Annotated in this window: 51 protein-coding genes and 2 tRNA genes (2 of these 53 cut by a window edge); 21 read left to right on the top strand and 32 right to left on the bottom strand. The window is 63.2% G+C overall.

The window, feature by feature from the left end; genetic code table 11:
* Positions 1–24: the 3' end of an isocitrate lyase/phosphoenolpyruvate mutase family protein gene (locus tag CK230_RS00815; protein ID WP_095815321.1), read on the top strand. It extends 807 nt beyond the left edge of the window; 24 of the gene's 831 nt are visible here — the last part of the coding sequence; its start codon lies beyond the left edge, outside the window; its stop codon occupies positions 22–24.
* Positions 25–110: 86 nt separating this feature from the next.
* On the opposite strand, the gene CK230_RS00820 is transcribed toward CK230_RS00815, so the two are convergent.
* Positions 111–941 carry an AraC family transcriptional regulator gene (locus CK230_RS00820; RefSeq protein ID WP_176479972.1) on the bottom strand — a complete coding sequence of 277 codons (831 nt, stop codon included), beginning with the start codon at positions 939–941 and terminating at the stop codon, positions 111–113.
* A gap of 97 nt (positions 942–1038) precedes the next feature.
* On the opposite strand from CK230_RS00820, the gene CK230_RS00825 reads away from it, so the two are divergent.
* Positions 1039–1929 (top strand): NAD-dependent epimerase/dehydratase family protein, encoded by an 891-nt coding sequence (locus tag CK230_RS00825; RefSeq protein WP_095815322.1) that lies wholly within the window; start codon positions 1039–1041, stop codon positions 1927–1929.
* 107 nt (positions 1930–2036) lie between these two features.
* On the opposite strand, the gene CK230_RS00830 is transcribed toward CK230_RS00825, so the two are convergent.
* From CK230_RS00830 to CK230_RS00890, 13 genes are all read right to left on the bottom strand, one after another.
* Complete coding sequence (locus CK230_RS00830) at positions 2037–3563, bottom strand: LysM peptidoglycan-binding domain-containing M23 family metallopeptidase (RefSeq protein WP_095815323.1); 1527 nt, start codon at positions 3561–3563, stop codon at positions 2037–2039.
* A 138-nt stretch (positions 3564–3701) separates the two neighbouring features.
* On the bottom strand, positions 3702–4355 hold the full coding sequence (locus tag CK230_RS00835) for a protein-L-isoaspartate(D-aspartate) O-methyltransferase (RefSeq protein WP_095815324.1): 654 nt from the start codon (positions 4353–4355) through the stop codon (positions 3702–3704).
* A gap of 13 nt (positions 4356–4368) precedes the next feature.
* Entirely contained in the window at positions 4369–5127 is a 759-nt protein-coding gene (gene surE, locus CK230_RS00840) for a 5'/3'-nucleotidase SurE (protein ID WP_095815801.1), read from the bottom strand.
* 4 nt (positions 5128–5131) lie between these two features.
* Entirely contained in the window at positions 5132–6436 is a 1305-nt protein-coding gene (gene serS / locus CK230_RS00845; RefSeq protein ID WP_095815325.1) for a serine--tRNA ligase, read from the bottom strand.
* A 102-nt stretch (positions 6437–6538) separates the two neighbouring features.
* Positions 6539–7396, bottom strand: a complete 858-nt coding sequence (tatC, locus tag CK230_RS00850; protein ID WP_095815326.1) for a twin-arginine translocase subunit TatC — start codon at positions 7394–7396, stop codon at positions 6539–6541.
* Positions 7393–8091 (bottom strand): Sec-independent protein translocase protein TatB, encoded by a 699-nt coding sequence (gene tatB, locus CK230_RS00855; RefSeq protein WP_095815327.1) that lies wholly within the window; start codon positions 8089–8091, stop codon positions 7393–7395. The genes tatC and tatB overlap by 4 nt, the downstream gene beginning before the upstream one ends.
* 82 nt (positions 8092–8173) lie before the next feature.
* Positions 8174–8392 carry a twin-arginine translocase TatA/TatE family subunit gene (locus CK230_RS00860; protein WP_095815328.1) on the bottom strand — a complete coding sequence of 73 codons (219 nt, stop codon included), beginning with the start codon at positions 8390–8392 and terminating at the stop codon, positions 8174–8176.
* 179 nt (positions 8393–8571) lie between these two features.
* Positions 8572–9327, bottom strand: a complete 756-nt coding sequence (scpB, locus tag CK230_RS00865; protein WP_095815329.1) for an SMC-Scp complex subunit ScpB — start codon at positions 9325–9327, stop codon at positions 8572–8574.
* Positions 9324–10124 carry a ScpA family protein gene (locus CK230_RS00870; protein WP_095815802.1) on the bottom strand — a complete coding sequence of 267 codons (801 nt, stop codon included), beginning with the start codon at positions 10122–10124 and terminating at the stop codon, positions 9324–9326. Before CK230_RS00870 ends, scpB begins: the two co-directional genes overlap by 4 nt.
* Before the next feature lie 62 nt (positions 10125–10186).
* On the bottom strand, positions 10187–11206 hold the full coding sequence (gene nagZ / locus CK230_RS00875) for a beta-N-acetylhexosaminidase (protein WP_095815330.1): 1020 nt from the start codon (positions 11204–11206) through the stop codon (positions 10187–10189).
* Between the two features lie 133 nt (positions 11207–11339).
* Positions 11340–14873, bottom strand: a complete 3534-nt coding sequence (locus tag CK230_RS00880) for an SPOR domain-containing protein (RefSeq protein WP_095815331.1) — start codon at positions 14871–14873, stop codon at positions 11340–11342.
* 103 nt (positions 14874–14976) lie between these two features.
* Positions 14977–16734: an arginine--tRNA ligase gene (argS, locus tag CK230_RS00885; protein ID WP_095815332.1), complete on the bottom strand. Its 1758-nt coding sequence runs from the start codon at positions 16732–16734 to the stop codon at positions 14977–14979.
* 62 nt (positions 16735–16796) lie between these two features.
* Positions 16797–18026 carry a deoxyguanosinetriphosphate triphosphohydrolase gene (locus CK230_RS00890; protein WP_095815333.1) on the bottom strand — a complete coding sequence of 410 codons (1230 nt, stop codon included), beginning with the start codon at positions 18024–18026 and terminating at the stop codon, positions 16797–16799.
* A gap of 70 nt (positions 18027–18096) precedes the next feature.
* On the opposite strand from CK230_RS00890, the gene erpA reads away from it, so the two are divergent.
* From erpA to CK230_RS00905, 3 genes are all read left to right on the top strand, one after another.
* Positions 18097–18444, top strand: coding sequence for an iron-sulfur cluster insertion protein ErpA (gene erpA / locus CK230_RS00895; RefSeq protein ID WP_095815334.1), 348 nt, complete (start codon positions 18097–18099; stop codon positions 18442–18444).
* Positions 18445–18606: 162 nt separating this feature from the next.
* Positions 18607–19401 (top strand): exodeoxyribonuclease III, encoded by a 795-nt coding sequence (xth, locus tag CK230_RS00900; RefSeq protein WP_095815335.1) that lies wholly within the window; start codon positions 18607–18609, stop codon positions 19399–19401.
* Between the two features lie 65 nt (positions 19402–19466).
* The gene (locus CK230_RS00905; RefSeq protein ID WP_095815336.1) at positions 19467–19760 is read left to right on the top strand and encodes a hypothetical protein; all 294 of its coding nucleotides are present in this window, start codon (positions 19467–19469) and stop codon (positions 19758–19760) included.
* 185 nt (positions 19761–19945) lie between these two features.
* On the opposite strand, the gene CK230_RS00910 is transcribed toward CK230_RS00905, so the two are convergent.
* The 9 genes from CK230_RS00910 to CK230_RS00950 form a co-directional block, all read right to left on the bottom strand.
* The gene (locus tag CK230_RS00910) at positions 19946–20785 is read right to left on the bottom strand and encodes a tetratricopeptide repeat protein (RefSeq protein ID WP_095815337.1); all 840 of its coding nucleotides are present in this window, start codon (positions 20783–20785) and stop codon (positions 19946–19948) included.
* Entirely contained in the window at positions 20772–22496 is a 1725-nt protein-coding gene (ilvD, locus tag CK230_RS00915) for a dihydroxy-acid dehydratase (protein WP_095815338.1), read from the bottom strand. The genes CK230_RS00910 and ilvD overlap by 14 nt, the downstream gene beginning before the upstream one ends.
* A 290-nt stretch (positions 22497–22786) precedes the next feature.
* The gene (locus CK230_RS00920; protein ID WP_095815339.1) at positions 22787–24064 is read right to left on the bottom strand and encodes an OmpP1/FadL family transporter; all 1278 of its coding nucleotides are present in this window, start codon (positions 24062–24064) and stop codon (positions 22787–22789) included.
* A 361-nt stretch (positions 24065–24425) separates the two neighbouring features.
* Positions 24426–27209 carry a valine--tRNA ligase gene (locus CK230_RS00925; RefSeq protein WP_095815340.1) on the bottom strand — a complete coding sequence of 928 codons (2784 nt, stop codon included), beginning with the start codon at positions 27207–27209 and terminating at the stop codon, positions 24426–24428.
* A 212-nt stretch (positions 27210–27421) separates the two neighbouring features.
* Positions 27422–28258 carry a PopZ family protein gene (locus CK230_RS00930; protein ID WP_095815341.1) on the bottom strand — a complete coding sequence of 279 codons (837 nt, stop codon included), beginning with the start codon at positions 28256–28258 and terminating at the stop codon, positions 27422–27424.
* A 246-nt stretch (positions 28259–28504) separates the two neighbouring features.
* A complete protein-coding gene (locus tag CK230_RS00935) occupies positions 28505–29887 on the bottom strand; it encodes a TolC family outer membrane protein (protein ID WP_095815342.1) in 1383 nt (460 codons plus the stop codon).
* 185 nt (positions 29888–30072) lie between these two features.
* Entirely contained in the window at positions 30073–30744 is a 672-nt protein-coding gene (locus tag CK230_RS00940; RefSeq protein ID WP_095815343.1) for a protein-L-isoaspartate O-methyltransferase, read from the bottom strand.
* Positions 30745–30835: 91 nt separating this feature from the next.
* Positions 30836–30909 (bottom strand) — tRNA-Cys (locus tag CK230_RS00945).
* 175 nt (positions 30910–31084) lie between these two features.
* Complete coding sequence (locus CK230_RS00950) at positions 31085–31345, bottom strand: PGPGW domain-containing protein (RefSeq protein WP_095815344.1); 261 nt, start codon at positions 31343–31345, stop codon at positions 31085–31087.
* Between the two features lie 211 nt (positions 31346–31556).
* On the opposite strand from CK230_RS00950, the gene CK230_RS00955 reads away from it, so the two are divergent.
* The 3 genes from CK230_RS00955 (at position 31557) to CK230_RS00960 (ending at position 32505) form a co-directional block, all read left to right on the top strand.
* Positions 31557–31631, top strand: a tRNA-Asn gene (locus tag CK230_RS00955).
* Between the two features lie 199 nt (positions 31632–31830).
* Positions 31831–31983 carry a hypothetical protein gene (locus CK230_RS32975; RefSeq protein ID WP_176479973.1) on the top strand — a complete coding sequence of 51 codons (153 nt, stop codon included), beginning with the start codon at positions 31831–31833 and terminating at the stop codon, positions 31981–31983.
* A gap of 78 nt (positions 31984–32061) precedes the next feature.
* Positions 32062–32505, top strand: a complete 444-nt coding sequence (locus CK230_RS00960; RefSeq protein WP_095815345.1) for a hypothetical protein — start codon at positions 32062–32064, stop codon at positions 32503–32505.
* A gap of 438 nt (positions 32506–32943) precedes the next feature.
* Here the strand turns inward: CK230_RS00960 and CK230_RS00965 are convergent, their stop codons facing one another.
* The 6 genes from CK230_RS00965 to CK230_RS00990 all read right to left on the bottom strand — a co-directional run bounded on the left by CK230_RS00965 (position 32944) and on the right by CK230_RS00990 (position 39991).
* Entirely contained in the window at positions 32944–34002 is a 1059-nt protein-coding gene (locus CK230_RS00965; RefSeq protein ID WP_095815346.1) for an SGNH/GDSL hydrolase family protein, read from the bottom strand.
* A gap of 34 nt (positions 34003–34036) precedes the next feature.
* On the bottom strand, positions 34037–35875 hold the full coding sequence (locus CK230_RS00970; protein ID WP_095815347.1) for a carbamoyltransferase: 1839 nt from the start codon (positions 35873–35875) through the stop codon (positions 34037–34039).
* A gap of 10 nt (positions 35876–35885) precedes the next feature.
* Positions 35886–36077: a hypothetical protein gene (locus CK230_RS00975; RefSeq protein WP_095815348.1), complete on the bottom strand. Its 192-nt coding sequence runs from the start codon at positions 36075–36077 to the stop codon at positions 35886–35888.
* 43 nt (positions 36078–36120) lie between these two features.
* Positions 36121–37680, bottom strand: coding sequence for a hypothetical protein (locus CK230_RS00980; RefSeq protein WP_095815349.1), 1560 nt, complete (start codon positions 37678–37680; stop codon positions 36121–36123).
* Between the two features lie 7 nt (positions 37681–37687).
* Positions 37688–38881: a class I SAM-dependent methyltransferase gene (locus CK230_RS00985; RefSeq protein ID WP_176479974.1), complete on the bottom strand. Its 1194-nt coding sequence runs from the start codon at positions 38879–38881 to the stop codon at positions 37688–37690.
* Between the two features lie 138 nt (positions 38882–39019).
* Positions 39020–39991: an SGNH/GDSL hydrolase family protein gene (locus CK230_RS00990; protein ID WP_176479975.1), complete on the bottom strand. Its 972-nt coding sequence runs from the start codon at positions 39989–39991 to the stop codon at positions 39020–39022.
* 576 nt (positions 39992–40567) lie between these two features.
* Between CK230_RS00990 and CK230_RS00995 the strand changes: the two genes are divergently transcribed.
* From CK230_RS00995 to CK230_RS01020, 5 genes are all read left to right on the top strand, one after another.
* Positions 40568–42358, top strand: coding sequence for an ABC transporter ATP-binding protein (locus CK230_RS00995; RefSeq protein ID WP_095815352.1), 1791 nt, complete (start codon positions 40568–40570; stop codon positions 42356–42358).
* Positions 42359–42497: 139 nt separating this feature from the next.
* Positions 42498–43694 (top strand): hypothetical protein, encoded by a 1197-nt coding sequence (locus CK230_RS01000; protein ID WP_141245966.1) that lies wholly within the window; start codon positions 42498–42500, stop codon positions 43692–43694.
* Positions 43691–44872, top strand: a complete 1182-nt coding sequence (locus CK230_RS01005; protein WP_095815354.1) for a hypothetical protein — start codon at positions 43691–43693, stop codon at positions 44870–44872. The genes CK230_RS01000 and CK230_RS01005 overlap by 4 nt, the downstream gene beginning before the upstream one ends.
* Positions 44873–44897: 25 nt before the next feature.
* Complete coding sequence (locus tag CK230_RS32250; RefSeq protein WP_141245967.1) at positions 44898–46040, top strand: glycosyltransferase family 9 protein; 1143 nt, start codon at positions 44898–44900, stop codon at positions 46038–46040.
* Positions 46040–46732, top strand: coding sequence for a sulfotransferase (locus CK230_RS01020; protein ID WP_176479976.1), 693 nt, complete (start codon positions 46040–46042; stop codon positions 46730–46732). The genes CK230_RS32250 and CK230_RS01020 overlap by 1 nt, the downstream gene beginning before the upstream one ends.
* Positions 46733–46748: 16 nt before the next feature.
* Here the strand turns inward: CK230_RS01020 and CK230_RS01025 are convergent, their stop codons facing one another.
* Positions 46749–47828: a glycosyltransferase family 2 protein gene (locus tag CK230_RS01025; protein ID WP_176479977.1), complete on the bottom strand. Its 1080-nt coding sequence runs from the start codon at positions 47826–47828 to the stop codon at positions 46749–46751.
* A 103-nt stretch (positions 47829–47931) separates the two neighbouring features.
* On the opposite strand from CK230_RS01025, the gene CK230_RS01030 reads away from it, so the two are divergent.
* The 3 genes from CK230_RS01030 (at position 47932) to CK230_RS01040 (ending at position 50959) form a co-directional block, all read left to right on the top strand.
* On the top strand, positions 47932–49134 hold the full coding sequence (locus CK230_RS01030) for a glycosyltransferase family 4 protein (RefSeq protein ID WP_095815358.1): 1203 nt from the start codon (positions 47932–47934) through the stop codon (positions 49132–49134).
* A 269-nt stretch (positions 49135–49403) separates the two neighbouring features.
* Positions 49404–50195, top strand: coding sequence for a glycosyltransferase family 2 protein (locus CK230_RS01035; RefSeq protein WP_210201462.1), 792 nt, complete (start codon positions 49404–49406; stop codon positions 50193–50195).
* 50 nt (positions 50196–50245) lie between these two features.
* A complete protein-coding gene (locus CK230_RS01040; protein ID WP_095815359.1) occupies positions 50246–50959 on the top strand; it encodes a hypothetical protein in 714 nt (237 codons plus the stop codon).
* Between the two features lie 84 nt (positions 50960–51043).
* Here CK230_RS01040 and CK230_RS32255 read toward each other — a convergent pair whose 3' ends face one another.
* On the bottom strand, positions 51044–51421 hold the full coding sequence (locus CK230_RS32255) for a hypothetical protein (protein ID WP_141245968.1): 378 nt from the start codon (positions 51419–51421) through the stop codon (positions 51044–51046).
* 78 nt (positions 51422–51499) lie between these two features.
* Here CK230_RS32255 and CK230_RS01050 point away from each other — a divergent pair, with 78 nt between their 5' ends.
* The 5 genes from CK230_RS01050 to CK230_RS01070 all read left to right on the top strand — a co-directional run bounded on the left by CK230_RS01050 (position 51500) and on the right by CK230_RS01070 (position 55389).
* On the top strand, positions 51500–52384 hold the full coding sequence (locus CK230_RS01050) for a glycosyltransferase family 25 protein (protein WP_095815361.1): 885 nt from the start codon (positions 51500–51502) through the stop codon (positions 52382–52384).
* Between the two features lie 144 nt (positions 52385–52528).
* Complete coding sequence (locus CK230_RS01055) at positions 52529–52786, top strand: hypothetical protein (protein ID WP_176479978.1); 258 nt, start codon at positions 52529–52531, stop codon at positions 52784–52786.
* Between the two features lie 183 nt (positions 52787–52969).
* Positions 52970–53152, top strand: a complete 183-nt coding sequence (locus CK230_RS01060) for a hypothetical protein (protein WP_095815362.1) — start codon at positions 52970–52972, stop codon at positions 53150–53152.
* A 215-nt stretch (positions 53153–53367) separates the two neighbouring features.
* A complete protein-coding gene (locus CK230_RS01065; protein ID WP_245429777.1) occupies positions 53368–54444 on the top strand; it encodes a histidinol-phosphate transaminase in 1077 nt (358 codons plus the stop codon).
* 39 nt (positions 54445–54483) lie between these two features.
* A complete protein-coding gene (locus CK230_RS01070; RefSeq protein WP_095815363.1) occupies positions 54484–55389 on the top strand; it encodes an allantoinase PuuE in 906 nt (301 codons plus the stop codon).
* 42 nt (positions 55390–55431) lie between these two features.
* On the opposite strand, the gene CK230_RS01075 is transcribed toward CK230_RS01070, so the two are convergent.
* A protein-coding gene (locus CK230_RS01075; protein ID WP_095815364.1) for an FAD-dependent oxidoreductase crosses the window boundary here: on the bottom strand, positions 55432–57357 show its 3' portion. It continues 492 nt past the right edge of the window; 1926 of the gene's 2418 nt are visible here — the last part of the coding sequence; the start codon falls outside the window, past its right edge; its stop codon occupies positions 55432–55434.

Below are 57357 nucleotides of genomic sequence, written 5' to 3' on the forward strand. Positions count from 1 at the left end.
TTTACCGGATCGACGAAGGCTTGATATCCGCCGCCGTTGCAAAGCCGCTTCAAAGCTACTCTGAAGCAGGGACCTCGCCGGCCGGCTCGGCAAGCCGCTGAAGGATTGAGTCACTTAGGCGGCTGCACCCGTCGCAGGTCACGTGGCGTCTGGCCGATCTCGCGGCGCATCCAATGCGCCAGATGTGACTGGTGCGCAAAGCCGGTCAACGCCGCAACCTCGCTCGTGCTGAGATCGCCGCGCCGCAACAGGACGCATGCCCTTTCCACGCGGCGCCGCAACACGTAGCGGTGCAAGGTGACGCCCATCGCCGCCTTGAACCATGTGCGCAGATGCGAGCTGCTCGCGCCGGCGACCCGGCTCAGGTGATCGATCGAAAGCGGCTCGTGGAGAGCGGCCTCGATGTGTTCCAAGACTCGCTTTAGCTGCGCGTCCGACAGCCGGTTCACTCGAATTATATCTGGGCCATCGAGGCCAAGCAGCCTCACCGCAAGCGCGGCGCCGATGCTGTCGGCAAACATGCGGCCGCTCGGTGCGCCTGCGGCTAGATCGCTCTGCAGCGCTCGAGCGAGATGCTCGATCCGCTGGTCACGAAGCAGATGCCGGGTGTCGAACCGCGATGTCCGCGCCTTGCCGCCAAGTTCCGCGGCGACCCTTTCCATCAAGGCCGGCGGCAACACGATCTCCATCGTCTCGAACGGCGTTTCGGCCTCGAAGCCGCCCTCCTCTCCGGCCGGCACCAGGTCGATATCGCCGGCGCGCCTGACGAAATATCGCCCGGCCTGATTGCAGTAGGAGCGCGTCGCAGCACTCGCATGCACCATGATGCGATGGTGCGGCGCCCGGGGCAGCCGATGCATGCCTGCCCCGATATGGCGAGAAACCATCATAACGTCGAACGGGACGGGCGCGAAGTGTGGAAGCATGCTCTCTCGATTCATGGCAAAACCTGTTCAAGATTTGGCAATTCCCGCGCGATTTTCAACGCCGCAACCCTGTATTCCCGCCTCTCCTTCAAAACATGGAAGAGAGGTTGCCATGAGTTCGTATGTTGTTGTCGGCGCGGGCCCAGTTGGACGCGAGACCGCTCGCCTTCTTGGCGAAGAAGGCCATGATGTCATCCTGACCAGCCGAAGCGTCGGTTCGAACGCGTTGCGCAATGTGCGGTCGATGCAGGCCGACGCCACGGACGCCTCGGCGCTGTCGCGTGTCTGCCGAGGCGCCGATGCTGTGTTCATGTGTGCCATGGCCACATATCATCGCTGGCCAACCGACTTTTTCCCCATAATTGACGGCACCGTGCGCGCAGCGGAAGCTGTCGACGCCAAGCTCATCGTGCTTGGAAACCTCTATGGTTACGGCAAGAATGGCGAAAGCCCGCTGCGCTCCGACATGCCGCTGGACCCGAATTCGAAGAAGGGAACGGCCAGGACGATCATGTGGCAGCGGGCGGCCCGCGCCAGCGTGCCGGCGATCGAGATACGCTCCAGCGACTATCTCGGGCACGGCGCGATCAGCTACTTCTCGCTGATCGCCCTGCCCTCGATCATCGAGGGCGAGCCCGTTACCTTCATTGGCGACCTTGACGCCATTCATGCCTGGAGCTTCACCAAGGACGTCGCCAGGACGCTGGTCGCCGCCTCGCGCCACACCGGCGAGTGGGGACGGGCGTTTCATGTCCCCTCGCAACACGCCTCGCCCAACGAGCTCATCCGCAAAACCGCGGCGATGCTCGGCCGCGAGGTTGCCGAGACGCACTCCTACTCCATCCCCGAGATGGAAGCGCTGGGCATGCAGGAGCTCATCGAGATGAGGTATCTCTTCGAGACCCCGCTGCTAGTCGATTCCTCCGATGCGGAGATGCTTCTGGGCGTGAGGGCCAGCAGCCTCGAGGAGATGATCGCCGACACGCTCCGGGATCATCTTTAAGCCCGGGCGTCAGGCATCTTCCGCAACTGAAAAAGCCCGCTCCTTGCGGAGCGGGCTGAAGACGGCGGGCCGGACTGGAGGTCAGGCGGCCCGCAATTGTTCTTGTTCTATTCGAGATAGCCCGACGGATCGACCGGGGCCGAGTTCTTGCGCACTTCGAAGTGCAGCTTGGGCGAGTCGGTGGTGCCGCTCATGCCGGACAGCGCAATCTCCTGGCCGCGCTTGACCTTCTGGCCGCGCTGCACCTCGATCGAGCTTGCATGGCCGTAGACGGTGACCAGGCCGTTCTCATGCCGCACCAGCACGGTGTTGCCGAATTCCTTGAGGCCGTCGCCGGCATAGATGACGACGCCGTTCTCGGCCGCCTTGATCGGCGTTCCTTCCGGCACCGCGATGTCGACGCCGTCCTTGCCGGAGCCGAAGCCGGAGATCACCCGGCCGCGCACCGGCCAGCGCATCTTGCCGATGCCGGTCGCATCGGGCGCCTCGGCATTGTCGTCCTCGGCCTGCTGGATGACCTTGGCGTCCTTCTTCGGCGGCGTGTAGGAGGCGAGCGTCTCGGTGGTCTTGGCCGCAGGCGGCGTCGTCGCCGTCGTCACCGGATCGACCGTGGGCTTGGCGGTGGTGGCCGCCGGCTTGGCAGCCGCCACAACGGTGCCGCCGGCCGGGACCTTGAGCACTTGGCCGATCTTGAGTAGACCGTCCTTCATGCCATTGGCCTGCTTCAGCGCCGTGGTGCCGACGCCAGTCTTCCTGGCGATCGACGACAGCGAGTCGCCCTGCTGGACAGTATAGGTGCCTCCGGCGCCGGCAGGCTTCGCCTCGGCCACCTGCGTCGCGGGCTTGGGGTTCTTGGAACCCGCGGCCGCAGCCGATGCATCGACCTGGGCGGCCGCCTTGCCATCCTTGACCTTGGGCTGCTGCGGCAGCACGGCGACCTTCTCCGGCGCGCCGGCAGGCTGCTTCGGCGCATTCGCCGGCTTGCCTTCGGCGACCTTCGGCTCCGCCTTGCTCGAATAGGCATAAGCGGGGATGACGATCTTCTGGCCGGACCGGATGCCCTTGTTCGGATCGATCCCGTTGACCTTGGCGATGGCGTCGGCCGGCACGTGATAGTGCGCCGCCAGGCCCGAAAGCGTCTCGCCGTCCCGGACCACGATTTCTGTTGCATGCGGCGCAGCACTTGCGTTGCGGACCGCATCGGGCTCGGCCGTCTTGAACGGCTTTGCAGCCGGCGCGACAGTGCCGGTGGCAGTCCTGTCGAGATGCGGCGCGGGAGCAAGCGCCGGAGCCGGTGCGGGAGCCGAAGCGCTACGCATCGGCTTTGCCGTAGCCGGCGCCGAGGGCGGCGGCAATTGCTGGGTCGTGACCGGCTCGAGGCTCGAGCGGCTCACCGACTGGGTGTGCGTGCCATCGACCTGCGCAGGCGCGACCGTGTCGCCCGGATAGGGCTGGTCGACATTCTGCTTGTTGATGATGGCGCGCTGATTGTTGGTGGATGATGTGAAGACATCATCGACACCGTTGAAGCGCATCGACTGGGAACTGCACCCGGCCGCCGCGCCGGCAATCATAAGGACAGCGCAACCGCGCGCCAGATTGCGTCTGTTTGCTTTCAAGTGATTGAATTGCATCGCACTAACCCGCACAGACCCGGTACAAACTGGCCCTGATTAAAGCGCGTTAATGTTACTGCCGGGTTAACCCATTAGAATCCGACGAAAATTTTCTTAAAACATTGGCGGAAATTTTGGCGAAGGTCCGAAGGCCCGCTAAATCACCGCGGCGACGCTGCGCAGGATCGGCTGCAATCTGACCATGCCGATGTCCTCGCGCTCGAAGCGGCTGCCGACCTTGGTGAGCTTGGCCAGTACCTGCTCGCCCTCTTCCGGGCCGATCGGCGCGATGACGATGCCGCCGCTCGACAATTGGTCGAGCAGGAAGCGCGGCAGGCTGTCGAAGGCCGCCCAGGCGACGATGCGGTCGAACGGCCCCTCATTGGGCAGGCCGTTGGAACCGTCGGCCTGGCGCACGATGATATTGCTGATGGCAAGCGCCTCGAAGCGCTGCTTGGCCTGCTCGGTGAGCGTCTTGTAACGGTCAATGGTAATGACACGCGCCGCGAGCCGCGACATGACCGCGGCCGTGTAACCCGAACCGGTGCCGATCTCGAGCACGCGGTTGCCCGGCTCGATGTGGAGCGCTGCTATCACGGCTGCTTGCAGATCGGCGCCCTCGATCGCTTCGCCGCATTCGATCGGCAGCATGCCGTCCGACCAGGCGAGCGCATGGAACTGGGCCGATAGGAAACCACGCCGCGGCGTCGCCTCGAAAGCGGCGACCAGCGGCTTCGGCGCCGCGCCCCTGCCCCGCAGCCTGAGCAGGAAAGCGGCAAACCCTTCGCGGTCGTCGATAGCCGTGTTCATGCCAAAACCTTATTTATGACAGCGCCTTGGTCAGTTGATCGCGGAGTTCATGGGCGGTGAGGTCGAGCTGCAGCGGCGTCACCGACACCAGCCGGTTGCGCAGCGCATGAAGGTCGGTGCCCTTCTTGCCTTCGACCGGCTCGCGGCCGAAGCGCAGCCAGTAGTAAGGCAGGCCGCGCCCGTCGCGCCGCTCGTCGACCCAAAGGCTGTGAACCAACTTGCCCTGCGAAGTGACGACGGTGCCTTCGACCTCGTCGGGAGCGCAGTTCGGGAAATTGACATTGAGCAGCACGCCTTCCGGCAGCGGCGTTTCCACCAGCCGCTTGAGCAACGCCGGGGCCAGCGCCTCGGTCGTCTCATAAGGAATGACGCGATCCTCGCCGACATAGGAATAGGCCTGGCTGACCGCGATCGAGCGCACGCCGAGCAGCGCACCTTCCATGGCGCCCGCCACCGTGCCGGAATAGGTCACATCATCGGCGATGTTGGCGCCGGAATTGACGCCGGACAGGATGAGGTCCGGCGGTCCGGGCAGGATTTTCTTCGTGCCCATGATGACGCAGTCGGTCGGCGTGCCGCGCACGGCGTAGTGCTTCTCGCCGATCTTGCGCAGCCGGAGCGGCTCCGAAATCGACAGCGAATGCGCATAGCCGGACTGGTCCTGCTCCGGCGCCACCACCCAGACATCATCCGACAGCGTGCGGGCGATGCGTTCGAGCGACGCCAGCCCTTCGGCGTGGATGCCGTCGTCGTTGGTCAGGAGAATGCGCATCAAGTTACTTCGCTTCGATCTTGGCGAGACCACCCATGTACGGCCGCAGCACTTCAGGAATGGTTACGCTGCCATCCTCATTCTGGTAGTTTTCGATGACGGCAATGAGAGCGCGACCGACAGCGGTGCCCGAGCCGTTCAACGTGTGGACGAAGCGGTTGCCCTTGCCGTCCTTGTCCTTGTAACGGGCATCCATGCGCCTGGCCTGGAAATCGCCGCAGACCGAGCAGGACGAGATTTCGCGATAGGCGTTCTGGCCAGGCAGCCAAACCTCGATGTCGTAGGTCTTGCGCGCGCCGAAACCCATGTCGCCGGTGCAGAGTGTCATCGTGCGGAACGGCAGGCCGAGCCGCTTCAGCACTTCCTCGGCGCATTGCGTCATACGCTCATGCTCCGCGATCGAGTTTTCCTGGTCGGTGATCGAGACCAGCTCGACCTTGTAGAACTGGTGCTGGCGCAGCATGCCGCGCGTGTCGCGGCCGGCCGAGCCCGCTTCCGAGCGGAAGCACGGCGTCAGCGCCGTGTAGCGCAGCGGCAGTTTTTCATGGGCGGTGATCTCTTCGCGCACGAGGTTGGTCAGCGGCACTTCGGCCGTCGGGATCAGGCCAAGCCGACCATCGCCATGCGGTGTGAAGAACAGGTCCTCCTCGAATTTCGGCAGCTGGTTGGTGCCGAAAAGCACCTCGTCGCGCACCATCAGCGGCGGGATGACCTCCTCATAGCCATGCTCCGTCGTATGCAGGTCGAGCATGAACTGGCCGAGCGCGCGCTCCATGCGGGCCAGCTGGCTTTTCAGCACGGTGAAACGCGCGCCGGACAATTTCGCCGCCCGCTCGAAATCCATCATGCCGAGCGCTTCGCCGATCTCGAAATGCTCTTTCACCCAGTTCGGGCGGGCCGGCACCTCGCCGACGATGCGCTTGACGACATTGTCGTGCTCGTCCTTGCCGACCGGCACGTCCTCCAGCGGCACGTTGGGCAGCACCGCTAGCGCGTCGTTCAGCGCCTTGTCGAGCTCGCGCTCGCGCGCCTCGCCGTTCTGGATAAAGGCCTTGATGTCGCTGACTTCACCCTTGAGCTTTTCGGCAAGTGCCGAATCGCCCGAACGCATGGCATTGCCGATCTCCTTCGAGGCGGCATTACGGCGCTCCTGCTTGACCTGCAGCTCACTGAGATGCGAACGCCGTGCCTCATCCTTGGCGATCAGATCGTCGACCGTGGACTGCGCCTCGTCAGCCGACCACGAGCGCTTCACCAGCGCCTCGACAAGGGCCTTCGGGTTGTCGCGAATCCATTTGATGTCAAGCATGGTCGATCCTCAAAAGTAAGGATCGAGGGCGTAAACCGCATCCGCCGTCGATGCAAGACAGCGGACAGGCGCGCCGCCTCGATTTCCCTGCCTTGCCGCCGCTTAGGTGGACGGCGCGTCCGGAGTGTTGCTGGCGCCCGAGCTCTCCGCCTGCTCGCGCGCCAGGCGGTCGCGCGCCTGGCTGCGCTCGATCATGCGCGACGACCAGATGGCGACCTCATAGAGAATGATCGTCGGGATGGCGAGGCCGCACTGGCTCATCGGATCGGGCGGCGTCAGCACCGCGGCGACCACGAAGGACAGCACGATCGCCCATTTGCGCTTCTCGGCCAGCGCCTGCGACGACAACAGGCCGACGCGCGTCAAAAGGCTGGTCACCACCGGCAGCTGGAACACCAGGCCGAAGGAGAAGATCAGCGTCATGATCAGGCTGAGATATTCCGAAACCTTTGGCAGCAGCGAAATCTGCACCTGGTCGTTGGTGCCGACCTGCTGCATGGCGAGGAAGAACCACATCACCATCGGGGTGAAGAAGAAATAGACCAGCGAGGCGCCCATCAGGAACAGGATGGGCGACGCGATCAGGAACGGCAGGAAGGCGTTGCGCTCGTTCTTGTAGAGGCCGGGCGCGATGAACTTGTAGATCTGCGTGGCGATCAGCGGGAAGGCGATCACCATGCCGCCGAACATGGCGAGCTTCACCTGGGTGAAGAAGAACTCCTGCGGCGCGGTGTAGATCAGCTCGACCTTATGCGGGTCTAGCCCCGCCCATTGCGTCGCCCATTTGAACGGGATGACCAGAAGATTGAACAGGCGTTTGGCGAAGAAAAAGCAGACGAGAAAAGCGACGAAAAAGCCGCCCAGCGACCAGATCAGGCGACGGCGCAACTCGATGAGATGCTCGATCAGCGGCGCCGACGATTTCTCGATTTCTTCCCGCTCCTTGTCCGATACGCTCACTTGGCGGCTCCCGCCGTCTTCTTGCTGTCAGCCGTCTTCCTGGCGGCCGGCTTCTTTGCCGCGGCAGGCTTTGCCTCAGCCTTGGGCGCGGCCTTTGCAGGCACGACGGCTTTGGCCGGTGCCTTTGCGGCCTTCGGTGCCACCACCGCTTTCGCCGCTGCGCCGCTGGTCTTGGCCTTTGTGGTCGCCGCTTTTTTCGCCGGCTTGGCCGCCAGCGGGGCCTCCGAAACCGATGCCGTGACAGAGGCGTCGGTCATGGAAGGGAAGATCGGGGCAGCCGGGGCAGGCTCGGTCGCGCCGACGCCGGGCATGTCCGTCGCGCCGTTTTTCAACGGCTCGGCGGGCTGCGGCGTGTCTGCTGCCGGCGCCGCCGGGTCGGCGGCCGGTTTCGGCTTCATCATCGTATCGACGCCGGCCCGCACATCGGCTGCAGCCTGCTCGAACGGATTGAGCTGCTTGCGCACCTCGTTCATCGGATTGAGGCTGCGGAGACTGTCGATCGAACTCTTGACGTCGTCGAGTTCGGCTTCCTTCAGCGCTTCGTTGAACTGCTTCTGGAAGTCGCCGGCCATGGCGCGCAGTTTCGCCGCGGTACGGCCGAAGGTGCGCAACATGTTGGGCAAATCCTTGGGCCCGACGACCACGATCATGACGACCGCGATCACCAGCAGTTCGCTCCAACCGACTTCGAACATGACAATCTATTCCGACGAGAGCACGCCGCCCGCACATGCGAAGCGGTTTTGGGACAACGGCATGCTCAAACCAACAATCGGATCAGCTCTTGCTGACCTTTTCCTTGCCCGGCGAAACAGTCTCGTCGGCGCGGTGCTCGACGGTCCGCTTGTCGTCAACGTCGTCGTCAGCCATGCCCTTCTTGAAGCTCTTGATGCCCTTGGCCATGTCGCCCATCAGCTCGGGGATCTTGCCGCGGCCGAACACCAGAAGCACGATGACCAGCACGATCATCCAGTGCCAAATCGAAAACGAACCCATAACGATCTCTCTCGAATGTTTTCCCTCGGCGATGATCTATGCGTTTTCGCTCGGGGATTCAAACACAACCGCAATGAAGTTGATAAAATGGCTAGCGGATGTCACGCACTTTCGACGTGAGCGCCTTGCTACGAATCCGCGCAGGCCTTGCTAAGAGACCATTCGTGCCGGTTCCGCGGTCACTCTTCCGTGACGCGCGGCGTCAGCAGCCCGAGCTCCTCGAGGTCGATATCGGTCAGCTCATCCTCGTCCTCGGCGAGCGCGTCGGGATCGGCCGGCGGCACCGGCATCGAGAAATTGGCCGGCATTCGCGTCGAGAGCAGGCCCGCGCCCTTCAGCTCTTCCATACCGGGCAGATCGCGGATCTCCTCCAGCGCGAAATGGTCGAGGAAGGCGTCGGTGGTGCCGTAGGTCACCGGCCGTCCGGGCGTGCGGCGGCGGCCGCGCATCCTGACCCATTCCGTTTCGAGCAGCGTGTCGAGCGTGCCTTTCGAGGTCTCCACGCCCCGGATGTCCTCGATTTCAGCGCGCGTCACCGGCTGGTGGTAGGCGATGATCGCCAGCACTTCGAGCGCCGCGCGCGACAGCTTTCTTTGCTGAATGGAGTCCCGGCTCATCAGGAAAGCCAGGTCGCCGGCGGTGCGGAAGGCCCAGGCATCGCCGACCCGCACCAGATTGACGCCGCGCTTGGCATAGATCTGCTGCAGATCGGCCATCGCGGCGGCGATGTTGACGCCTTCCGGCAGGCGCGCGGCAAGCTGCTTTTCGCTGACCGGCTCGGCGCTGGCGAAAATGATCGCCTCGGCCATCCGCACGGCTTCCGACAATTGCATCCGCTCGGCGGGGTTCTCGATCGAACCCTGCTCGGCCATCTCGTCTTCCGGCTCATCCTCGACCCTGAACGGGATCACCGAAGCGTTGGCGCGTTCACTCATGATACAACCTCGACTGCTTTTTCCCCTTGCGCGCGGCTGCGCAGATAGATCGGCGCGAACACCTGGTCCTGCCGCACTTCCAGTTTGCCCTCGCGCACCATTTCCAGCGTCGCGGCGAAGGAGCTTGCCATCGCCGTGCGCTTTTCTTCCGGCGCCGCCAGATACTCGATCAGGAAACTGTCGAGCGCCGTCCAGTCGCCGACCGCGCCGATCAGCCGCGCCAGCACCTCGCGCGCATCCTTCAGCGACCACACGGCGCGCCGGGCGATCGTCACATTGTTGATCGCCTGCCGCTGGCGCTGCTGCGCATAGGCGGTGAGCAGATCGTAGAGCGAAGCCGAAAACGCGTTGCGCCTCTCGACGATGACCATTTCCGGCATGCCGCGCGCGAAGACGTCGCGACCGAGGCGGTTGCGGTTGACCAGCCGCGCCGAGGCGTCGCGCATCGCTTCCAGTCGCTTCAGCCGGAATTGCAGCACCGCCGCCAGTTCCTCGCCGCTTTCGCCCTCCTCGCCCGGCTGTTTCGGGATCAGGAGCTTCGACTTCAGGAAGGCAAGCCATGCCGCCATCACCAGATAATCGGCGGCAAGCTCGAGCCTCAGCGCCCGCACCTTCTCGATGAAGGCCAAGTACTGCTCGGCCAAAGCCAGGATCGAAATGCGCGCCAGATCGACCTTCTGGTTGCGGGCAAGATGCAGCAAAAGGTCAAGCGGGCCCTCGAAGCCGGCCACGTCAACGACCAGCGACGGATCGCCGGTCAGGCGTGAATCGTCGTTCTCGGCCCACAGACGGTCCATCGGTGCGGCCTTCGCGGCCTTGCCTTCCAATGTCTCCGCCACTTGCCTTTCGTCCCTTCGGTTCAGGCCACCGCTTCGAAATAGGTGGCGAATTCCGCGCGTATCGCCGTTTCGTCGGCGACGTCGCGATCCTTTATATAGGTCAGAGCCCGCTCCGCGCGCTGCAAGGACTTGCCCGACAGCGCCGTCGTGCGCGACGCGATCCCCGACATTTCCTCGAAAACGCCGTTGCAGTGAAGGACGAGATCGCAGCCGGCCGCAAGGATCGAGGCCGCCTTTGTCGGGAAATCCCCAGAAAGTGCCTTCATCGAGGTGTCGTCGCTCATCAGCAGTCCGTCGAAGCCGATCTCGCCGCGGATCACCTGATCGACGACCTTGGCGGACGTCGTCGCCGGATTGTCGGGATCGACGGCGCTGTAGACGACATGCGCGGTCATCGCCATGGGCAGTTGGTTAAGCGCCTTGAACGGGGCGAAATCATGCCGGCGCAACGCATCGAGCGGCGTATCGACGGTCGGCAGCGCGAAATGCGTGTCGGCGGATGCCCGGCCGTGGCCAGGAATATGCTTCATCACCGGCAGCACGCCGCCGGCCATCAATCCCTCGGCCGAAGCCCGGCCAAGCTCGATCACGGCGTTAGGCTCCTTGCCATAGGCGCGCGCGCCGATGACGTCGCTGGCGCCTTCGACCGGCACGTCGAGCACCGGCAGGCAGTCGGCGGTGATGCCCAGGCGGGAAAGATCGAAGGCATGCAGCCGCGCCAGCAGCCAGGCCGCGCGGCGGCCAGCCTCGCGATCATCGCGCCACAACGCGCCAAGCGCACCTCCGGCCGGGTAGTTCGGCGCCAGCGGCGGACGCAGACGCTGCACCCTGCCGCCTTCCTGGTCGATGAAGACCGGTGCATCCGGGCGACCGACACAATCACGCATCGCGGCGACCAGATCGCGGATCTGCCCGGCTTCGCCGATGTTGCGCGCAAACAGGATGAAGCCCCAGGGACGCTCGTCCCGATAGAAACGGATTTCGTCTTCGGTGAGGGATTTCCCGGCGCAGCCGAGGATCATGGATTTTGATTCGCTCATAGACGCAAGCTTAAGGCTTTGAGCGGGCAAAGGGAATCACCCCCGCCCTCGGGCCGGCCACAGCCCCACAACCGTCCACAACGAAAAGCAGGCGCGGCCTCGCGGCGGCGCCGGCTTTGGAAGCTGAACCCTATCAGCGCGACACGAAGCAGTTGCCGCCGGCCGCCTTGTAGCTGGTGCAAAGGTTGATCGCATCGTTGCGCGACTGGGCCGGGACGCGGACGCGGTAGAAGGTGCCCTTGCCCGCGACCTCGGCCTTGACGATGTTGGCGGTGCGGCCGGAGAGCACGCTGCCATAGCGGCGCTGCAGGTCCTGATAGGTAGACTGCGCGCTTTCGACCGTCGCCTGCGAGGCGATCTGCATCGACCACGAGCCGCCGCCGGCTGCCGCCGCCGGATCGATGGAAGCGACCTGGTCCGGCTTGACCTCACCGACGATATCGACCGGCTGGTCGGACGGACGCGCCGGCGCCACCGGCACCACCGCCGGGGTGTTGGTCGACTGCGCCTTGGCTTCAGCCTTCTTCGTGGGCTTCGCCGGCTTGACGGTCGCCGCATCGGCCTGGCCAGCATTGGCCTGGCTCATATCGGCTTGGCCCGTGTCGGAAGCAACGGTTCCCGTCTGCTGACCCTCGGAGGCCGGCGCGACATGCTGCGGCGCCGGATCGCTCGGCTCGGCCGCCGCGACCTTCGGCGCGGCCGGAGCCGGATCCTCGCGCGGCACCAGCGAGCCGTCAGGCTTGACCATCATCGTCTTCACCTTGCGCGGCGCGACGGCGACGACGTCGTTGGTGGCGGTGTTGTCGGCATCCTGCTGCAGCACCTGTGCGATGCGGTCTTCCGACTTCGGCGCCGGTGCCGCCGGCTGCGTGCTTGCCGGCGCGGCCGGCTGGACGCTTTCGGGTGCAGCCGCCTGCTCGACGCCGGGCAATGCCGTGTTCGAACTGCCAGCGGCGTCAGTGCCGGCCGCGGCGTCGTTATCGTTGGGCGAAAGATCGACCACGCGGCTCGGCGGCGGTTCCTTCGAGGCCAAGTCCACGGGCTGCTCGGTGGTGTTCACCAGCTTCTGCTGCACCGGCTCGGCGGGCTTGGCCGCGCCGCCGCCCTTGGCGACCGCGTCGTAAACCTTGTTGTCCTGGTTCGGCACCACCGCGCCACCCGGATTTTCGGGCTTCACCTTGATCGGCGAATTATCGGCCTTGACGATCACCGGAGCATCGCTGCCGCCCTTGCCGCCGAAAGAGAAGGCCAGCGCACCAAGGCCGCCGAGAACCACCACGGCGCCGACCAGCGCCGCGATCATCATGCCGCGACGGCGCGGCTGCGCCGCTTCGCGTTCGCCAAGCCCTGGGATCGCCATCGTCTCTTCGATCTCAGGATCATAGTCGAGCTCATCGGTTGCGAACTCGTCCTGCTGCTGCACCGGCCGGCTGCCGGGCAGATCGTCGGCGTCGTAATCGTTCGCGGCCGCGAAGGAAGCCGGAGCGGCTGGAGCCGCCGGAGCCTCGGCCCGCAAGTCGCGACGGTCATAGCCGTTGAAGCCGGAGCTGTAGCTTTTGTCGTCATAGCCACGGTTCTGCACGGACGCGGATGCGATCTCCGTCGCGTTCATGTCGGTGAGCAGGCTCGCGAATTCCGCGTCCAGATCGTCATAAGCGGCGGCCGCCGGCTGATCCTCCTCGAAGCTGAGCTCCGGAATGTCGAGGTCGTCGGCGAGCGCAACCACGCGCTCCGGAACATCGACAGTCTCGACATCCGGCACCTCGTCATGCTGGCGGGGCTGCGGCGTGTCCATCGGGGCCTGCGCCGGCTTGGCATAGGCGGAATAATCCGCTGCCGGCTCATTGCGGTAAGCAGGCGCGCTCATCTGCAGCGGCACCGAAGGCGCTGCCATCTGCACCGGCGCCGCGGGGGCCGGCTGTACCGCAAACGAAGCCTGCACCGGCGGAGCCGAGGTCGGGGTAGAACGGCTCCACGACCTTGTCTGCTCGACCGGCGTCGGATGCATCCAATCAGACGAATTTGCCGAAGACTTCGCCCTGGCGGCCTCTTGCTCGGCCTCGATACTCCGGGCGAAAGCGGCGCCGAAGGCGTCGTCGTCGAAATCAATGCCCTGTACGTCCGCAGAAGGCCCGGTCCCGGCGGATTCGGCCTTGGCCGGGGGCGCAAAATCCTGGCGGTCAAGCTCGTTGGCGAGCAGGTCGTCCGGGTCGCTCCCGGCCGACTGAGTGTCCTGCCCGTCCTGCGCCGGCTGGTGCTCGTCGATATCCCAGTCGAGATCGTCGGCGGCTGCCTGCCCACCGGTGTGGCTCTCGGGTTCGGCAACCGGTCGTGGCGCGGGAGCAGGCTCCTTGATCGTGGGCATCGGCCGCGCGGTCATGGCGCCGAGCAGCGCGTTGAGCTCGTCCTCCAGGCTGCGCTCGCTGGCGGTCGGCTTGGCCGGCTCCATAGTCACGACCGGAGGGACCGGAGCAGCGGCGACTGGCGGGACCGGAGCCGGCGCGTCCGGCTGCAACGCGGCGGCGGGCTCCACGCCCGGAGCTTGCGGCTCTTCTTTCAGCGCGTCGCGGAAGCTCAGCTCGAAATCGTCATCGAGGGTCGGCGCGGCGGAAGGTTCGGGCGCGACGGGTTCCGGCTCCGCGGCAAAGCGGGCGGCTTCCGCTTCGACCATCGGGGCCGGCTCGTCGCCGAGCGACAGCTCTGGCTCCTGAAGACCCTGATCCTGGCCGAGATTGACATCGTCGCTCAGCGCCTGGTCGAAATGACCGGCGAAATCATCCTCGGAGATCAGCGGGGCGGCTGCATGAGCTTCGACCGGCTCGACGGCCTGCGCATGCTCCTCGGGCTCAGGGCTTTCAGCCTGCGCGTACTGCTCGGGCTCATGGCTTTCAAACGACAGCTCGTCTTCGAGCGACATCTGGACCGCGCTGTCGAAATCGGCGTCGAACGCCTCTTCGCTCGCGGCCTGCATAGCTTCGACGGCATCCTGACGGGTGTCCGCCGGCTGGTGATAGTCGAGGTTGGCTGGCTCGTGATGGTCGAGCTGGAAATCCTGGTCCAGCGACGCGGCCATCTCCTCATCGATCGGAAGATCGTCTTCGAGTGCCGAGACATCCAGCGAGCTGGCGACGGCCTTGTCGAAATCATCGTCGAAAGCGACTTCCGGCTCGGGAGCGACTTCCGGCTCCGGCGCGAAACGCTCGGATGCGAAATGCGCCTCTGGCGCGACTTCCGGCTCAGCCGCGAAGCGCGGTTCTGGAGCGAACTGCGGCTCCGGTGCGCGCGTCACCGCAAAGTCGGCGTGATCAGCCGCGTCGTCGAAGATAAAATCCTGCTCGAAGGATGCCATCAGTTCGTCGTCATTCGCGGCGACGCTGGCAGGCTCGAAAGCCGGTTCCTGCCTGATCTGATGCACGACAGCCTGCTGCGCGACGGGCTCGCTTTCCTCCAAGGAATCGAACTCGCCCATCAACTCCTTCTCGAGGTCGATGTCGAAGTCGTCCGCCGCAGGAGCCTGGTTAGCCGGCATGGCTTTCTCGTCCGCGGGGGCCGGCTGTCTCACCGGCTGGCGCGGATCGAAACCCATGATCCGGGTCAGCTCCGCGAACGGATCATCATCGGCGATATTGTTGTGGTCGGCTGCTTTCAGCGGGGTTCTGTCTGCCATTATTGTTCCCGAACTCGCACACAGTCGGACGCCATGGACGTCGCGCAGGGTTGGCCCTTACCAGCGCAATGTGGGCAAAAGGTGACAGGTTTTTTAGTTAAACCTAACGCATTTCGGTAGGCGCGTCAGCCCCGATCAGCGTCAGGCCGGAGGTCAAGACATCCGAAACAGCCTGCACCAGCCCTAGTCTGGCATAGGTTGATTCTCGGTCGTTAACCTTAACAAAACGTAAGTCCTGGTTGTCGTGGCCGCGATTCCACTGTGCATGGAAGCCGGAAGCCAGGTCGTAGAGGTAGAAAGCAAGCCGGTGCGGCTCCAGCGAAAGCGCCGCGGATTCGATCAATCTTGGATATTCAGCCAGCTTGCGGATCAACGCGATCTCGCCCTCGTCGGTCAGCGCCGCCACGGAAGCCGCGAGCCGGTTGCGGTCGAAATTCGCCTCACCGAGCTGCTCGCTCGCCTGCCGGAAAACCGAATGGCAGCGCGCCGAAGCGTACTGGACGTAGAACACCGGATTGTCCTTCGACTGCTCGGTGACCTTGGCGAAGTCGAAGTCGAGCGGCGCGTCGTTCTTGCGGTAAAGCATCATGAAGCGGATCGGGTCGCGGCCGACCTCCTCCACGACATCGCGCAAGGTGACGAAATCGCCGGACCGCTTCGACATCCGGACCGGCTCGCCGTCGCGGAACAGTTTTACGAGCTGGCAAAGCAGCACCGTCAGCTTGACGGTGTCGCCGGCAACCGCCCGGGCCAGCGCCTCGAGCCGCTTCACATAGCCGCCGTGATCGGCGCCGAGCACGTAGATGAGATCGACGAAGCCGCGCTCGACCTTGTCCTTGAGATAGGCGACGTCGGCGGCAAAATAGGTGAACGAGCCGTCCGACTTGACCAGCGCCCGGTCCATGTCGTCGCCGACCGCGGTCGAGCGGAACAGCGTCTGCTCGCGGTCTTCCCAGTCGTCGGGCTTCTCGCCCTTCGGCGGCGGCAGCGTGCCCTTGTAGATATGCCCCTTGAGCGTCAGGTCGGCGATCGCCGACCGGATCTTTCTGGCATTGTCAGCATGCAGCGTGCGCTCGGAGAAGAACACGTCGTGATGCACGTTGAGCAGCGCCAGATCCTCGCGGATCATCGCCATCATCGCATCGACGGTGCGGTCCTTGACGATCGCCAGCGCTTCGTCTTCCGGCATCTCCAGCAAGCCGAGGCCGAATTCTTCGGCCAGCGCCTGGCCCACGGGGACCAGATAGTCGCCCGGATAAAGGCCCGGCGGGATCTCGCCGATGGCTTCGCCAAGCGCCTCGCGGTAGCGCAGGAACGCCGAGCGGCCGAGCACGTCGATCTGCGAACCGGCGTCGTTGATCACATATTCCTTGGTCACGTCATAGCCGGCGAAGGCCATCAGATTGGCAAGCGCATCGCCGACCACGGCGCCGCGGCAATGGCCGACATGCATGGGCCCGGTCGGATTGGCCGAGACATATTCGACATTGGCCTTGCGACCGCCGCCGATCTTCGAGCGGCCATAGTTGCGCCCTTCGCCGAGAAGCGCTGCCAGATGCGTATGCCAGAAGCCATCCTTCAGCCTGAGGTTGACGAAGCCAGGACCGGCAACGTCGGCCGAGGCGATGTCGGCATCGGCCCTCAGCACCTCGACGAGCTTTTCCGCCAAGGCGCGCGGGTTCTGCCCGGTGGGCTTGGCCAGCACCATGGCTGCGTTGGTGGCGAGATCGCCATGGCTGGCGTCGCGCGGCGGCTCGACCGTGATGCGCGACAGGTCGAGCGCGGCCCCCTCCTTGTCCTTCAGGTCAAGGGTTTCGACGGCTTTTACGATCCGCGCGTTGAAATCGGCGAAGATATTCATTGGATATGCTCTGGGCTTTAAGAGGCGACCGGCCCAACCGGCCGGCAAAATCGAGGCTCGCCCTAGCTCAAATCCGGTGTGTGGTCAAACAGACGCCGATGTTCCTTCAGCGCATAGGTGTCGGTCATTCCGGCCAGGAAGTCGGCGACGCTGCGCGCCTTGATGCGGTCCTCGGCCCGGTCCAGCCCCTCGCGCCAGCCATCGGGCATGGCGCGAGGATCGGCGAAATAGATGTCGAACAGCTCACGCACGATCTGTTCGGCGTCGGCACGCACGCGCATCACTTCGGCGTGCCGGTAAAGATGCTTGTAGAGAAAGGCTTTCAGCTCCTTCTCGGCCGCCGCCATGCTGGCCGAAAAGGTCACAAGGGTTTCACCCGCCGTCCGCACCGCATCGGCGCTGTCCGGCTTCAGGCGTTCGATATTGGCGGTGGTCGATGCGATGACGTCCTCGACCATCAAGGTGATCTGCCGCCGCATCAGCTCGTGGCCGGTGCGGACGTCGTCAAGCTGGGGGTATTTGGCGCGCACGCCCTTCAGGATCGAGCCCGGCAGCCCGACCTCCTCCAGCATCTCCAGCGTCAGCAAACCGGCGCGCAGGCCGTCGTCTATGTCGTGGGTGTTGTAGGCGATATCGTCGGCGATCGCGGCGCACTGCGCCTCGATGCCGGCGAAACGGTCGAGCTCGAGATCGTGCAACTCCGAATAATCGCGGATCGCCTGCGGCACCGGACCTTTGATCCCCTTCCCGCTCGCATCGGTCAACGGGCCGTTGTGCTTGACCAGCCCTTCCAGCGTTTCCCAGGTGAGGTTCAGCCCGTCGAATTCGGCATAGCGCCGCTCAAGCCGCGTCACCACGCGCAGCGATTGGGCATTGTGATCGAAACCGCCCCAGGCGGCCATCTTCTCGTTGAGCGCATCCTCGCCTGTGTGCCCGAACGGCGTGTGGCCGAAATCATGCACAAGGGCCACGGCCTCGGCGAGATCCTCGTCGCCGCGCAGCGCCCGCGCCAGGGCACGAGCGATCTGCGCCACCTCGATCGAATGCGTCAGACGCGTGCGATAATGATCGCCCTCATGCGCGACGAAGACCTGGGTCTTGTGCTTCAGCCGGCGGAAAGCGGTGGAATGGATGATGCGGTCGCGGTCGCGCTGGAACGGCGTGCGCGTCGGACTTTCGGCCTCTGGGAACAGGCGCCCGCGCGAACGCGCCGGGTCGCTCGCATAGACGGCGCGCGGCCGGTAGCCGAACCCGATGTCGCCGAGAGCATCCTTGCCCTGCTGCTCTTCCATTGACCCACCAGTTGACTCAGGCCTGCCTGCTTCATACCTATCATGTCAAACCGAAAGCAAGGTGACGCCGATGGGCGCGGATGCCAAGACTGCCATGAAGGTCGAAATGACCGACGCCGCGGCAAAGCGGATCGCCAGGATCGTCTCCGCCGAACCCGGAAAGACGGCTCTGCGCGTCTCCGTGGAAGGTGGCGGCTGCTCTGGCTTTTCCTATAAGTTCGATCTCGTCGCAGGTGCGAATGATGACGATGTCGCCATCGAGAGGGACGGCGCGACCATCCTGATCGACGACCTGTCGCTGGTCTATATGGGCGGCTCGGTGATCGATTTCGTCGACGATCTGATGGGCCAGTCCTTCCAGATCAAAAACCCGAACGCTGTCGCCTCCTGCGGCTGCGGCACCAGCTTCTCCATCTGATCGGCTGCAAGTACGCGAGCCTGTGATCGGCGCGAACCGTCGGCGTACGGCTGTCGCGCGCTTATTGGCAGGAATGCGAATGGACGGCCTTTCGAAAGGTCCGGACAGGCAATACGATCCGCTCCGTCGAACGCCTTCCGTCCGAACAGCATCGAGGCCTGCATGAAGATCGTCACCTGGAACATCAACGGCGTTCGCGCCCGCATCGGCAACCTCACCCACTGGCTGACCGAAAGCGCGCCGGACATCGTCTGCCTGCAGGAGATCAAGACGGTCGACGACCAGTTCCCGCGCGCCGAGATCGAGGCGCTGGGCTACAATGTCGAGACCAACGGCCAGAAGAGCTTCAACGGCGTCGCCATCCTGTCGAAGCTTCCCTTCGACGAGGTCAATCGCGGCCTGCCAGGTGATGACGAGGACGACCACGCCCGCTTCATCGAAGGCGTCTTTTCGACCGACCAGGGTGCGCTACGCGTCGCCTCGCTCTATCTGCCGAACGGCAACCCGATCGATGATGAACGGAAGTTTTCCTACAAGCTCGCCTGGATGGCGCGGCTGGAGCGCTGGGCGGAAGAGCGGCTGCGCCTGGAAGAGGCGCTGGTGCTGGCCGGTGACTACAACGTCATTCCGGAGCCGGCCGATGCCCGCTTCCCCGAAAACTGGCTGGGCGACGCGCTGTTCCAGCCGCAGACGAGGCAGGCCTTCCGCCGGCTGAAGAATCTCGGCTTCACCGAGGCGGTGCGCTCGGTGACGGACTCTGCCGGTGTCTACACCTTCTGGGATTATCAGGCTGGCGCCTGGCAGAAGAACAACGGCATCCGCATCGACCACCTCTTGCTGTCACCGGAAGCTGCCAACCGTTTCTCTTCGGCCTCGGTGGAAAAGCACGTCCGCGCCTGGGAGAAGCCCTCCGATCACGTGCCGGTCGCGATCGAGCTCGCCCTGCAGCCGGCCTGAGACGCCCCGGGGACCCAGATATCGCCACAAATCCCGTCTTTGATGGGGGTTGCTGTGGGGGTTGAATGGCGATCCGATTTCTTTTCTGGCCGATCGGCCTTGCTTTGGCGCTCGCCGCGCCGACGCCATCATTGGCGGCGCCGACCTGTTTGGCCAACGGCAAGTCCTTCAATGTCAGCCAGACGGCGTGCCTGACTGTTGCCGGCGAGAGCCACCTCGCCCGCTGCGACATGGTTCTCAACAACACGTCCTGGACCAGGATCAAGGACGAATGTCCGGGAGAAGCGCCCAAACCGCACCCGACATCGATCTCGACCCCGCCCCCCGAGACGACGCCGACGGAGCCGACCGATAACTGATGCGCAGCGCCACCTTCCCCCCTCCGGAGGGGAAAGGAAGGGAGCGTTGCCGGAAAGGCTTGGCGCCTTTCTCTACCCCATCTATCGACTGGACAGGCGAAGCCGAGACGGAGCGGGGGTCGACCAGCGCTATGTTAGCCAATGCGTGCGCCAAGCTGCCACGCACGCTCTCGCCAAACCTGCGCTTACTGGTCGCCGTTATTGCCCCTGGTCAGGATGTCGTCGGCGAGCGAGATCGCTGTCCTCCGATCGGCCTCGCCGGCCGCGGCGAACGCCTCTTCCTGCATGTTGCGGATCCAGGGCTGGTCGGCCGCCGGAGCCCGCTCGAGTGCTGCCGTCATCATCGCCAGGCCGCGCACGATCTTGCCGCTCTGGAACAGGAGGTTGCCGAGCGTCGCTTGCGCGCCGGCATGGCCCTTCTCGGCCGCCAGTTGCAGCCAGCGGCCGGCCTGCTTGACGCTGGCCTTCACGCCCCCCTCGCCCTTCAGGAACATGCGGCCGATCTCGAACTGGGCGTTCGGATTGCGGTAGTTGGCGGCGGCGCGCATGTAATATTCCTGCGCCGCCACGTCGTTCTCCTCGACCGGGGTGCCGGGAATGCCCTTGCGCAGATAGTCGCCGAGCGCCACCAGCGCGTCCGACACATAGCTTTCTTCCGGCGAGCCGGGCTCGACATCCTGGTCGACGATTTCTGAGAAGAACTTGAAGGCCGCATAGTCGTCGCGCGTCACGCCGTCGCCCTCGGCATACATGCGCGCAAGCTTCCAGGTGGCGCCGATCTGACCGTTCTCGGCGGCGTATTTGTAGGCCTCGACCGCCTGGTCCTTGTGGCCGCTCTTGTAAGCTGAGAAGCCGAACTGGAACACCGCCCAAGGGCTCGACTGCGGCTTCACGCCGGTCTTGTCATCGAACACCTTGTCGTCGAAGGCCATGGCCTGCCCCACGGCGCCCAAGGTCGCCCCGAGACCGGCGATCACGACCAGTGCCGAAAAGACAGACGACCTCAACACCTCAGATGTCCGCATAGCAGTGCGTTTCTTTGGCCGCACCCGGATGGGTCACCGCCCCGTCGCGGGCCGACCCTACGGTCTGCGCATATTTCCAGATCGCGCCCGACTGATAGTCGGTCTTGCGCGCCTTCCAATTCTTTGCCCGGGCCGCCAGCTCGGCGTCCGACAGGGCCACTTCGATCGTGCCGTTCACGGCATCGATCGAGATCACGTCGCCATCCTTGATCAGTCCGATAGGTCCGCCGACCGCCGCCTCCGGCCCGACATGGCCGATGCAGAAGCCGCGCGTGGCGCCCGAGAAGCGTCCGTCGGTGATCAGCGCAACCTTGCCGCCCATCCCTTGGCCGTAGAGCGCCGCCGTCGTCGACAGCATCTCGCGCATGCCCGGTCCGCCGCGCGGCCCCTCGTAGCGGATGACGAGAACCTCGCCTTCCCGGTAATTGCGCTGCGTGACCGCTTCGAAGCACTCCTCTTCCGAATCGAAGCAACGCGCCGGGCCTGAGAATTTCAGTTCCGACATGCCCGCGACCTTCACGATCGCGCCTTCGGGGGCAAGGTTGCCCTTCAAGCCCACAACGCCGCCTGTCTTGGTGATCGGCCGATTGGCGGGACGCACAACATCCTGGCTCTCATTCCAAGAAACGTGCTCCATATTTTCGGCCAAAGTGCGGCCAGTGACCGTCATGCAGTCGCCGTGCAGATAGCCGTGGTCGAGCAGCGTTTTCATCAGGAGCGGAATGCCGCCGGCTTCGAACATGTCCTTGGCGACATATTTGCCGCCGGGCTTGAGGTCCGCGATATAGGGTGTCTTCTCGAAGATCGCCGCCACGTCGAACAGGTCGAACTTGATGCCGGCCTCATGCGCGATCGCCGGCAGATGCAGCGCCGCATTGGTCGAGCCGCCGGTGGCGGACACCACGGTCGCGGCGTTTTCCAGCGCCTTCAACGTAACGATGTCGCGCGGCCGGATGTTCTTGGCGATCAGCTCCATGACCTTTTCGCCCGAGGCGAAATTGAAACGGTCGCGCATCTCGTAGGGCGCCGGCGCGCCGCAGGAATAGGGCAGCGCCAGGCCGATCGCCTCGGCGACGGTGGCCATGGTGTTGGCGGTGAACTGGGCGCCGCAGGAGCCGGCCGAAGGGCACGCCACCTGCTCGATCTCGAGCAGTTCGGCATCGCTGATCGTGCCAACGGAATGCTGGCCGACTGCCTCGAACACGTCCTGCACGGTGATCTGCCGGCCGCGATAGCTGCCGGGCAGGATCGAGCCGCCATAGATGAAGATCGACGGCACGTTGAGGCGCACCATCGCCATCATCATGCCGGGCAGCGACTTGTCGCAGCCGGCAAGCCCGACCAGGGCATCATAGCAATGACCGCGCATGGTGAGCTCAACCGAATCGGCGATCACCTCGCGCGACACCAGCGACGACTTCATGCCTTGGTGGCCCATGGCGATGCCGTCGGTGACGGTGATGGTGCAGAACTCGCGCGGCGTGCCGTTGGCGGCTGCCACGCCCTTCTTGACCACCTGCGCCTGACGCATCAGCGAGATGTTGCAGGGCGCCGCCTCGTTCCAGCAGCTGGCGACGCCGACAAGTGGCTGCGCGATCTCGGCCGCCGACAGGCCCATGGCATAGAGATACGAGCGATGCGGCGCCCGCGCCGGACCTTCGGTCACGTAGCGGCTGGGCAGCTTGGCCTTCGAGATTACCCTGGCGTCCATACTCGTCCTTGCCGCACACCCCGCGGCCGGTCCCATCGCCGGGCCAACCTGGCACGCATCCCGAGACCTATCCGGGTTGCTCCGGGTTTATGGCGGGAAATGGGCAGTTCCCTCTGCCGGACTTGTAGCGCGGGGGTTGTTCATAAACTGTTGCCAAAACGTCACAATCGTATCGAGGGCCGGTTGTGCAGCGAATCTGCAACATCGGGCCGGGATTGAGGCTGCGATCGCCGTCCTCCAACGAAAAAAGCCGGGCATAGCCCGGCCTTTTTTCGTTCAAATTGAGATAGTTACCACTTGACCTTAACGGATCCTGAAATGGCCGACACGAGGTCGTTGCCGAAGTCGGCAGTATAGTCGGTGCCGTAGGTAACGCCATCGGAGCCGACGACCGAGTGGACGTGTCCGCTGGTAAGCACGCCCAACGCGCCGCCAAGACGGAGTTCCACGTTCTGGGTCGGTGTGTAAGCCACGCCGGCGCTGAGCGTCCACGTATCCGTCTGCGCGCTGAGGCCGGTGGTCGTGCCGCGATCCCAGCTGATGCCAGCCGCCCCGCTCCATTGATCGTTGAATTTGTGACCGATGCCAGCGGAGACTGTCCAGCCGTCGCGATAGAGGAGGTCAAGCGACGTAGCGCGTACAGGACTTGTCGTGGTGCAAGCAAGAATGCCTTTTGTCGAGGTCGGGCAGAAGGGGATGCTCTGCAGCACGCTCCAGTCCACCCACTTGATCGATCCGAACGCCAACCATCCAGGCGCAATGCCGGATTGAAGCTTCAATTCGACTGATTGAGGTACCTCGGAGGAACCGTATACGTCAGTTACTCTGCCGAGGATCGGATTCGTCGGGTCTATGAAGGCGGGGACCTGTGTTAGGTCAAGCGTTCCGGTCAGGTTGTCGAGCTTGACGGCCGAGTTGTAGACAAGGCTCGCGCGCAGGGCGATGTCCGGAATTTCGTAAGCGACACCGGCGCGCCATCCCCACCCGTCTCCTTCGAGATCAAGGCGGCCAATGCCGGTGCCAAGGAAGGCCGGGAGCGGTGCAACCAATTGCTCCTTGAACCCGGAAACATCTTCATGAAACACGCCGCCGATGAATCGAAACTGTCCTTTGCCCAGGTCCATCTTGTACGAGCAGGTTCCGCCCAAGGCCTCGCTTTCGACCTTGGTCACGACATTGCCGTTCGCACCGGCCCAATTGGCGCCAGGACTGCTGTACGCACCGATCGGTTGGCCGTAGTCGACAAGACAATCGATAGGCCCGACGCCAGCCTTGATGCCAGCGCTCGGCACCCAGTAGCTTTCCGTGTCGCGGGCAGTGTTAGAGAAGCCCAGCGCGTTAAGCGGGCCGTCGGCCGGATTCGTGTCCTTTACGTTCTTGAGGTCGCGTTGCGGCATCACATAGGTGCCGGTGACCTCGCCAGTGATCTGCGCCGGATCGAAAAGCAGATCGATGTCGTACCAACCCCGCTCCAGTCCGCCGGCATTCGCCTGGGTGACCACGGAGCCAATCATCGCCAGCGAAAAGCAGCCTGCCCCCAGCAGCGCTTTGAGCCGCAGATTGTTCATGGAAATCCCTCCCCGAAATACAAGTGGCTCAAGCTAGAACCAATTCGGGTTAACGACGCAACAACGATCTCAAGAGCTGTACATGTACATCTTGACAGCACGTAATTTTGCCATGGTGACCGGCGCCGCGATGGCCGCTTAAATCGCGCCAACCGCGATCGAGCGGCAGAAAAAATCCGAAGAAAGGACCCAAAACAGGGCAAAAACAGCTGATTTTGGGGCTGGCGGGCCTGATTGTTACATTATGGCAACAATGCGGCGCAAACTTTCCGTTTACGTCAAAATTAACGTAGCGGCACGCCCATTTTCGAGGCAGCTAACGTACCGGAAAGCACCTCCGCGCTGGGGCGATTCTTGCCGTTCAGCCGGCGTCGCGAACCCTGGTCAAAGCCACCGATAGCTTCTCCTGCGCCTCGCGGTATTCGGCGAGCTTCTCGCGCTCGGCCTCGACCACCTCTTCCGGCGCGTTGGCGACGAACTTTTCGTTCGAGAGCTTCTTGTGCAGGCGAGCAATCTCTTCGGTGACCTTCGCCAATTCCTTCTGCAGTCGCGCGGCTTCGGCCTTGAGATCGATCAGGCTGCCGAGCGGCAGGCTTATCGTCGCCTCGTTGAGCACGATCTGGGCCGAGCCCTTTGGCGGCGCGTCGACCAGCGCGATATCGCCGACGCGCGCCAGCCGCTTGATCGCCTGGGCGTGCCGCTCCAGCCTTTGATGCGTCAGCGTGTTGGCGCCAATCACCATCAGCGGCGCGATCGCCGCCGGCGGCACGTTCATTTCCGACCGCACCGAGCGGATGCCCGAGACCAGATCGACCAGCCAGTTGATGTCGGTGGCCGCCTCATCGTCCTCGAAGTCGGGCGACGGCCAGGCGGCATGGCAAAGCAGCGAGGAGCGCTCCTTGCCCTCGCCAGCGGTCTGCGCCCACAGCTCCTCCGTCATGAACGGCATCATCGGATGAAGGAGCTTGTAGATCTCGTCGAGCACGAAGGCGACACAGGCCCGGCTCTCGGCCTTGGCCGCCTCATCCGTGCCCATGAACACCGGCTTCAACAGCTCCAGGTACCAGTCGCAGAACAGGTTCCAGACGAAGCGGTAGGCAGCAGTCGCCGCCTCGTTGAAACGATAGGTGGTGATACCCTCGGTGACCGCGCGCGCCGCCCGCGTCAGTTCCGTCAGGATCCAGCGGTTGACCGGCAGCTTGGCGTCGTTCAGCCAGAAGTCGTCGTTGCGTGCGACCTCGTTCATCTCGGCGAAGCGCGTCGCGTTCCAGAGCTTGGTACCGAAATTGCGGTAGCCGGCGATGCGCGCCGGATCGAGCTTCACGTCGCGGCCCTGCGCCGCCATCACGGTCAGCGTGAAGCGCAGCGCGTCGGCGCCATATTCGTCGATCAGGTCGAGTGGATCGATGACGTTGCCTTTCGACTTCGACATCTTCTGCCCGTTCTTGTCGCGCACCAGCGCATGCACATAGACGGTGTGGAACGGCTCCTCGTCCATGAAGTGCAGGCCCATCATCATCATGCGGGCGACCCAGAAGAAGATGATGTCGAAGCCGGTCACCAGCACGTCGGTCTGGTAATAGGTCTTGAGCTCCGGCGTCCGGTCGGGCCAGCCGAGCGTCGAGAACGGCCATAGCGCCGACGAGAACCAGGTGTCGAGCACGTCCTCGTCACGGGTGAGGATCTCGCCCGGCTGAAAATTCTCGAGCTTATCCTCGACCCAGGCCTTCCAAGGCCCTTCCAGCGCCAGGTAATATTCGATGGCTGCAGCGAGCGCCTCTTCCTCGGTCTTTTCGACGAAGACGCGGCCGTCCGGCCCGTACCAGGCCGGGATCTGGTGACCCCACCAGAGCTGACGCGAGATGCACCAGGGTTGGATGTTTTCCATCCAGTCGAAATAGGTCTTTTCCCAGTTCTTGGGCACGAAGTTGGTACGGCCCTCGCGCACCGAGGCGATCGCCGGCTTGGCGAGTTCCGCCGCGTTCGCATACCACTGCTCCGTCAGAAACGGCTCGATCGGCACGCCGCCGCGGTCGCCATGCGGCACGGTGTGCCGGTGCGGTTCGATCTTGTCGAGGAACCCGCCAGCTTCCATCAGCTCGACGATCTTCTTGCGCGCGGTGAAACGGTCGAGCCCGTCGAGCTCGTCCCACACAGCCTGGCGCTCCGGCGTGACCTCGAGGCCGGCGAGGAAATCCTCATTGTCCTTGAGCTTGATAGCAGCTTCGACCGTCAGGATGTTGATCGCCGGCAGTTTGTGACGCTTGCCGACCTCGAAGTCGTTGAAGTCATGCGCCGGCGTGATCTTGACCGCGCCGGAGCCTTTTTCCGGGTCGGAATATTCATCCGCCACGATCGGTATCTTGCGGCCGACGATCGGCAGCACGACGTTGCGGCCAACGAGATCGGTGAAGCGCTCGTCGTCCGGATGCACGGCCACGGCCGTGTCGCCGAGCATCGTCTCGGGACGCGTCGTGGCGACCGTGATGAAGGTCTTCGGGTTCTCGGGATCGAACGCCTCGCCTTCGATTGGATAGCGGAAGTGCCAGAGATTGCCGTTGACCTCATGCTGCTCGACCTCCAGGTCGGAAATGGCGGTCAGCAGCTTCGGGTCCCAGTTCACAAGGCGCTTGTCCTTGTAGATGAGGCCTTCTTTGTAGAGCGTGACGAAGACTTCCAGCACGGCCTTGGACAGGCCTTCATCCATGGTGAAGCGTTCGCGCGACCAGTCGGCCGAGGCGCCGAGGCGCTTCAGCTGATTGAAGATCGCGCCGCCGGACTCGGCCTTCCACTCCCAGACCTTCTCGATGAACTGCTCACGCGTCAGATCGCGGCGATGGATCTGCTTTTCCATGAGCTGGCGCTCGACCACCATCTGCGTGGCGATGCCGGCATGATCCATGCCGGGTTGCCAAAGCACGTTCTTGCCGCGCATGCGCTCGAAGCGCACGAGAATGTCCTGCAGCGTGTTGTTGAGCGCATGCCCCATATGCAGCGAGCCGGTGACGTTCGGCGGCGGGATGACGATGGTGAAGGCTTCCGCCCCCTCCTCCGCGCCGGCGCCGGCCCGGAAGGCGTCGGCTTCTTCCCAGACTTTGGCGATCTTCGGCTCGACGGCTTTGGCGTCGTAGGTCTTTTCAAGCATGAAGGAGGTCCGAACTGTCGGTAACAAGCGTCCGCTGTAAATCGGAAGGTCCTGGCCGAGTCAACCGCGAGAGCAGCAATCACCGCCACAGATAGGCCTGCCCTCGACCAGCGACAATCCCGGCCAGTCCGGGCCAACGCCACTCACCTGATCAGCCTTGAACAAAAGCACCGCCCGAAGGCGGCGCTTTTCAGCTTGCGTGTTGCGGCAGCCTACTGCGCGCCGCGAGCCACGCGCTCGATCTCTTCGCGCACGAGCCTTTCGACCAGCGTCGGAAGGTTGTTGTCGAGCCAATCCTGCAGCATCGGCCGCAGCATCTCTTCGGCCATTTCATCGAAGCTCTTCTTGCCGCGGCTGGCAAAGGCATCGGAAAGCTCGCCGAAGGCAGCGGCAACCTGCCTGCCCGTGTGCTCGGAAAGGATCGCAGGCCGAGCCGACTGGGCCTCGGGTGCGGATGCCTGAGGAGCGCTCGCCTGCGAGGGCGCTTCAACCGCCGGCTCGTCCTGATCGATCTCGACTTTCGCGATCTCGGCCCGGGCCTCAGCCTCCGGAGCCCTGACTGCCGGCTTCGCGGTAACGGTGCTGCCGCCGGCGGCCGCGATTTCCCGCCGCCAATCGGCGACGATGGTCTCGGCGGTCTGCGGTGCATTTGCCGCGGCGGGCTTGCTCGCCGCCGGCGCGCTCGGCTCTACAGCATTCCTCACGCTGACCTCCGCCGGGGTCGCCGGCGCTGCCTTCACCGGCTCTGCGCGAGCCTCTGCGCGCGCAAACACGGGATCGGTCGCTGCAAGTTGGGCCTGGACTTCCGCCAGCGTCGCCGGCCTGCGGGGGCCGGCTTCGGCATGCAGTTCGGAACGAAAGGCGTCGACCTCGACGGCGGGCACGGCAGCGGGAGGCGTGTTGACGACGGCCGGTTCCAGGTCCTGGCGCAGTTCACCGGCCTCGGCCGGCTGCTTGCGACCGGTGTCGCTGTCCTCGATGATCCTTCGGATGGAAGCCAGTATCTCTTCCATGGAAGGTTCGCGCTGCGCGCTGCTTGCCGTCGCCATTGTCACATCCGCCGCCCTTGTGACCAATTACGCAATTCCGTTCCTGCCGGGGCCGGAATTCGAATCAATGGCAACAGCGTAACCGACCGATCGCCATCCGAGAATCCCCAATCTGGGGACTCTTTGGATTTCAACAGATTAGGGGATTTCAACAGATTGGGCGAAGCGCAACCCGGTCAGCCATCGGAAAGACAAACGCCGCGCATCCATGGGACGCGCGGCGTTTGTCGAAGCTTGGAACGGAATTCAGCGTCCGTCGGGCGTGCGCAGTCCTGTCCACTTGTCCTTGACGGCGTTGTAGTGCTCTTCCGGCCTGTATTTGGTGACCGCCAGGCCCAAGCGATCGACCGACAGCCGGCCCATCGCCGACAGGATGGCGTAGCTTGCCACCACCACGTCGCGTTCGGAGCTCGCCTGGTTGATCTTGGCAGTGATGACTGCGTTCTGCGCATTCAACACGTCCAGCGTCGTGCGTTGGCCGACATTGCGCTCCTCGATGACGCCGTTGAGCGCCAGCTGCGCGGCGTCGATGACCTGCCTGTTGGCATCCACGCTTTCGCGCGCAGAGACATATTGCGTCCAGGCCGAGACCACCGCCTGGCGCACCTGGTCGCGGCTGACGTCGACCTGGATGCGCGCCTCGCTGAGCGATTCCTTGTTTTGCCGAACCAGCGCCTCAGTCCGCCCGCCCGAATAGATCGGAATGGTCAGCGTGGCGCCGATATTGGCTGAGGTCGAGCTGCCGTTGGGGCTGCTGAGAGAACCAGGAGACTGGTGGCTATAATTGTCCGAAATGCCGGCGGAAGCCGTCAGTTGCGGCAGCAGCGCGCCTTCCGTTGACTTCACCGAAAACGCCGCCGCGTCCACCAGGTGCTGGGTCGACAGGATGGCCGGATGCTCGGCCGACGCCACAGCCAAGGCGGAATCGAGATTCCCCGGCAGCAGCTTGCCCAGCGGCGAGGCCCCCTTGAGATTGCCAGGCTCGTCGCCGACGATCTGGTGATAGGTGGCCGCACTCGCCAGCGCCGTCGCGCGGGCGGCGCTGAGCTGCGCCACAGCCGTGGCGCGCGAGGCGTCGGCCTGGGCTACGTCGGTGCGGGTGCCTTCACCGACCTCGAAGCGCGAGCGGGCCGCGCGCGCCTGTTCGGTCAGGAACTGCAGGTTCTGCTGGGTCAGCGCGGCGACCTGACGGTCGCGAATCACGTCCATATAGGCGCTTGCCGCGTTGAACAGGATGTTCTCTTCGGTGTTGCGCAGGCTTTCGACCGAGGCTTTCACCTGCGCTTCGGCGGCGGCGACATTGTTCTTGGTCTGAAACCCGTCGAACAGCGTTTGGTTGATGACGATGCCGAAGCTGCCCGTTGTCAGTCTCCTGCTGGTGCCGAACCCGTGCGTATTGGTGTAGTCGATGCTGGCAGAACCGTTGACGGTCGGGCGCCAGCCCGACTTGGCGATTGCCACGCCCTCATCGGTAACGCGCACGCCGGCGCGGGCGGCGTTGAGCTGCGAATTGTATTGATAGGCTTTGGCGAGCGCGCCCGTAATGGTCTCGGCGGAGGCGGCCAGCGGCGACAGCGCCGTCGCGGAAACGAGAATAGCTGCTAAAACTTTTTTGTGTCGGGGCGGCACGTTATTTCCCTCATTCGTTTACATGGGAACCACGCCACGTCAGCCTACCCTTACGGATCGGTCGGCGCCGCGTTGTTTATCGTTCCCCCGCTGACGGCCTCCCGCAAACGCTCGGTTAACCAAATCAGCAACGATTGTCACGCGCAAGCGATCATGACAACGCCTTCGCCGCAAGGCAAAAACGCTCAGAATTCAAATGCGTGAGCACGTTCGAAGCCCGGTAGTGGCTTAATTGCCGCATTAAAGGCCCGTCTTCCGGTTACAACCCCCCCGGCCTTAAAAAACAGCCGGGCCACGCCAGAGTTGCCCCGCCCTTCGACTGCAACCAGGCGTCCCTCTTCCGCGAGTTGATCGAGCAGTGCCGGCGGCACTTCCTCGACGCTGCCGCCGATGAAGATGACGTTGTAGGGCGCTTTAGCGGCATGCCCCTGCGGCAAAGGCCCGGTGATGACCGTGACGTTCTGGCAGCCGAGGCTGGAAAGCGTGGATTTGGCGGTCTCGGCCAGCGCGGAATCGCTCTCCAGTGCCACGACCGACCGTGCCAACCTGGACAGCAATGCGGTGCAATAGCCGCTGCCGCAACCGACATCGAGCACCGAATCGCTCGCGTCGATCTCGGCCAGTTGCAAAAGCTTGGCGAGCGGCGACGGCTCCATCAGGTAGCGCGCGGCGCCATTCGCGCCATCGGAAATGCGGATGTCTTCGTCGATATAGGCCAGATCCTTCTGTCCGGCGCCGACAAAGGCCTCGCGCGGGACGGTCAGCATCGCTTCGATGAGCGGCGCGCTGGTGACATCGGTGGTGCGGATCTGGCCATCGACCATCTTCACGCGGCGTTCGGAGAAATCAGCGCTCATGTCCCAACAATCCGCTCCCCGCGCCAAACGCGCGGCTCAACTTCAACAGGAACCCCGCTCCGGCGCGATTGCGCTGGAGCCCGCAAGCATCTGGAGGCCTCGCCCGGAATCGAACCGGGGTGCAAGGATTTGCAGTCCTCTGCGTAACCACTCCGCCACGAGGCCTCGCAATGCTCCCGGCGTTCCGAGCGAACTCATTATGTTGACGCTCAAGGGTCGTCAAGCGCCGCTGCGTCATTCCCGACGCTTTCGCATGGAGCGGCGAAAATGGTGATTACCAATCGGTTGTGACGGTTGGAACATCGCAGTCGCCCAGGCGGCGGCCCGCCGCCGCGGCCTCTCAGTCGGGTCGACGCCGGCGCTCCCACCAGACGACGAAACGCCGCCGGTGGCGTCGGATCATGGCGAATTCATAGGAAAGCACCAGGAGACCGAGTGGAATCATCCAGAAACCGAGAATCGGCAGAAAGCCAAGAATCCCGCCTAGGGTGAGCAGCATGCCAATCACGATTCGCAGACCGCGCGAGCGCGGCATCGTGAATTCGCGGCCGAAGATCGAGATCTTCCGCGCCGGGGCGTTGTCGTCGTCAGCTGCCGTCATTCAAAACCAAATCCTGTCCACGGGCAAAGCCATACCAGAAAGTCGATAGCCGGCCGCTTTGTTCCTGCCGGTGTGAAGCCGTTCATATGTGGGCACGCCGAACGATGGCACAAATAGCCGCATCAAAAACTGGAGAAAAATTGCGAATTGCTTCTTTGCAAAGCCGAAAGGTGTTTGCTATAGGCTGCGCCACTCACGTCAGAGCCTCCGTTCCCCGGTAGCTCAGTGGTAGAGCAACCGGCTGTTAACCGGTTGGTCGCTGGTTCGAATCCGGCCCGGGGAGCCAAACATTTCCAAGACTGCTTACGCTTGGCCCGCTTTCGACCGCGGCCGCGCAAAAATGCGGTGAACTCGGACAGTCGCGGTCATGGCCATTGTGCGGCCAATTTCGCTTCGCTGCTTGGTCATCCTGCCCGGCCTCCACTCGGACCTTTGCCGGCCCCCTCCACGCTCTGTGCGCGAACCGGTCGGCCGCGACCTCCCCAATGCGCATCAACGTCGTCGAGCGTAGGATCGCCGCCTTCCAGCCAAATTCGCGCTATGCGCGGATGAAGGTGAAGCGGATCATAGATCGCCCTTCCGCAGGTCCGAAATTCTGGATCTATCATTTGAAGGCCAGAGTTTTGGCAACCATTTGATCGCCTGGCCGCCGACCTTGGTCCGCCTTGCCGCACCCGGAGATCGCCACATATTATCGCCGAGGTCGGGGATCACTGATGGCGGGACTGCTTATTGCTTGGGTAATTGGGACGTTTTTGTATTTCAAGATCGTGATCGATTGGGCGTTTGACGCCGATATCATGATCAGCGCGGCCGTTTTGATAGCAATACTGGATGGGGTGTCGACGATCTTCATCGGAGCCCTCCATGCCGTTCAATTGTTAAACTACGACTGGACGACGGGTTCCGTGCTTGCAGGATTTCGGTCAGCAATGACGAGGAATTTAACGGTTATCGTCGCCACTATTCTCTTTAACGTCGTTTGCGCGCGCCTGATAATATTTGGCTTCTCCAAAGATCTGAACCACGAGATTCAGAATTTCTGTCAAAGCGGCTGTTTCGTGCACGGGACTATTCTAAAATTCACCCTCATCGTTGTATTTCCTCTATTGCTGCACTACGCCATCCTGGTCTTTGGAACATACCGAACCGCTAAATAGATTCGTCGGTCGTTCGCCCTCGTCATAGTGCACACCCTCTTCACTTTCGGCAGCGCGGAAAGCCTCGGGCGACCAACACGACCTGCAAGACAAGCGGCATTCAAGCGCCGCTTCCACAGGATGGAGGAGCCGACATACCTCGCCCTTTCGCAAGGGGCCGGCTCAAGAAGCTTAGCCTGCTCAGTTTCACGAAGGCTGTGCGGCAGCACGGTTGGCGGGAGGCGGGATCGAGGCAGGACCGACGAAGCAAGAAAGGCGCAATATCCCACTGTTCCCAAGCTGCCTGCCCTTCTCGCTACCAGAGGGGATAGTTGTCTTCGGGGTCAGCCTCTTCTTTGCCCTTCCGCCCTCGAATGCGCCTGAGAAGCAATGCCGCCGCGGCAGCGACCAGTACGGCAATCCCTATCCACACGACAAAACTGTTCATGGCTCTCCAGCCTAAAAAATGAGAGGCGTCCCGCCCTTAGCCGAATCGAGAAGACCGTTGTCGACAATTGCACCGGCGATGATCCTCGCTGCCGCATCCGCCCCCTTCTCGGAGAAATGGACCTCGTCCTTGTAGTTCTCATTCATGATTATCGCTCCTTCCTCCGGATAAGCCAGCGCGCCGTGCAGATCGACGACCGGCACCTCCAGCGCCATGCCGATATCGTCAACGATACGGCGATGCTCCCAGACGGCGCCCGGCACAGGATCCTGAGCGCTCTCCTGCCGGTAGTTCGGATTGACGAGAAGGACCCTCGCTCCCGCGGCTTTTGCCAGAACAACCAGGCTTGTGAGATTTGCGCGAAAGGCGACCGGCGGATTGCCCGCGATGTGCTTCGAATTGCGGCGCCCGCCTCCACGCCGCCGCACGACGTTGCCAACATAGGCAGTCGCGAGGTTCTGCCTTCTCTTGAACCAGCCGTAGAATCCGCCGCCCATAGCCGGCTCGAACCACGAGCACGAATATTCCCTGTAGTCGCGGGACAGGTTCGCCAGGCGACGGGGATGAACATCATTGTGAGTGTAATAGTAGACGATAAGATCCGGCCGCAAAGGCACCACGTGGAAGAGCAGCCTCAATATGTTCTCGATCGAGGTATAGCCGCCGACACCCGCGTTGATAACTTCGATGTCGGTGTCCGCCAGCATGCCCCTCAAATGCTCACAGAGGCGATAAGGGTAAGTGTCGCGGTCGTCGTCTATGCCCGCGCAATAGGTTGACGACTCGCCCATGCAGACGACCCTGAAACGGCCTTCCGGCTTGGGCACCGCAATTTCAGCCCCGCGAAATCCAAGACTGTTATGCATGGATTTGCCGCCCCCGGATCGCCAGGCGGGATTCAATTCGTAAAGCGTGTAGGGATGCGGGCGCACCAGCGGCGGGGGGCAGCCGAGCCATTTGGCGATCCGCCCGGGATAGCCAATCTGCAGCAATGCCCGGTCGCCGAAGATCATCACAAGGCTCTTCAGTGCGGCACGCTGCGCCCTCGAGCGTTTCTTGGCGATACTCATCTCAAGTTCCGGGCACGTAGCAAGGCCATAAGTTTCAATCAGGCTCGAATTCGTTGCGATAGTCCACGGCAAGGGTCATGTCCTGCGCCGACTTTTGCAGCACGCAATTGCCGACCACCAGCATATCCAGATCGGTGCCCATGAAGCATCGGAACGCATCCGACGGCGTGCACACGATCGGCTCGCTCCGCACGTTGAAGCTGGTATTGACCAGGACGGGACAGCCGGTGAGGGCCTCGAACCGGGAGATCAGCGCGTGGTAGAGCGGGTTGGTGTCCGGATGGACTGTTTGAACCCTGGCCGAGTAGTCGACATGCGTCACCGCCGGTATTTCGGAGCGCCGGACATTGAGCTTGTCGATGCCGAACATCGCCGCTTCCTGCGCGGTCATCTCGCGTCGCCGGCTCTCCTTGACCGGGGCAACGAGCAGCATGTAGGGCGAATCGACATCCAGTTCGAACCACTCGGACACTTTCGTCGACAGCACCGAGGGCGCGAACGGGCGGAAGCTCTCCCGGAACTTGACCTTCAGGTTCAGCGTCTTTTGCATCTGGTCGGAACGTGGGTCGGCCAGGATCGACCTGCCGCCGAGCGCCCTGGGTCCGAATTCCATCCGGCCCTGGAACCAACCCACGGCCTTGCCGGATGCCAGCGCGGCCGCCGTTGTGTCGACAAGCCGATCGGTCGGCATGATTTCGAACTCGGCCTTGAGGCCGGTGAGTTGCCTCTCGATCTCGTCCTGGCTGAATTCCGGCCCCAGCAGGCTGCCTCTCATCGAATCCCGGGCGGCGGGCACACGCTGTCCGCCCAGCTTCATGTGCCAGGCGGCGAGGGCTGAGCCAAGCGAGCCGCCGGCGTCACCCGCGGCGGGCTGGATCCACAGCCTCTTGAAGGCGCCGTCCCTGAGCACCTTGCCGTTTGCCACGCAATTGAGCGCGACGCCGCCCGCCAGGCATAGATTGGGGATCTGGAATTCACGCGCCAGGCTTCGGGTAAGCCGCAGAACGATCTCGTCCGTCACCGCCTGGATCGAGGCCGCCATGTCCATGTGGAAATCGGTAAGCAGATCGGCATCGGGCCGCCGCACCGGCTGGCCGAACAGGCTGGCGAAGCGCGCATTCGTCATCTTCACGCCGGTAGCATAGTCGAAATAGCTCTGGTCGAGGCGGAAGCTTCCGTCATCCTTCAGGTCGACCAGTTTTTCCAGGATCAGCGACTTGAACCGCGGCACGCCGTAAGGAGCAAGGCCCATCACCTTGTATTCGCCGCTGTTTATCTTGAAGCCGAGATAATAGCAGAAAGCCGCGTAGAGCAGCCCGAGCGAATGGGGAAAGTGCAGTTCCCTCACCACATCGAGCTTCGAGCCCCGGCCGATCGCGACCGTGGTCGTGGCCTTCTCACCCACGCCGTCAAGCGTCAGAACGACTGCCTCCTCGAAGGGCGAGGGAAAAAAGGCGCTGGCTGCGTGGCTGAGATGATGCTCGCAAAACAGAATCCGTGACGCGTCGACGAAACCGGGGTCGATCCTTTTCAATTCGTCATGGATGATCCGCTTCTGGAACAGCTTGCCGCCGAGCCAGGCGGGCATGGCCCTGCGAAAGGTCGGGAAGCCCTGCGGCGCGGCGTCGAGATAGGTGTCCAGCAGCCGCGAAAATTTGAGCAGCGGCTTTTCATAGAAGACGACGTGCTCGACGTCCTTCAAGGCCACGCCGCCGATCTGCAGGACGGAGCGGACGGCGTTCGAAGGGAAGCGCTCGTCGTGCTTGCGACGGGTGAAGCGCTCTTCCTGCGCCGCGGCGACAATGGCGCCGTCGACGACGAGGCTGGCCGCGCTGTCATGGTAGAAGGCCGAGATGCCGAGGATGCTGGTCACGATGGAGCCTTCAATACTGACGTGTCATCGAGTTCGCGTCCTTGTCCGGCTGCCTGGCGATCCAGAATGTGTCGCTTGGCGCTCTCGGCCGAAGCGCCTTGATGAGCCGGCGAACCAGGCCTGCCGGCAGGATCACGCCATAGAACACCAGCCCCGATATCAGGTCCGAAAACCAGGCGCTTGATTGAACTTTGTCCGACATTTGTCCCCTTCCCCGTCAAAGCGCCGCTGTTCATTCGCGGGCATCATGCCACGCGGATGGCCTTTTCAGGCCGTTTGCCCGCGCTCGAAACATCATTTGCATCAGCGCTCGAAGGCTTCCGCACCATAGCCTCGAACTCCTCGAACCGGTCGGGCCGCAGCCGCTCGATATAGTCGAGCGCCTGGCCCGAATTGTCGCTCGAATGCACCGTGTTGAGATGCTTCTTGCCAGCGAGCTTCGCCGTCTCTCTTCGCAACCTCTTCTTGAGCAGAAGGCGTTTGTTGTCGACGAAGGAGCGCTCGACCCTGACCTCGGTCGGCATCGGCAGCGGATCGGGGTCGAAGGTGACGATAAAGTGGGCCGGCACACCGGCCGGCTCGCTGTCTTGCGTCGACACCCAGTTACCGCCTCGGAACAGCGAGGCGATCTCCATACGACGCTCCACGGGTATCGCTTCCGACAGGCGGATCTGGAAGCCTTCCCCGGCCAGCATGGTTTCGATCGGGCCGACCAGATCGTATTTAAGGGCGGCTTCGCGGATGACGAACACGGCGAGCCCCGGCAGATAAGACGATGTGACCGCGTATCTCGACCGGACGAAGTCACTGGTTCTGGCAAGAAAATTGACAGTCTCGCTTTCCGGGAACCATTTTTCGCGCCGCAAAAGCGCTTCCATATCCCCCAACGTGCGAACCCGGCTGACGCCGGCGCCGTCGCAAAGCCGCATGAGTTCGGCAAAGCGCGCCTCGTCGTCCCACGTTTTCGGCAGAAGCGCCTCCCCCTCACCCAGCAGCAAGGGCTGTCTGTGGAAGAGCAAATGGTAGCAGTAGCTCAGGAGGGCATCCGCGGCAGAAGGACGCCACTCTCCCGCCTCGCCTCGCTCGCGCCGCTGCAGCAGGTCGAGCGCCCGCGGCGGCGGCAGATAAGCGACATTGCCGTCCGAATGCCCCGGCACGCTGAACGGCGTGTAGATATCGAGAGGCAGCGTGCCGAAGCGCGCCGTCACGCGCCGCACCAGCTCGCCGGCATCGTCGTTGTGGACCAGGAGATCGATGTCCCCCGACGTCGACGGATCCTTGATCTTCTGCGCCGACCGCAACGTGCTGTAGCGAAGGTCCGCGACGGACGCGAACATCTCCGTGATGTGACGCCCGAGCGCGGCGTAGTATTTGGCGCTGCGCTGCCTGCGCGACGTGTTCTCGAACACCAGCCATCGGGATTGGCTGCCGGCTTTGGTGCGGATTGTCACCTGTCCCCGCAGGACAAGCCGCCGACGCCGCATGTGGTTGGCGAGGTGAATGCCGCCGAGGAGCAAACGCACGCCGGGTCGTACCAGCAACAGTTTCGCGCCGCCGACATGCTTCAGGTCCTTCGAATACAGGGCGCGGACGGACACGCCCTCGAGCAGGACGACGTCGGCGTTGTTGCGACCGACGTCCCTGACGTTCCGATAGGTGAACCGGAGCTCGTCAGCCGATGCCGGACCGCGGCTATAGGTTGCGACATCAACGGCGCCGGACCGGCGGACCGCCTCGCCAAGCTGGCCATCTCGCGACAGGAAGACGGCGACTTTCTTGCCGCCGAAGACGTCGGACGGCGACAATTTCGTTCTAAGCTGACTTGAGACCGTCGCCATGGTTTTCCGCGTGAATCCGTTGCCAGTTCCGGCTGTCGAAGAATTCGTAGTTCCCATCGTTGCGAACCACTGTGTGCTTTAAATTGAGGGTCTCGCAAAACCGGAACCACCGGTCGTACCACGTCGTGAGGAAGTCCGGTGTATCGTAGAGTGCGTAAAGGATATCGCGCCGTGGCGGGCCGATTTCCTGCTTTTTTCGCTTCAATTTCTCCGCGGCCAGTTGCGCCCGCAATCGCGCCTTGGGCGTCATCAGCGTGAACATCGAGACCTGCTCGGCACTGCGGAAAAGCTCCGCCGCGGGATCGCGCTCGTATGTGCCCAGCGCGCGATCGAAGGGCCGCAGGAAATCATAGTGCAGGACCACGTGCGCGAGCTCGCCGGTCGGCAGCCGCCGCACCTCGTTCGCGTCGGCCTGCGCTGTCACCTCGGCGGGCAGACCCAATGACCGCCGGAAAGCCTCATCGCCGATGATGCGGTTCTTGAACGTGCTTTTTCCCGCCTTGGACGGTCCCGCCACGACGGTCAGGTGCTTGATGCGCCTTTTGGTGGCAACCACCAGGAAGCTTTTGCCCGCATTCGAGCTGAAGACCTGAACGGGCTCGAACGTGGCCATGTGCTGGTTGAGAATTCCCCCCATTGCCGCGGCGTTCGGCAGGAATGTGCAGTCAGCGACCTCATGCATCCTCGCCGCCAGCGGAACATCGATGACAGGCTCAGGCGCCCGAAAACGCGAAAGCCATCTGCGGCGCCGGCTTGGCAACTCGATGATCAGCCTCTCGCGCGCCATGGCCGCCATTCGCCGCAAGGCGTGAATCGGATCGAACAGCTCGGGCAGTACATTAAGGCAGGCCACGATATCGAAGTTTCCCGGTTCTTCTCCGCGCTCGAAGTCCCCTTGGATATACTCAGCAGCAAGCCCGGCCTGCTCCGCACGGTTCCTGGCGATGAGGACATTTTCCCGGATCAGCTCCACTCCGACAGCCCGCGCGGCGCCGCGGCGAAGCGCTTCGAGGCACAAATCGCCGTGGTGACTCCCGATATCGAGAAAGCTCCTGCCTTCTATTTTGCCGTCGAAGATGCGGGCGTTGCGAAAACCGACCTCCGCCGCATCCTGCCGGGCTGCGCCAGAATCGGTCAGCATCTCAGGCAGAAACCGCTCAACATCCATAGGCCCCACGCCATCGAGAACCCGACCAGGTCTCCGATATCTCAATCGCTTGAAAAGCATCTCTCACTAAATTAGCAATTAAGCAACACTGGCGGCCGTGCGCAGATCCATGACCGCGGCGCCGAGCCAATCCTGGCCTCAATACAAAAGGGGTTTGGCCGCACCGGCGCGCAGCAGATCACGGTCCACAATCTCCTCGGCAATGATCCTTGCCGCGGCATCGGCCCCTTTCCCGGTGAAATGCACTGCGTCCCGGTAGTTGTCGTTCAAACTCCGGTTGCCCACCGCGGAATAGTCCAGGCGACCGTTGAGGTCGACGATCGAGGCCCCCACCCTTTCGCCGATGTCCTCCACGACGCGCCTGTGCTCCCAGACGGCATGCGCCGCGGGATCATCCGAATTCGGCGGCCGGTAATTGGGATTGACGAAGACGACAGACGCTCCGGCGGCCTTCGCCAGCAGCGCCAGCGCGCTTAAATTGGCGCGGAACGCGTCCGGCCGGTTGCCTGCGATATGCCGCGCGCTGCGCAACCGCTTGTCGCGGCGCCGGACTATGTTGCCGACATAGGCCGTGGCCAGCTTATGGCGTTTCTTCTGCCATCCCGAAACGCCTCCGGACGGTGGCTCGAACCAGGAGCAGGAATATTCCCGATAGTCGCGGGACAGCCCGTCGTACCAGCGCGGATGGACGTCGTTGTGGGTGTAATAATAAACAATCAGATCAGGGGACAGAGGAACGACATTGAAGAGCAGCCTGAGGATGTTCTCGATCGATGTGTAGCCGGCGACGCCAGCGTTGATGACCTCGAGATCGACGCCTGGCTTCAATCTCTTCAGATGTTCTCCCAGCCGGTATGGATACGTGCTGACGTCGTTCAGGCCTGTGCAATAGGTCGACGACTCCCCCATGCAGACGATTCGCAGGCGCCCTTCCGGTTTCGCTACGGATACTTCCGGTCCCCGGAATCCCAGGCTGTTGTGCATGGAATTGCCGTCGGCCGAACGCCAGGCTGGATTGAGTTCATAGAGCGCATAGGGATGCGGGCGCACCACGGATGGCGGGCAACCAAGCCATCTGGCGATCCGGCCCGGATAGCCGGTCTGGAGCAAAGCCCGATTGCCGAAAATCATGACAAGGCTTCGCAGAAGGGCGCGCCGCGCTGCAGTGTATTTCCGCACCTTGCTCAAATGGCAGCCCCGCAACCGCACCCGAAGCCCGCCGGCTCGCTCGAGGAGCTTGCATTGCTGGAGCGGATGGCCCGTCCGGATGGTGTGAGGAAGCGGTTATTTGCCGACAACACGTCCTTATTTGTCCTCGCCAATGTCAACAACACGGCCTGCCGGCAGGCAGGGCCAAGACGCCAAATTGCCCGTGACCGGCGGTGCGGTGCACCACCCCCGGGTCGCCGTCGGTCGAAACCCGAAGCCCTCCAGCCGCGGCGCCGCCGGCGGAAGCAAGCGGCCTCCCTCTGAAATCAAATAAGCATATACGAATGTTATCGCGCAAGTTTCTGCTTCCCGGCCGGACGGACCACGCACATGATTTCCAGGCCCGCCTCGGGCAAAGGCCTTTGGCATTGACTGCAATCGAGAACGAAGCCACAGACAGGGTTTGTATTAGGAGTCGCGCAGAAGCCAGGGACCGGCCTGGATGAATTGACGGCTCGGATCACGGCGGACGATGTAATGAAGGCGAAGAAGCGAATTTCAGCCGCGCTGGCGTATCCGCTGGTGAAGCGACTAATCGTCGAGAATCTGCCGCCGCACAAGATGCTGTATCTGACGGGATTGCTGTGCTCGATCGCGGCCGCCGGCGCGACCGGCGCATCGGCCTGGATCATGAAAGTCATGATCAACACCATCTATGTGGAACGCAATGCCGCCGCCGTCTGGGGCATCAGCGCCGTGATCATCGGCATTTCGCTGGTCAAGGGCATCGCCGCCTACAGCCAGACGATCACGACGGGAAAGATTCGTCGTGCCATCGTCTCCGATCTGCAGAACCGTCAGTTTTCGCGGGTGGTGCGTTTCGACATCAGCCGTTTCACCAATCAGCACCCGGCGAAATTCGTCTCCAAGATCATGTTCAACGCGCGCGCCGGCGCTTCCGTCATCCTCACGCTGACGAGCAATACCGTTTCCGATGTGCTGACGCTGATCAGCCTGACAATTGTCATGATCAATCAGGACCCGATGATGTCGCTGATATCCGTGGCCGTTCTGCCGGTCCTGTTTGTCTCGGTGGGCGCCATAACGAGGAAGATCAAGGCGCTGGCGAGGGGAGAAACGGAGCTGGCTGCTATGGTTCAGTCGATCGGCACCGAAGCCATCGAAGGCATCCGCACCATCAAGTCGTTCCAGCTCGAGGACAAGGCGGTCGCCAGCTTCGCCAAGGCCGTCGGCAAGATGGAGAAGCGCGGCATTCAGATCAACCGGACATCGGCAATGATGAGCCCGCTGATGGAGACTGGCGGCGGTCTGATCATCGGTCTCTTCATCATCTATGCGAGTTGGCAAAGCCTCGGCAACGGCAAGACGCCCGGCGAGTTCATGGCCTTCATTACCGCTTTCCTGTTCGCATATGAGCCGGCCAAACGGCTGGCGCGAGTCAATGTCGATATTCAGAAGCAACTGGTCGCGGTGGAGCAGATGTACCACCTGATCGACACGCCGGTGCAGCAATCGCAAGGACCCGGCAGCGAAAGGCTGAGCGGCATTAAAGGCGCGATTCACTTCGAGGGCGTCTCCTTCTCTTATGACGGCAGCAGCCCGGCCCTGCACAATGTTTCCTTCGATGTGCGGCCGCGCGAGAAGCTTGCGGTGGTGGGACGCTCCGGCGCAGGCAAGACGACGATCGTCAATCTCCTGCTTCGCCTGGTCGAGCCCGGCAAGGGCAAGATCTTCATCGACGGGAAGGACAGCGCCGCGATCAGCCTCGCCGATATCCGGGACAACATCGCGCTGGTGTCGCAGGACGTGTTCCTGTTCGAAGGCACCATACGCGACAACATCCGCGACGGGCGTCCGGGCGCCAGCGACGCCCAAATAGAATCCGCGGCGGACCTCGCCCAGGTCAGCAGCTTCGCCTCCGGCCTCGAAAACGGGCTAGACACCCTTGTCGGGCCGGCCGGCACCAATCTGTCGGGCGGCCAGAAACAACGCGTCGCGATCGCGCGCGCCCTGCTGAAGAACGCGCCGATCATCATCTATGATGAAGCGACGTCCGCGCTTGACGGCGAGAACGAGCGAGCCGTGATGGACGCGGCATTCGACGCTGCCTCCCAGCGCACGGTGATCTGCATCGCGCATCGGCTTTCGACGATCAAGGCGGCCGACCGCATCCTGGTCTTCGACGCCGGCCTGCTCGTCGATTCGGGAACCCATGAGGAACTCGCCAAGCGCTGCGAAATCTATCGCTCGATTTTCCACCTCTCGACGCCGGCGGTGGTCCAAAGCGGCAGGAAGCTTCGCGCATGACCCCGGCGATCGGAATCGATTTCTGCCTCGATGACCCTCGGTCCGGAAGGGAGCATGCACCAGGTCGACACGCTACGGCGTCCCTTTGCGCATCGGCGAAAACGCGATGCTGTGGGGGCAAAATGTCTCGCCAAGGCCCATGACCAGCTTTTACCATGGATCCTACGTCCGCTACGCGATCGGCGGCCTGGGCCTGCGCCTGGGGCGGGCCATCAAGGCCCTGCGAAGGCTGCTCGGAGCCAACGGTCCAGTGGCCGCTCCGGCTCTGGCGCAGCAGACCAGGATCGACGCGCTGATCGCGCGCCGGTGCTGGAGCAGCCTGGCGGTCTGCGTCGATGAGATGGCCACCCTGGCCAAGGATACCGCCAATCCCCAACTGATGCAGAAGGCAGGCCAGGCCTATGAACGCCTCGGCGACTTCGCGCGCGCGGCCGAATTGCGCCTCGCGGCGCGGCACCGGCGCAAAGGCGAAAGCGCGGGAGACTGGGCCGGCGAGAACGTCGGAGCCGATACACTGCTTATCGATCTGGTCGAGGACGACCCGCGCAGCCTTGGCCGTGTCATCCGGCACGCAAGGCTTGCCGGCGCGGCCGCCGCGCGCGCCGAAAACGCGACGATACGGGTCGAGCCGCGCATCGTGCCGCTTCTGCAACGCACCTTTCCGAAGGCCACGATCATCTCCGCCAGGCAGGCCGCATCCGGCCAGAAGTTCGCCACGTTCGAGCATCTCGCCTGGGTATTCGGCCGCGACGCCGGAGAGCTTGCCGCCAGCTTTACGCCGCTGCGGGCGGACCCCGACCTCGTCGAGGCGTTCCGCAGACGGTACCGCGCGGCGACGGATCTGCCGCTGGTCGGCCTGTCGTGGGGAAGCAAGTCGCACACCAAGGATGTGCCGGACTTTCCCGAATGGGCAAGGTTCATGGCCGAAACGCCGGCGACCTTTGTCTCCCTCCAATATGGCCCGATCAAGCCGGCCCTGCGGCGCCTGCGCAAAGGCAATGATGCGCGCCTTATCCATGACGAAAGCGTCGACCAGATGGTCGAGATGGACCGTTTTGCCGCGCAGATCGCGGCGCTCGACGCGGTGGTGACGATCAGCAACACCGCAGCCCATCTGGCCGGCGCGCTCGGCGTGCCGACCATCTTCCTGATCGACGACAAATTTCAGACGGCCTGGCCGGTGGCCGGTGACCGGACCCCTTGGTACCCAAGCGGCGTCGTCCTCCACAAAGACGGACGCGAATGGCCGGCTGTGCTCGACGAGGCCCGCCGCCGCCTGGCACCGGTCCTGGCCGGGCGCTCCGATACCGGCTCCGCCGGAGGCGGCCGAAAATGACGCGGTCGATCCTTGAAAAGGCCAGGTCAGCGGACCTTCGACCGCAAAGCACCGCCGGCAAGCGTCTGCGGGCGATCGTCGACCGGGCGAAAGGTCTTTTCAAGCGACCTTCAGGGCATGCCGACGCGCAGGTTCGGCGGCACACGCGGTTGATGGAAGAGAGCATTGAGCGCAGGGATTGGCCGGCCGCCCGGGATCACGCGCTGGCGCTGGGCGAACTCGGCGAGCGCCTCGGTGACGCTGGCCTGGTCAAGAAGGCGGGGCGCGCCTTGCGACGTCTTCACGGCGGCAACCGCACCTGGCAACTGATAGCGGCGAGCAAGCGCGTATCGGGCAAGGCTGAATGGGACGGCGGCGACCTTGCCGGCCGAACGCTGCTCGTCGACCGTCGCGCCGGCGACCTGGCGATCTTCTTTCAGTTCGCGTCGCTGATTGGTCCGGCTGTCGCAGCCGCCGATCGATGCATCCTGTTCGTCGAGCCCAGGCTGGCGTCGCTCTATCGCCGGACCTATCCGAAGCTCGATGTCAGGGTCGAGGGAGACGAAGATCTTGACGCCGTCAAGGCTGACGTCTTCTCGGGCTTCGAGACGCTGGCGACGCATTTCTGGCCGGACGATCCGGCGGCACGCGTCCCCTTCGCACCGCTGCGGCCGAACCCCCAGTTGGTCGCCGAATTGCGCGGCAAGTACCTGGGTCGCGGTCCAGGCCCCCTGATCGGTTTCGCCTGGGGAAGCCTGAACAAAAGCAAGGACCTGCCGGCGCTGGAGGATTGGGGGGGCTTGCTCGACCGATTGCCGGGCTGGTTCGTCAGCTTGCAATATGGCGATGTCGGGCCGGCGCTTTCGGAATTCGAGCGCCATGCGCCGGGCCGCATTGTTCACGACACGTCCGTCGACCAGCTCTCGGATATGGACCGCTTTGCAGCGCAGATCGCGGCGCTCGACATGGTGGTGACGATCAGCAACACCGGCGCCAATCTGGCCGGGGCGCTGGGCGTGCCGACCATCGTCATGCTCGACGACGGTTTCCGCCTGTCCTGGCCCGCCTTCGGCGACACCGTGGCCGCCTATCCCAGCGTGCGACTGATCCGAAAGGGCGGCCGTGCCTGGGCACCTGCCTTGCAGGAAGCGGCCGATCTGGCGAAAAGCATCATGGGTGGGTCTCACGATGGGCAATAGCGGGATTGTGCGGGGGATTCGCCGTATGGCCGCGCTGGCGGGGTACCGGTACAAGGGGTGGTTCAGGCGCCACCGGCGCCAGCTCTTCCTTCGCCTGCGCGACGGCGACCTGGCTGTCCAGATGGCGGACTATCGGCAGAGCGTCGAGGATCGCGACTGGCAGGCCGCGCTGCCCAAGGCCCTTGCCCTGGGATCAAGAGCCAAGGAGAAGGGAGAGGTCCGCCTGCTCGACGAGCTTGGCCAGGGGCTGATGCGGATGGGCGCCTACGGCCCGGCGGCCGAGTTAAAGATCGCCCGGCGCCACGTCGTCCAGGGCCGTTCGGACGGCGAGTGGCTGGGACAGGACATTTCCGGAAAAACACTGCTCGTGGATCTCATGGAGACCGAGAAGCAGGGACTGGCCACGGCGATCCACCATGCCAGTTCGGTCGGCCGCGCGCTCGCCAGCGCGGCCCGGGTGATCGTGCTTGTCGAGCACCGGCTCGTTCCGCTTTTTCAGCGCACATTTCCCGCGGCCGATGTCAGACCCGTGGGTCCCGGGAAGAAGCAGGCCTATGCCGAGGCGCAGGCCTTTGCCGGTGTCCAGCATCTGACCGCCTTGTTTGAAGCCGACGAAAGAGCGATCCTGGCGCACTTCGTGCCGCTGAAGCCGGACCCTCAGCGCGTCGCCGAGCTCCGCGCCCGCTATCGCAAGGACGGCCGGCTGTTGGTCGGTGTCGCCTGGGGCAGCTCAAACCCCGGCAAGGATCTGCCGCCGCTTACTGCCTGGTGCGACTTGATCGGCCGTCCCGACTTCAATTTCGTCTCGCTGCAATACGGCCAGATAGACAATGACCTGAAGGTGCTGACCGACGGCGTACCGGAGCGCGTCCTCAACGACCGTACCGTCGACCAGCTGGTCGACATGGATCTCTTCGCGGCGCAGGTCGCGGCCATGGACGCCGTGGTGACCATCAGCAATACCGGCGCTCATCTTGCGGGGGCGCTCGGCGTTCCTTCGGTCTTCATACTGGGCGACGGCTTCAAACGCTCCTGGCCGGTCGAAGGCGACCGCACGCCTTATTATCCATCTGCCGTGCTCGTGTCGAAGCGGGAGCGGCCATGGGGCGCGGTGATGGCCGAGGCCGAGAAGATCCTTCTTGGCCTGTTTGCCGCGGGTACCCGCTGATGCGCACGGGATTCATCTGCGGTTGCGGACATAGTGGCACGACGCTGATCGCGACGATCCTGGCGTCCCATCCGGACGTTTACCTGCCCTTCGACGAGACCAATATCTTCTTCAAATGGACGCCGCTGGCAATGTTCCGTTACTGGAAGCTGAAGCTGGCGGCGAACGGTGCCGGCAAGAGCTTGCTGCTTGAAAAGACGCCGCGGCACATTCGTCGTGTCGCCCGGATCCGGACATTGGTGCCCGGAGCCCGCTTCATCATGCCGGTCCGGGACGGTCGCGACGTCGTGGCCTCGCTGACCAAGCGCCTGGGCGATCCGAAAGAGGCGCTCGACCGCTGGATCACCGACAATGGTCTCGTCCTTGCCGAGCGAGGCGAACCCGACGTGCTGATCTATCGCTACGAGGACCTTGTCGAGGAGCCGGCCAAGGTCGTCGAGCGGATTTGCACCTTTCTCGATTTGGCTTACAGCCCGGACCTGCTCGACTATCACAAGCGTCCGCCGAACTGGTTCAAGTCGAGCGGCGCCCAGGCCGAGCAGCAAGGGCATGTCGCGCTCCGCAACCAACAGGTCAGCCAGCCGATCTATGACGGGCGTGGACGATGGCGCTCGGAGGTCGGAGACCTCGAACTGCAGGACCTGATGCAGGGGCGAGGCGCGCAGCTTATGAAGGAATTCGGCTACCGGTAGAGTCGCAAATTCCTGTCTACCAGTCGATCGGCTTGATCAGGTTGGTTTCGGCCAGGCTCCGCACGCCCTGATAACGCACCGAATGGTCCGTCATCGCGCTGAGCACGGTCCTTTCGCTCGAGACCGCGTGATACTGGCGATATTTGGCGGCGCCGTTCCAGTACTGCCCCTCCTCCACCGCGGCCCGCGCTTTTTCGTTGAAGTCCGCGAAGAACTTGAAGTGAAGCAGCGCGCCGAACGCATCCGCGTAGTTGCGCCAGTAGGGCAGCGGCGCGTGGATCGAGGTGAAGATGGTTGGCCGGTCGACATAGATGAGCGGAAATTTCATCAGCTTGTGCTGCCTGTCGAAAAGCCGGGTCCTGGGCCCGCCGGTAATTTTCACGCCCCGGGGGCTCTTGGTCACCTGATAGCCGGTGCTGTCGAAATGATCGGCCACCTGCCACGGCGGCACGTCAGGATCGAATCTTGCATCCCAGATGTTGCCGCCGGGGTACATATCGATCATCGGCGCCAGCAGACGTGACATCTTCCGCAGTTCCAGCCAGCGGATCAGCGCGCTGAGCGGATGGCGATCCATGCCCTCATAGACAAGGTATTCGTCGGCATCCACCGTGACATGCCAGCGCGGCTGTCCGTAAATCCGCGCGATACGCTGTCTCCACAGATTCCCAAGGTCCGCCTGCGCATAGCTTATCGGCGAACGGAACAGATCGACGTCCGGCTGCTCGGCGAGCATTTCCGCCGTACCGTCGGTGGAACGGTCATCGAGCACCGCGAATCTGGTGATCCCAAGTTCGCGATAATGCCTCAGGAACGGCGCCAGCCGATCGGCCTCGTTGCGAACGACAACGATCAAGGACAGATCGTCCGGCTTCAGTGGCAAGACCGGTTTTGCCGAAGTAACCTCCGCGCCTCCCAGGCCATGCCGTAGCCGATAAAAGGCCGTATCGGTTATGCTTCTGCGCACAACGCTTGGCCAGGCCGTTCTGCTCAATGTCGCGTTTCCCCATCCCAGAAGTGACCGAACCTCCGGGGCCTGGCCCAAAAAGGCTTCAGACCGGGCGCCGGGTTGATCTTTGCCTGCTAAATGCAGCAATGCTAAAAAAACCGCAAGCTGACGGAAGCCGGAAGCGGATCGATCGGCTCGGCGCCGGGCTTTCCGACATCCCGCCGCTTGAGACAGCGAGGGTGCCCTCCAGATGCAGACAACAGCTCTCCGGCCCGACGGCACGTCCCGGAAGCCCATTCTGTTTGTGCGCCGGCAATATTCGCCATTCGGCGGCGGCGAGATCATGCTCGACACGATAGCCAAGGAATTCCGCGCGAGGGATATGGCGGTCGCGATCATGTCCGGCGACTGGCCGGCTAGCGAAGGCATAGAGTTCATTCGCTGCACCGGCCGCCGCTTCCCGCGGGCGTGGCGGGCTCGATCCTTCGCCATGGCGGCGTGTCGCAGGATTTCGCAGCTCGACCCGGCGCCGGCGCTTGTCCAGAGCAACGACAGGTTGCCCTGCTGTGATATCTTTCGCGCCGGAGAGGGTGTCCACGCGGCCTACCTCGCCGAGCGCCGCCGGCTGTCGAAATTGGACGGCGCAGGGCTCAGTCTCAGCCTGTTTCACAAGGAAATGCTGCGTCTTGAGCGGCTTACTTTTCGAAGCGCAGGGCTCAGGGCCGTGATCGCCATATCGAAAATGGTGGCCGACGACATTCGTCGCCACTATGATTTTCCGGCCGACAGGATCCACCACATACCCAATGGTATCTCTCTGGCCACGTACAACGTTGCGCTGCGCGACGAGCATCGGGCAAGGGTCAGGGCGCAGCTGGATGTTCCCCCGGACAAGCCCGTCATTCTGTTCGTCGGCTCCGGCTTCACGAGAAAGGGTCTCGCACCTCTCATCGAGGCCACGGCGACTCTGGAGTCCCTTCCGGAACTGTGGGTCGTCGGGCACGACACCCGAATGGAGACTTTCAGGCGCCTCGCGCAAAAGCGCGGCCTGGGTAACCGTGTGAAATTCATCGGGCCGCAAAAGGACGTGAGGCCATGGTACGGGGCAGCGGACATCGCCGCCCTTCCGTCGGTGTACGAGCCCTTCGGAACCGTAGTTCTGGAGGCCATGGCATGCGGGCTGCCGACCGTGGTGAGCACGATGTGCGGCGGCCGCGAGCTGGTCGAGCGCTTCGACCCTGCCCTTGTCTGCAACATTGCGGAGCGGGACGGGCTCGCGACGAGCCTAGGTCGAGCCCTGCAGCACTCCCGCTCGGGGGAGACCGCCCATTTGGTCAGGCAGGCTGCGAGCCAGTACGGCCTCGACACCATGATCGACAGGACCGTCTCCCTCTATGAAAACGTCCTGGCGGAAAAGCGTCGAGAAGAGGCAGCGGCCGCGCAGCGGATCTAAGTGTGACCGCGGCGCAACTTTCTTAGCCAACGACAGTTCCATCGACCTATTGTTGCCCTCACCCGCCCCCGCAGGCTTGCGTTGATAGCTGCCGTTGGGGCATATTCGTATCTACGAATGTTCTAAATCGGCGGGAAGAGGGCCGTCCGTAAATTCGTTGTACGTCGCGATGTCGGCGATTGCCGACATCATTCTGGCTTGGAGGTCCGGGGGCGGATGTTTAGTGATCATAAATTCAACGGACCTTGGCCGTTGATCGATGGGTTGAGATGATGCCGAAGCTATCGGTCATCGTCATCACCCTTAACGAAGAGGCGTGCATCGAGCGTTGTTTGCGTTCGGTTGGCTTTGCCAACGAAATCGTCGTCGTCGACAGTGGCAGCACAGACAGGACCCGTGAGATCGCTGGTGCCATGGGCGCTGAAGTGCACGTCACCGAAGACTGGCCGGGCTTCGGCGTGCAAAAAGGACGCGCGCTTGCCGCAGTTACCGGAGACTGGGTACTGTCCTTGGATGCCGATGAATGGGTGGACGCTTCTCTCGCCGCGGAAATAAAGAAAGCCATTGCGGACCCGCGAGGCTGTGCAGGTTTCGAGATTCCCCGGAAATCGCGCTTCTGCGGACGCGTTGTAAACCATGGAAGCTGGTCCGCGGACTATGTCCTGCGCCTGTTTCGCAGGGATGCCGGTCGCTTCACCGACTATCCTGTCCACGAGAAAGTTGTCTTGCGAGGTAATCTGTCTCGCCTTTCCCATCCTTTGGAGCATGATTGCGTCACCGATCTCGGTGACGCACACCGTAAGATTCAGATGTATGCCCAAGCGTCGGCTGCGCATATGGATAATATGGGAAAGAAAGGATCCACCACGAAGGCGATCCTCCACTCCGCCTGGGCCTATCTTAACAGCTATGTTATTCGTTTCGGCATGCTTGATGGAGCAGTTGGTCTTCTGGTGGCCGGATACTGCGCGAGTTATACCTATAGCAAGTGGTCGACGGCCCCATCCGTCGGCCGCGCCAATATACCGGTACGTGAAACCCCGGCTATAAAAATGAATTGAGCAAGTCTCCGATTATAGATCTTTCGACGATTATTTGCGCAGGGAATTAAATGGCGGGTAAGCAGTCAATCTGGATCGGTTTCGATCCTCGTGAAATCGATGCGTTTGCGGTCGCTCGCAACTCGATAAGACGCCACATGATCTCACCCGTGTCGGCGCGCGGGGTGGTGTTGGCAGATCTCAGGGCTCGGGGACTCTACACCCGCCCGACAAGCCGCAAGGACGGCCGCCTGTGGGATGAGATTTCTGAAGCTCCAATGGCAACGGAGTTCGCCTGCTCCCGTTTCCTGGTGCCGCATCTGTCAAATTCGGGTTGGGCTTTGTTTATGGATTGCGACATGCTGGTCCGCAGGGACCTGCAGCGGCTTTTCGGTCTTGCGGACCCGTCAAAGGCGGTGATGGTGGTCAAGCACAATCACCAGCCGACGGTGGACGTTAAAATGGATGGGCAAGCCCAGCTCCGTTATGCCCGCAAGAACTGGTCGAGCGTCATGCTTTTTAACTGCGACCATCCGGCGAACAAGGCTCTGACGATTGAACTTGTCAATTCCGTACCCGGGCGGGACCTGCACCGTTTCTGCTGGCTGGAAGACGATCTGATCGGCGAACTGTCGCCCGAGTGGAACTGGCTGGTCGGTCACTCCGACCCGGGGATTGATCCCTCCATCGTGCATTTTACGGATGGAACCCCGGCCATGCCCGGCTATGAGCATTGTGCTTATGCTGATGAATGGAGGTCGGAATTGATCAGATGGGCAAGCTGATGCCTCCGGTATCCGCCAGCCATTCGCAAAGACACTGAACCAGCGCTAGGAGACCCCTGCTCTTTCGGAAAAGGTTATTGTTCGTCAGGCGGCGCTAATGCCTTCCTCAATTCCTTCGTGATAGCCTGCCACCGAACAAACAGCACACATCACAGTAGCGGCGACCAGTATACTAGCACGGTCACCAAAGCCGACTCGCGCCAACAAGTAACTTATCGCTGTGGTGCCGATCAAACCGGATAAGCCGGACATCAATACAATCATCTTCCACGACGAAAACATTTCGCGATCTCCCGAACCGGTACAAACAAAAGCAAAATGCGAGCAAGATTGCCAGCTTAAATTTGAATCACTTAGATTCATTCCGGAGCAGGCCGACGACAGACCTCCGGTCGCCGCGAAGCCCGGATCGGCTTGAAGGTCGAAACGCAATGCGCGATTGCCCTCGTCCAGATGGATCAAAGGCCTTGGCAAAGGTCCAACGAGGCCAATGGATGCGTCATTTGAATTCGCGCTAATCCGCCGGGGGTGTCATCGGGTATGGGTTTGACCGAAATAGAAAGCACAGCCGGCACGACGGATATCCTTCTGATAAACCTGAATGGATCCGTAGACAGGTTGAGGCTTCAGGAAAGGCAGTTTCGGCGGATCGGGATGACGTTCCGAAGGCTGGAGGCTGTCGATGGAGCTTTGCTGCCCGACGACGAATTCCGCAAGCACGCCTATTTGTGGGAACGTCCTCTAAGCCGGTCTGAAGTGGGCTGCCTGCTTAGCCATCAAGCGTGCTGGCAGCAGGTGACCAGGAGCGGCGTGAACACGCTGATCCTGGAAGACGACGTGGTGCTCGCCCCCGAGATCGCCGCCTTCCTGCGTCATGCCGCAGCGGTAAAAGGTGCCGTCGCGATCAATCTCGAAGCGCGTAGAGACTTGCGGCATCTGTCGACTGAACCCGTGACGCTCGAAGGGCTCGGGGATTGCCGCATCTTTGAGATGCTGATTGGAACGAGTGGCTCGGGAGCCTATTTTCTAACGCCCGATGCTGCAACCCGGCTCGTCGCGGATATCGGCCGCCGGGGTCCGATCGCCGACATCTATATCTGGAATGCTCGAGGGGTGAGGCGGTTGCAGGCCGATCCCGGCTTTGCCGCGCCTATGGATAAGATGCGTGGGATATTCGGCCGTCATCTGCCCCGCCTGGGAGCAACGACGATCACCCGGGACATGAGCCTTAGCCGGAAAATTAGCAACCCCAGGCTGCTCGTCCGTAGGGCCATTGGCCAGCTGCGACTTGCCAGCGCCAAGTGGAAATCGTTCGGGCATGCGGAGCGCCGGCGCGTGTCCCCGCTACCTTCGATCCATGCCAGCTATCAGGCGATTGTGGATGACAGCATCAACGAGCATGTTCCGGAACTGCAGGGCGAGTAACCGCGCGCGGGGCTCCCGTCATCCTGACCGGCTGCAGCACCGCGTGATGGGAACATCGGCGTTCATTGGCGCTGAGCCGGGCGCTGGATCTGAAAGGCACGGGTATCGCGTCAAAAAAGGGAGAGTGACATTAGGCCCAACGGAATGGGCATTCAGTCCAAATTGCTGGTCTTCACGACGCCAAATAACCTGGCGAAGGGAAGGCAGGGGCACATGGCGGAAAAACGGGCGATTGCTGTCAAAGACTGGTCGTGCGCCATGAGCGACGAGATTGGCCGCGTGGTCTTGGCTATAAACTCGACCGAAGGTGAAACGACCTACGTTCTTATGACAGTCTTCCAAGCGGCAAAGATGGCCCAGGAACTGCGGTCGCCGAAGCTGGTCCCCCGATACGACATGTAGCCGTTTGCGACCTGCCTCGTGTTCGTAAATCCAAAAGCGTTGGGGCTTGATCAATAGCCTTCACAGCAATTTGTGCACTGTCATCCTACGCGGTTGTCAGGCCATGCCGGCATATATTAGCAAAGACTTGTATTTGTTGACCCGCAGGCGGATAATATCGATCGGGCATTTGAGGACTGTCCGATGCGTTGGCCCCTGTTCGTCATCGCGCTCATTATTGGCTTCATTCTCTGGGACCGCTTCGAGAACGACGGCACCTACACCGCCGAAGTCGAGCGGAGTTTCCGTAACGCATCGTTGGACATGCCGGGAGGCGGCGGGTGGAAGCCTCCAGCCATCACTGTCAACCGCGACGCATTTAAATAAACCCTGAACGCCCTCGCAGGGCGAGTTGATGACAATCACGATATCCCCGGTTGGCCCGGCTAACGACGAGAGTCCATGCGCCGCCTCCCCACCCGCATGGGCCAAAATCCCATAGCCATTGTGCCGGCGAATTTTGCTTTGCCGCTCGACCGCCCTGCCTTAGCCTCGCTCTTCGTAACACCTTGCGAATAAGCCGATAGCCGGACCTTTATGCCGTGCCCCTGAAAGCCACCGCCCATATCGAGGCCATGTCCGCTTTCGCGCTGGCGAATTTCGGCGGCTATGACAGGCCGACATTGGCTCAAAACGAGAGCGCCTTCCCGCCTAGCCCAAGCGCAATCGAAGCCGGCCGCGACGCCGTGGCGCGCAGCCACCTTTACCCCGACCCGGACTGGACCTTGCTGCGCGACGCGATCGCCAGAGCGTATGGCGTCGAGCGCGATCTTATCCTGTGCGGCGCCGGCTCGATGGAGCTGATCGCCTGCACCATTGCGGCCTTCGGCGGTCCGGGCGCGGACGTGCTCGCCACAAGCTACGCCTATAATTTCGCCGCCTCGGCGGCCGCGCGCGTCGGGGCGACCTATGTCAAGGCGCAGGAGCGCGGCTTTGAGGTTTCTATCGACGCCATCCTGGCGGCGCTCACGCCAGCGACGCGCATCGTCTTCGTCTGCAACCCGGGCAACCCGACCGGCACGCGCATCACAAACTCCGAACTGCTGCGCCTGCGCGCGGCGCTTCCCGGCGATGTTCTCCTAATGATCGACCAGGCCTATGGCGAATTCGACGACCAGGATCCGCAGGCCGTTTTCGCGCTGGCCGGACGCGGCGACACCGTCGTCTTGCGCAGCCTGTCCAAGGCATACGGGCTGGCGGGCGCGCGCATCGGCTGGGGGTTGTTCGCGCCCCAGATCGCCGCCGAAGTGCGCAAGATGCAGAACTCCAACCAGGTCTCGACGGTGAGCCTCGCCATGGGCGTCGCGGCCGTTGAGGACCAGGCTTATATGCGTGCCATCGTGGCCCGTACGTCCGATATTCGCGATCGCTTCGCGCAAGGCCTGCGGGCGGCCGGCTACGAGGTCCCGGAAAGCCGGACGAATTTCGTCCTGGTCCGCTTTGCCGATAAGGCGGCAGCGGCGGCCGCCGACAACGCCTTGCGCGGCGCCGACATCATCGTGCGCGGCCTTACCGGTTACGGCCTGACGGATTGCCTGCGCATCACGATCGGGCCGCAGGACGTCATGGACCGCACGCTGCGCGCGCTCATTGCGCTGCGCGGCCGGCAATGCTGGTAAGGGCTTCATCCGAGGGGATTTCGAGACGTGACGTCAGACATGCCGTATCTGCCCGCCCGCGATTTCATCGGCTATGGCGAGCGGCCTCCGCAGGCTGAATGGCCGGGCGGCGCGAAGCTGGCGCTCAACATCGTCGTCAACTACGAGGAAGGTGCTGAATACTCGATCGGCGAAGGCGACGGCGTTTCCGAGACGATCCTGTCCGACCTTGCCGTGTCGCCCGCCGTGCCGGACATGCGCAACCGCAACATGGAATCGCTCTACGAATACGGCTCGCGCGTGGGCGTCTGGCGGCTGCTCTCGCTGTTCCAGGACAAGGGTGTTGTTCCCACCTTCTATGTCGTCGGGCGCGCGCTGGAGCTCAACCCCGCCGCCGGCAAGGCGATCGCAGCGCTTGGCAGCGACATCGTCTGCCATGGCTGGCGCTGGATCGACTACGCGCCGCTCAGTGAAGAGGAAGAGCGCCAACACATTGCCATGACGGTGGACACGGTCCGCGAGATCACCGGCATCGATCCGCTGGGCTGGTACACCGGCCGGCCAAGCCTCAACACCCGCCGGCTGGTGGTCGAGCATGGCGGCTTCCTGTTCGACTGCGACGACTACAACGACGACCTTCCCTATTTCGTCGATGTCGGCGCCAAACGGCATCTGGTCGTGCCGCACTCTTTCGACAACAACGACAGCCGTTTTGCGCGTGGTTCAGGCCTGGAGACCGGCAGCCAGTTCTTCGACTATGTCAGCGACGGCGTCGACTGGCTGCTGAAGGAGGGCCAAAGGACCCCGCGCATGATGACGGTGTCGCTGCATTGCCGGCTGGCGGCGCGTCCCGGCCGCATGATCGGGCTGGAGCGTTTTCTCGACAAGATCACCGCCAACCCAGACGTCTGGGTCTGCCGCCGCTCCGACCTTGCCCGCCACTGGCTGGGCCGCTTCGGCGGCTGAGCCAACCGGCGGCGGCGCCGCCAGTTCCCCTGACGACGGCCCTTACGACCGCAGCCGCTTGCCCTCCGGGTCGAAGGGCGGATGCGCGAGCAGCACCGCGTCATGCGGCCTGCCCAGAATGGCGACGGTCACCTTGTCGCCCGCCTTGGCGGTTCCCGCCTTGACGTAGCCCATCGCCAGCGACTGCTCGACGAAATAGCCATAGGCGCCTGACGACACCTGGCCGATCGGCGTGCCGTCCGGCAGGAAGATCGGCTCGCCGCCGGTGGCGTCGGCATCCTTGGTCGAGACCGAAAGCATGATCAGCTCGTCGCGCGCCGGCTTCTCGGCGACGGCGAGATAGGCTTCGCGGTTGAGGAAGTCCTTATCGGTCTTGATCAGGCGATCGAGCTTGACCTCCTGCGGCCAGTATTCCGGCGAGTATTCCCGGCTCCAGCTGCCATAGCCCTTCTCGACGCGTAGCGACATCAGCGCCCGCGAGCCAACCGGTCCGGCGCCGACTTCCGCGCCTGCCTTGAGCAGCGCGCGGTAGAGCTCCACCTGGTCGGCGGCCTGGCAGTGCAGCTCCCAGCCGAGATCGCCGGTGAAGGAGACCCTCAGCGCCACGACGTCGAGGCCGGCGACAGTGATCTGGCGCGAGCGCATGAACGGGAAGGCCTCGTTCGACAGGTCGTCATTGGTGAGCCGCTGCAGCAGTTCGCGTGATTTCGGCCCGGCGACGTTGAAGCCGCCGAGATCCTCGGTGCGCGAGCGGAAGGTCGTGCCTTCCGGCAGCGGCACCGACTTGAAGAAGCGCTGATGAAAACGCTCGGCCATGCCCGAGCCGATCACCATGAACTCGTCCTCCGCCAGCCTGGTCACGGTGAAGTCGCCGGCAATGCCGCCGCGCTTGCCGATCAGCGGCGTGAGACAGGAGTTGCCGACCTTGGTCGGCATACGGTTGGCGAAGATCGCGTTGAGCCAGGCTTCCGCGCCTGGGCCCTTCACTTCGTATTTGGCGAAATTGGAGATGTCGATGATGCCGGCATGCTCGCGCAGCATGCGCGCCTCGCGGCCCACCGGCCCCCACCAGTTCTGCCGCGTGAAGCCGACCGTTTCCTCGCGCGGCTCGCCTTCCGCGGCGAACCACAGCGGATGCTCCCAGCCGAAATTGAGGCCGAAGACGGCGCCCATCTCCTTCTGCATTTCATAGGCTGGCCGCGTCCGCACCGGTCGGCCCGCGGCGCGCTCCTCGTTCGGGAAATGGATCTTGAAGCGGTGGCTGTACTGGTCCTGCACGCGCGCCTTGGTGAAGGCCTTGCCGGCCCAATGGCCGAAGCGCGCCATGTCCCAGCCGAACATGTCGAGCGAAGGCTCGCCCTCGATCATCCACTCGGCCGCGAGCTTGCCCATGCCGCCCGATTGCGAGAAACCGGGAATGATGCCGTTGCAGCAGAAATAGTTGCTGAGCTCGGGCGCCGGCCCGAACAGCACCGCGCTGTCCGGCGACCAGATCATCGGGCCGTTGATCACCTTCTTGACGCCGGCGGTGGCGGCCGCAGGCACACGCTGAACGGCGCGCATCATGTTTTCCTCGATGCGGTCGATATCGTCGGGAAACAGTTCGTGGCCGAAATCCAGCGGTGTGCCTGCCTCGGCCCAGAATTTCATGTTGCGCTCATAGGCGCCGATGAGCAGCCCGAGGCCTTCCTGGCGCAGGTAATATTCGCCGTCGCGATCGGCGACCGACGGCAGGCGCCGGCCCATCGAGGCGATTTCGGGAATGGTCTCGGTGACGAAATACTGGTGCTCGGTCGGGATCAGCGGCAGCTGCAAGCCGGCCATGGCGGCGACCTCCCTGCCCCACAGTCCAGCGGCGTTGACCACCCATTGCGCGCGGATATCGCCCTTCGGCGTGCGCACGATCCAGCTACCGTCAGCCTGCGCCTCGGTCGCTGTCACCGGCGTGAAGCGATGGATCTCCGCGCC

Source organism: Mesorhizobium sp. WSM3859 (genome assembly GCF_002295065.1).
In the GTDB taxonomy this organism is placed as follows: domain Bacteria; phylum Pseudomonadota; class Alphaproteobacteria; order Rhizobiales; family Rhizobiaceae; genus Mesorhizobium.

Excerpts from the sequence above, each read along its gene's own strand:
- CK230_RS00820 (WP_176479972.1), bottom strand. The coding sequence starts at position 941 with ATGAATCGAGAGAGCATGCTTCCACACTTCGCGCCCGTCCCGTTCGAC.
- CK230_RS00825 (WP_095815322.1), top strand. The coding sequence starts at position 1,039 with ATGAGTTCGTATGTTGTTGTCGGCGCGGGCCCAGTTGGACGCGAGACC.
- CK230_RS00830 (WP_095815323.1), bottom strand. The coding sequence starts at position 3,563 with ATGCAATTCAATCACTTGAAAGCAAACAGACGCAATCTGGCGCGCGGT.
- CK230_RS00835 (WP_095815324.1), bottom strand. The coding sequence starts at position 4,355 with ATGAACACGGCTATCGACGACCGCGAAGGGTTTGCCGCTTTCCTGCTC.
- surE (WP_095815801.1), bottom strand. The coding sequence starts at position 5,127 with ATGCGCATTCTCCTGACCAACGACGACGGCATCCACGCCGAAGGGCTG.
- serS (WP_095815325.1), bottom strand. The coding sequence starts at position 6,436 with ATGCTTGACATCAAATGGATTCGCGACAACCCGAAGGCCCTTGTCGAG.
- tatB (WP_095815327.1), bottom strand. The coding sequence starts at position 8,091 with ATGTTCGAAGTCGGTTGGAGCGAACTGCTGGTGATCGCGGTCGTCATG.
- CK230_RS00860 (WP_095815328.1), bottom strand. The coding sequence starts at position 8,392 with ATGGGTTCGTTTTCGATTTGGCACTGGATGATCGTGCTGGTCATCGTG.
- scpB (WP_095815329.1), bottom strand. The coding sequence starts at position 9,327 with ATGAGTGAACGCGCCAACGCTTCGGTGATCCCGTTCAGGGTCGAGGAT.
- CK230_RS00870 (WP_095815802.1), bottom strand. The coding sequence starts at position 10,124 with ATGGACCGTCTGTGGGCCGAGAACGACGATTCACGCCTGACCGGCGAT.
- nagZ (WP_095815330.1), bottom strand. The coding sequence starts at position 11,206 with ATGAGCGAATCAAAATCCATGATCCTCGGCTGCGCCGGGAAATCCCTC.
- CK230_RS00880 (WP_095815331.1), bottom strand. The coding sequence starts at position 14,873 with ATGGCAGACAGAACCCCGCTGAAAGCAGCCGACCACAACAATATCGCC.
- argS (WP_095815332.1), bottom strand. The coding sequence starts at position 16,734 with ATGAATATCTTCGCCGATTTCAACGCGCGGATCGTAAAAGCCGTCGAA.
- CK230_RS00890 (WP_095815333.1), bottom strand. The coding sequence starts at position 18,026 with ATGGAAGAGCAGCAGGGCAAGGATGCTCTCGGCGACATCGGGTTCGGC.
- erpA (WP_095815334.1), top strand. The coding sequence starts at position 18,097 with ATGGGCGCGGATGCCAAGACTGCCATGAAGGTCGAAATGACCGACGCC.
- xth (WP_095815335.1), top strand. The coding sequence starts at position 18,607 with ATGAAGATCGTCACCTGGAACATCAACGGCGTTCGCGCCCGCATCGGC.
- CK230_RS00905 (WP_095815336.1), top strand. The coding sequence starts at position 19,467 with ATGGCGATCCGATTTCTTTTCTGGCCGATCGGCCTTGCTTTGGCGCTC.
- CK230_RS00910 (WP_095815337.1), bottom strand. The coding sequence starts at position 20,785 with ATGCGGACATCTGAGGTGTTGAGGTCGTCTGTCTTTTCGGCACTGGTC.
- ilvD (WP_095815338.1), bottom strand. The coding sequence starts at position 22,496 with ATGGACGCCAGGGTAATCTCGAAGGCCAAGCTGCCCAGCCGCTACGTG.
- CK230_RS00920 (WP_095815339.1), bottom strand. The coding sequence starts at position 24,064 with ATGAACAATCTGCGGCTCAAAGCGCTGCTGGGGGCAGGCTGCTTTTCG.
- CK230_RS00925 (WP_095815340.1), bottom strand. The coding sequence starts at position 27,209 with ATGCTTGAAAAGACCTACGACGCCAAAGCCGTCGAGCCGAAGATCGCC.
- CK230_RS00930 (WP_095815341.1), bottom strand. The coding sequence starts at position 28,258 with ATGGCGACGGCAAGCAGCGCGCAGCGCGAACCTTCCATGGAAGAGATA.
- CK230_RS00940 (WP_095815343.1), bottom strand. The coding sequence starts at position 30,744 with ATGAGCGCTGATTTCTCCGAACGCCGCGTGAAGATGGTCGATGGCCAG.
- CK230_RS00950 (WP_095815344.1), bottom strand. The coding sequence starts at position 31,345 with ATGACGGCAGCTGACGACGACAACGCCCCGGCGCGGAAGATCTCGATC.
- CK230_RS32975 (WP_176479973.1), top strand. The coding sequence starts at position 31,831 with ATGCGCATCAACGTCGTCGAGCGTAGGATCGCCGCCTTCCAGCCAAAT.
- CK230_RS00960 (WP_095815345.1), top strand. The coding sequence starts at position 32,062 with ATGGCGGGACTGCTTATTGCTTGGGTAATTGGGACGTTTTTGTATTTC.
- CK230_RS00965 (WP_095815346.1), bottom strand. The coding sequence starts at position 34,002 with ATGAGTATCGCCAAGAAACGCTCGAGGGCGCAGCGTGCCGCACTGAAG.
- CK230_RS00975 (WP_095815348.1), bottom strand. The coding sequence starts at position 36,077 with ATGTCGGACAAAGTTCAATCAAGCGCCTGGTTTTCGGACCTGATATCG.
- CK230_RS00985 (WP_176479974.1), bottom strand. The coding sequence starts at position 38,881 with ATGGATGTTGAGCGGTTTCTGCCTGAGATGCTGACCGATTCTGGCGCA.
- CK230_RS00995 (WP_095815352.1), top strand. The coding sequence starts at position 40,568 with ATGAAGGCGAAGAAGCGAATTTCAGCCGCGCTGGCGTATCCGCTGGTG.
- CK230_RS01000 (WP_141245966.1), top strand. The coding sequence starts at position 42,498 with ATGACCAGCTTTTACCATGGATCCTACGTCCGCTACGCGATCGGCGGC.
- CK230_RS01005 (WP_095815354.1), top strand. The coding sequence starts at position 43,691 with ATGACGCGGTCGATCCTTGAAAAGGCCAGGTCAGCGGACCTTCGACCG.
- CK230_RS32250 (WP_141245967.1), top strand. The coding sequence starts at position 44,898 with ATGGCCGCGCTGGCGGGGTACCGGTACAAGGGGTGGTTCAGGCGCCAC.
- CK230_RS01020 (WP_176479976.1), top strand. The coding sequence starts at position 46,040 with ATGCGCACGGGATTCATCTGCGGTTGCGGACATAGTGGCACGACGCTG.
- CK230_RS01030 (WP_095815358.1), top strand. The coding sequence starts at position 47,932 with ATGCAGACAACAGCTCTCCGGCCCGACGGCACGTCCCGGAAGCCCATT.
- CK230_RS01035 (WP_210201462.1), top strand. The coding sequence starts at position 49,404 with ATGATGCCGAAGCTATCGGTCATCGTCATCACCCTTAACGAAGAGGCG.
- CK230_RS01040 (WP_095815359.1), top strand. The coding sequence starts at position 50,246 with ATGGCGGGTAAGCAGTCAATCTGGATCGGTTTCGATCCTCGTGAAATC.
- CK230_RS01050 (WP_095815361.1), top strand. The coding sequence starts at position 51,500 with ATGGGTTTGACCGAAATAGAAAGCACAGCCGGCACGACGGATATCCTT.
- CK230_RS01055 (WP_176479978.1), top strand. The coding sequence starts at position 52,529 with ATGGGCATTCAGTCCAAATTGCTGGTCTTCACGACGCCAAATAACCTG.
- CK230_RS01060 (WP_095815362.1), top strand. The coding sequence starts at position 52,970 with ATGCGTTGGCCCCTGTTCGTCATCGCGCTCATTATTGGCTTCATTCTC.
- CK230_RS01070 (WP_095815363.1), top strand. The coding sequence starts at position 54,484 with ATGCCGTATCTGCCCGCCCGCGATTTCATCGGCTATGGCGAGCGGCCT.